Here is a 52,255-nt window from a genome sequence, read left to right as displayed (position 1 = left end):
AGGTGTAGTGTTCAAGACCGCACCGTGCAGTAGAGGGTTTGCTAGTTTGTCTAATGATCCCAGACCTCAGCTTCAGTAATCGACTGCATTATCTTACCATTCTGTCAATGCGTAAGTCCTATAGGTGTAAGCAAGCAATTAGGAAAAATGTATTTTATTTGTCAAAAACCCTCTAGCAGTCATTAACATTCAATCCAACTGTAACCGTCAAATTCAATTACTGAGTTTCCACTCATTATTTCAGGAGGAATCATGGCAATCATAGGAAAATACTGCAAGGCTTATCCACTTAAACAATTACGCCAATTTAGTCAGTGGCATGAAAAAACAGAAAATACGAAAACAGAAACAAAAGACGTTGATGATCAGGAGGTAGAAGTAAATCGAGAACTCACAGATGATGACTTTCTTTATTTGCAAGAAAATTATGTTGTTACCGACGGTATTTTCAAGGATGAAAACATTATTTTTGATGACGTAACACCCGAATGGAAAGACTTTTGCCATAACACACTGGAATTTCAAATTCCAGAACGTGACTCAGTTGAAACCACCGCTTTTTCCAATCAGGAGGAAGCAAAAGCATCGTCCTGATCTATCAAAATAGTCCATTCATTATCTAAGGAAAAATTCCAATGAACGAACTTGTCCAACGATTATCAGACGGGGAGCACCCCATTGAAGCAAGCTTGCGACCTGAAAAAACAGTAGCGGCACTGAAAGAGTGCATCGATCGCGATTATGTTCATATCAAATTTACGGATACCCAAGGCGGTACGGATTTGGGGGTCAGCCTCGATCGCGATGCCTGCAACCTCAACGAAGGCAACTTCGAGCAAGGAACTGGAACCATTCGCCTTGTGGGAAATCTGACCCTGAATTACGTTCCCGTTCGATGTATTGCCAATCTCAATCTAGAAACCTTAGCAGGTTATGGGTATTTAGAACCCGTCAAAGCCGAACAAGAAGCAGTTCAATAACTTAATCAGGAGGTCAAACCATGATGGGAGACAATCAAGAAGATAACACTATCTATAAAGTTGTGGTCAATCACGAGGAACAATATTCTATCTGGCCAGTTCGTTGGGACAACCCGCTCGGTTGGAATGATGTGGGTAAAAGTGGTTCTAAACAAGAATGCTTAGACTATATCAAGGAAGTTTGGACGGACATGCGACCGCTCAGTTTAAGGCAAAAAATGGAGGAAACTGTTGTTAATTCCTAAATCATTTCTTTTGAAATGGCTAGCTTAATCAGAAGCCAGGGAAATCCACATTCAATTTTGGATCATTTCCCTTGGCTTCACCGTCCATTTAGTTTTACCAGTGGCATGGCAATGACTTCCACATCAACATCTAATTCTTGGATCGCCTATTCTCAACCCAATTCCCAAGCTAAATTACGGTTATTCTGCTTTCCTTATGCCGGAGGGAGAGCAAAAATTTTCGGGGGAGTTGGGGAAGTAATACGGTATGAGGGGTTTGAGTAGCAACTGATACTGCTGACGAACTTAATACAAGCCAAATCGAAGAAAAATAATTCACCAGTCTAGCTAATCTGGAGCTAACTTAGCGAAGGAAGAAACACGAGTTTGAGCTAAAGGCACTCCCTCAAACCACGCGAACAGACGAAGCACATTCATCGCCGTGGCTGTCAAGATATGTTGTAAATGCACCTTTTCCAAACCAACATAACGAGAGTTCCGTAAACCCAAGGCACGTACTCCCTGAGAAATTGTCCCTTCTACTCCCGCACGGCGATTATACTGCTTCGACCATTTTGGGGTCTGTTGTTGTTGGCGCCTTTTGAGAATTGCTAAATGCTCGGGTTGCGGACGGACAGTTAACTCTCTCGGCTCAGTCCGAGAACGGGTACATAAGTGGCGAAACTGACACTCTCGGCAAGCTTGGCGAGGAAATTTAATGCCGATGACGGTATTATCCCATTGATCTTGATGAACCGTCCATTTTTTTGTACTTTTAACTCCTTGAGGACAGGTGGCTTGTTGAGTTTTCCAGTTGATTTTAAATCGACTCAGATCATAGGCATCAGGCTCTTTGGACTGCCAACTTACGTTATCTCGGACGGGACCTACCAGGTCAAGTCCATATTGTTGTTTACTGTTAACCAACAGAGTTCCATCCACATAACCCGCATCTACCAAATGTTCTTGGGGTAATAATTCTTTGTCCGCTAAGGATTGATGAATCGATTCGGTTTGGTCGACATCAGCCAGATGAGCCTCTGTGGTTTTCACATTGGTAATCAGATGAACTTGATTCTTTTCACAGGTCTCGGTCAGATGGACTTTGTAACCGAGCCAAGTGGTGTGACGCTTATTGCCATAACGAGCTTCAGGGTCGTAGGGAGAATTTGAGCGCATTCCCGCCGGAGGTAAATCTTGGTGAGAGCGCCAATGAAGTTGACCCTGCTCAACCCAATATTGATGAACCCAGGTCATTCGCAGAGTTTCGACAGCGGGAATCTCCCGTAACCATTGGGGGGTAGCTGGATGGTCATAGATCTCTTCGAGAATTCTTAGGCCATCACGTCCAATCGTTTCAGCCATGAGATTACGAGCCTCTGTCCCTTTTGGCAGTCGAGAATCTTCGACGGGTTTACTGTAGCGCTCAAACCAATCGTCTTCGATGATTGAAGATAACCAATCTGGAGCCACAACAGCTAAAGCATTTAAAGCGGCTCTGAGGGTTTCTCCTACATATTCAAGTCGGTTCAGATTCCGAATTGACGCTAAAATATGGGTCGAGTCAGTTCGAGCTTGACCTCGGGCTTTGATTAGATTGAGCTGTTGACAACGTTCTAGAAGTTTATCTAAAACCAGCTTTTCTTTTCCTCCCTTCAAGAGTCGAGAACGAAATAAGCTTAATACTGAAGCATCAAAACCTGGATCACTCAATTCTAATCCGAGAGCGTATTTCCAATCAATGCGAGCCGCGACCGCCGCTATCGCTCCTCGGTCGGATAAGTTGGACATGTACTGCATGACACAGACCAGCACTAACCGCCAGGGACGCAGAGCGGGTTGACCTTCTGTGGCATAGAGTTCGGCAAAATCCTCGTCATTATAAAATGTTCCGAGTTCATCTCTCAAGGTCATGTAGGAATTGCCTTCGGGAAAGGCTTGATGAGCGACTTCTTGGGTCAGAGGCGGTATGGGTTGGATGGACTGAGGATGTAGACTCATAATGATTCACTACTCCCAGAACTGATGCAACTGGTTTAATACCATCAATGTAGATCGGATCGAGGCTTCGCGATCGCGCAGTTAAGCCAGAGCGCGATCGCGCTTTCTCGCTCATCTCTACAGCCGAAAAATATCTGTCTTTTGTTAAGTTCGTCAGCAGTATCAGCAACTACTCAAACCCCTTCTAACACTTCTAACTCTAATTCATCGAACCTTCCAGCTTGTGTCGATACGGATTGTAATTGTTCTAATTTTTCAAACCAACAAGAAGCGCAACAGGTTTTAGAGGCGTTCTCTGGCGATCCGCATCGTCTTGATGGAGATGGTAATGGTGTTGCTTGTGAGAGTCTGGATTAGCGCGATTGAGCGAAGCTCACCGAATCGAAAATTCGACCGCGCCTTACACATCTGGCTGTGAAAGTAAAACGATAAGAGGTGCTATATGTAATTAATTTTGTTTACCTGCTTACCCCTAAATATCTAACAAAAAGCTTCCGCCTTGCTCTAAAAATTAGTCGCGAGAATGCTACTTCGCAAGACTAATTTTTCTCTCTTTCTCTCAAACCGTCAAGGGAGACTGGCTTGTTCATTTGGCTATTCCCGATCCAATAAAGTCTGGATCAGCCGACGAGAGATGCGAAAATTCGTTTGCTGTAACTGAGCAAGGGTTTCTGCTCTTTTCGGCTTGGTAAGCCTGTACCACCAAGACTTTTAAGATGTCACGACTTAAATCGTCGCGGTTGAAATGTTGAACTAATTCGTCAGGAAGGTCAAGGGTAATTGGCATTATCTAGACTCCGATGAGCGCGCTCCCGCCTGAGTTACATTACAGGATAGGGCTGTTTATTATTGTTGCATAGTCGAGAAACTCCATAGCAACAAGGATCTTCAATGAGTGATTGGCGCAATTTCCTGTGAGACAATAATTTTTAACTTCGCACTTAGTACGCCGATGTCTCCTCGCACTCATTCCGTTGATTTTCCGGGTCTCCAGTTGCCAAAACCGTTGCCGTTAACCCTTCATCCGGCGGCGGTGTATCTGGCGAGTTTGGGAGAAGGGTCTTTACGGACCATGCGGGAGTCTCTCGACGCGATCGCGGCACTCCTCACCAATGGGGAGTGTAACTACCTCACCCTTGATTGGTCGCAGTTACGCTATCAACATACGGCAGCGGTACGAACCGCGCTCTTACAACGTCATGCCCCAGCCACGGCAGCGAAAATGTTGTGTGCGCTGCGACGGGTGTTAAAAGAGGCACAGCGGTTAGGACTGATGAGTGCCGATGATTATGCCAAGGCGGTGGACTTACCTTCGATTCAAGATCCCCGAGAGTTGAAGGGACGGGCGCTGTCTTCGGCAGAGATTAATCAGATTATGGATGTCTGCGAACAAGAGGGAACGGTCATTGCCAAGCGCGATCTCGCCTTGATAGCCATCCTTCGCTGTAGTGGGCTGCGGCGGGGGGAATTGGTCAAGCTACAATGGCGGGATTATTCTCCGCAAGAGGGGTCATTAAAGATCCGACAGGGGAAAGGAAAGAAGAGTCGATTGGTCTATCTCTCCCAAGAAGCCGGTCAGTATTTGGAGGATTGGTTGGAGGTGCGAGGACGATCTCAGGGCGCATTATTGTGTGCGGTTTATAAAGGAGGACGGATTGAAATTCGCTACCTGAGCTCAGATGCGGTGCTGAAGATTCTGCGGAAACGGGCGAAGCAGGCGGGAGTGGCGGAATTTTCTCCTCACGATTTTCGTCGGACGTTTTGTAGCGATCTCTTAGATGCGGGGGTGGATATCGTGACGGTGCAGAAGTTAGCGGGTCATGCGTCTCCTTTAACGACCTCGAAGTATGACCGCCGAGGGGAAGCGGTGAAGCGAGAGGCGGTACAGAAATTGCATCTGCGACAGCAAAAGTGAGGAATCATCTCCTTCAAAAAGTTTCGCGCTCTCTATCTGTTTCACTTGGGTAGCTTTGCCAAGTTAATTCCATCTAGCTCCGCCTTCAAACTCTCCTTTTCTTGCTCTAGTTGATTTAATTCATCTAGCTTAGCCAAGACTTGGGTTTGAGTCTCAGTTGGCAGTTGATTGGACAACGATAGGGTTTCACGCTTAATCTCGATCGTTGCAATGATCCACTGATGTCCTTCGATTAAATGATTAATTAAATCAGCATTTTTTTCTAAGGTTGCAATAGCTCGGTTCACTGTATTGAGTTGGTGAGCATACATTTCCTCATCAAGATGACGCATTTTTTCTTTTAAGTGACGAGCCCGTTGCAGTAATCGTTGATTTTCCCTCGATTCTGTCTGTAGTTCTAAGCTTTTCTCCTCTCGACAGAATGTTTCCGCTAGAAGCTGTTGCTGTGAGTCTAATGAGTTAATGATACTTTGGTTCTCTTCTCGATAACTACAGCGTTTGGTTGTCACTAATCCTGCTACTCCCGAGATCGGTACAGAAGCAATGGAAACAGCTTTGGCTGGAACTCCCGAGAGTAATCCCGCCAGTAAACTACCGCCAACAAACAGAATCGCACCTGTGGCAACTCCCATCTGCCTCGCTTCTGTTCTTGGAGAAAAAATTTTGCGACTTTCCTCGGTTGTCAAATTATTAATCAAAGCTAATTTCTCTACCTTCTGTAACTGCGTCGCATAGACAAGGAGCAGTTCATCTCCCGCTAAAGCAACAAATTCATCGCCAGAAATGGAAAACTGGTAAGCCTGAGTTTCCCCATCGGCAGTAGTTCCTCTAAGTTGGTACCTTCGACTTGGCTTTTGGTATCTAGAAGTTGCTGGGGTGAACCAACATTCCAGTTGCTGTACCTGAAGTTGAATGATTTTATATTTGTGATGGCACTGACGGCAAATCACTTCATCGGTTCGGCAATTGTCGGTCGGCGCATCATTGTAAAGCCAGCTTTGACAAGAGGGGCATTTTAGTTTATAAAGCATAATGAAACTTAAGCAGTAGTAACGGCAGAAAATGCAGGGGATAAAACCAATAAAACCATCTCGCTCTCAATCCGATCTGATCCACTTGCTTGAGGAAGGGAACGGCAAAAATAAATAGCCCCGCAAACGGTTGCAGGGCATAAGAGAGAAAGGAGAAGGTGTGTAAGCCCAGGTATGAGCTAACCCAACCCGCATAGTTGATTGAGTTAGGGGCTTGCCACAGGTAAGGAAAACTTTTCAGCAGGTAAATGAGCAATATGCCATAAGCTCCATACTCGATCGCGCCCACTTCGGCAATCATCGTCGCTGCTAGCCAACTTGTCAACTGGAAAATGCCACTAGCCTTTTGCGAGGTAGCTCGCAAGCAAGGGAGAGCCAAAGCGAGGAGAAACAAAATATTGGCAGTAAATGGCGTTTCTCGAAATAGAACAAATAAGGGCTGACTGATTACCGCCATTGCCAGTAGTCGCAATTCGTAGCGTTGCCAGTTCTTTGTTTTCTGCTCTCCCATAATTAAAAGCCAAGCAAATAAGGGAAATGAGAGTCGTCCCAGCAAGCGAAAAACCTCAACATCGAAAACGACTCCCAGATGATCCAATACCATTAGAGAAGCAGCGGTCACTTTCAAATGAAAACTATTAACGTTGCTGATTGCGGTCTTGGAACGCTTGCTTAACATTTTGCATATTCAGCGTCTGGGATTGACGTTGGTTAACTGCCGAGCGAATCATCTGATTGGTATGTTTTTCAGCTTTCGCTTCCCCTTGCTTCTGGGCAATTTGCTTAATATGGGGATCAGCACTGAGCATTGCTTTCACTTCTTGTTTGGAGCTGTTATCACTCAGAGCATTTTGAATGGTTTGTTTGGTTCGCTGTACAGGATGCTTTTCATCTGTTCCTTTGCTATAGGTTTCCCACATTTTTTCTGGGTCAGGTTTGGGGCGTTCGCTAATGCTAACTCGGCTATTTCTGACTTGGATGCGCTGGCTTTTTCCGTCAACAACTTGACCCCCATCGGATTGTTGTTCACCAACTAGGTTTGCCGTCTTTCGAGCAGCAGCAGCGGTAAACGCCACTGCTTTTTCCCCAGCTTGTTCGCGAACCGCATCTCCTACTGCTTGCGTTTGATCTGCTACCTGTGACTGAACGGTTTGCATGGCTTGCCCTGCCTGCTGCATCACTTGGCTGGTCTTTTGCTCTACTGCTTGGGCAGTATTATTCACTTTCTGCAAGACCTGATCGCTTTGGGTGCGAGCGATTTCCATTACTTTCGTCCCCTGAGCTTGAGCTGTCTGCATCATCTCATTGACTCTTTGGGAAATTTGACCGGCTTGGGTGTGGGCAGTTTGGGAAACTTGACTGGCTTGGGTGTGAAGCATTTGACCCACTTCACTAATTTTTCCTGAAAGTTGCTTTTGACCCTTTTGTGCTGCTTGCGACGCTTGGTTTTGTACAACCTGAGCAAAACGTCCCAGTCTCTGTGTCTGAGTCTCTAAGCTTTGTTGGGTCTGCTGCATCCGATCCACCGTGCGCGATCGCGCTTGGTGACCCGCTTGCTGCACTTGGGAATTGACATTATTTAGGAAGTTTCCTAGCTTCTCCCGAGCCACATCAAGGTTAGAGCAATTCATTTGCTCTAACTTCTGATTCATGGTTTCCAAGCGTTCGTTGAGTTGCTGGAACTGCTGTTGCTGCTGTTCCAGTTGTTGCTGTTGCTGTCCAACAACCTCTTTTAAGTCACTGACTTGCTGTTCCAATCCAGAGACATAAGATTGAGAGTAGGAGACATCCTGTTCAACACGCTCAACTCGCGCATCGACTTCTCTGAGTCCCTGCTCTAAATTGGACGCATCATTTTGAGTTTGGTTAAGCTGGTGCTCAAACTCTTCTGAATTGGACTTAATTTTGCTAATCTCTTCATCAAAGCGCATTGAATCAGCTTCTAGACCCCGAACCTGGCCTTCTATGATGTTGTGTTCTTCTCTGAGGTCATCAACCTGTTCTGCTGTTGGTTGGGAAGGTGTAGCGGTTTCAGTGGGAACTTGCTCGAGGTGACTGTTTTCTGTTGTTTCCTGAGAAGGAGCAGCGGTTTGAGTTGCTGTCTCTTCTAAAGGGGAAGTTTGAGAAGCGGTAGCTTCTTGGGTTTGACTCGTTTGCTGGGTTAATCCTAATTGATCATTTTGGACTTCTCCATTTTTGATTTTCAAAACCTCTTCATTGTTCAGGGAAACCTTAACAGTCCCTTTTAACCCTTCTGGATTGTCTAGGGCTTTTTGTAAGATTTCGGTTTGCTCAGAGGTAATTTTATTTTCGGTTGGCTCTTGTCCAGGAGTAGCCTCAAAAACCTTTTCTCGACCAACATTTATTTTGATTTGAGCATTGCCCTGGTAGCGACTTTCCTCGGCTCTTTTCTGGATCTGATCAACAATGCTGTTGATATCAGTTTCTTTTCGTTGGGAGGTATTTTGGAATTGTTCTTCTGCCATACTGATTTTCTCGCAGTGAGTAAGTTGTGCCTCGTAGCGTTTATCTGAAAGAAGGAAGCATTTTCTCCTGACTGCTATTTAGAGTCCAGCTTATAAAAAATGTGTGCCATTGGCGCACAAGAAACGATAACTATCGTTGTATTTTGGCAATTGTTGCTTTTAAAAGGAGTTCTGGACTTTGCAAAACATTAGGAAGAACGGCTCCTCCAATTCGATTGAGGATGACGCGACCTTCTACCTGGATATAAGCCCAGCTACTGTCGATTTCTACTCCAATTACATCCGAGTCATTAACCCAATTATTAAATTGAATTGAGCCGATTTTTCCATCTTCAATAGTTAAACCCGGTCCTAAAGCATCATGCTCTTGGTAATAAATATCAATACTTTGGGGGACATATCCCTCTGGATAAGGTGGGGTGTCCCAGTCATCAGCAGCATTAGCAATGGAGACAGGGTATTTATCTTTTAAGGCTGCATATTGAGGGGGAAGTTTCTCATTGATATCAGCCAGTTCTTTCTCCGAGAATTCGTAAGCCATTGCTTTAACACTGTGTAGGGATTCCCTAAACTTACCCCGTTAGCTAATTGAAGGGCTTTAAATTAGTTAAGGTTGGGGATATTCTAAGGTAATATGATGCTCACTGTCAAATTGATTGTGCTTCTTTTAACAACAATTCAGGATCAACAAAAACATCAGGAAGAACCACACCGCCTAGGCGATCTAAAATCACCCGACCTTCTAACTGGATGTAAGCGAACTGATCATCAATCTCAACAACGATGACATCGGGACTATCTGCCCAAGCATCAAAGTTAAGGGATTTTAGCTTGCCCGCTTCAATGATCAAATCAGGTCCTAGGGCATCTTCTTGAAAATAAACATCAACGCTGTGAGGAATGTATCCCTCGGGATAAGGGGGCGTATCCCATTCATCAACCGCGTTCGTAAGGGAAACGGGATATTGATCTTTAAAGCCTAAGAAGCTAGGGGGGAGCTTCTCTCTAGCTTTAGCTAAATCAGCTTCAGACATCTGGGAAGCCATCTTTTTGCTTTTAATATGAATAGCTTTTATGAATAGCTTTAGAATTGCAAAGATTGAACCCTATTCTAAAGCAGGAGCGCAATTGTTGTCAAATTGCTTGGATTGGATTTACAATATACGCATTGCTTAATGCGTATGATAAGAAGTGCAGGAGACAAAAAGACTGCTGATTTCCTTGCTGGTAAACGAGTTAAGGAGTTTGAGCCACTGGAGAAAAAACTTAAAATCAAACTCAGTAACCTTAACACTGCTGAATCTCTAGAAAACGTCGCCTATCCTTCTAATCGGCTCCACAAGCTTAAAGGCGAGTTCCAAGGATTTTGGTCAATTTCGGTCAATATGCAATATCGTATTATCTTTCGCTGGGATGCAGAAAAAGGAGATGCTTATGAAGTCCGAATCATTGACTACCACTGAAATTAACCTCCCAGTCTATCATGTTGGGGACTATTTGCTAGATGCGATGGAAGATTTGGGAATGAACAAAACTCAGTTTGCTAAAGCGGTTGGCGTCAACACAGGTCGGATTAGCGAGGTTATTCGAGGACGACACAGACTGACGGCAGAAACAGCAGTACTGATTGCTAAATATCTCGGCAACACCCCAGACCACTGGTTGAAAATTCAAAGCTTATGGGAAATTGAACAAGCTAAAAAGAAACTCGGACTTTTGGAAAATTGATGTGCGCTATTGGCGCACAGACTATAACTGTTTTTAATCGTAGCGAGCTGGCGAGGTTAGATTAAAAACAGTTACAAAACTATTTAGTATGACCTTCACCATTCCTCTTCAAACTATCAAACTTACTCCTGGTAGCCAGATTAGTATTTCTAACCTATCCTGGCAAGATTTTGAAACGATCCTTACTGAACTGGGAGAAAAGCGCAGTACTCGCCTAGCTTACTACCGAGGCACTTTAGAACTAATGTCCCCTCAGGCACTCCACGAGCGTCCTCATCGCATTATTGCCGATATTGTTAAAGCAATTTTGGAAATCCAGGAGCGAGATTGGGAGGACTTTGGCTCGACTACTTTCAAGCGCCCAGAAATTGCTGGCGTTGAACCTGATACCTGCTTCTACATTCAGAACGCCAGCCAAGTGAGAGGCTGTACCAACATTGATCTGACAGTCCATTCCCCGCCGGATCTTGCAATCGAATCTGATGTAACTTCAATTACTACTCTAAACGCCTACGAAGCGCTGCGTGTACCGGAAGTGTGGATTTACTACCAAAACCAGCTAACCATTCATGTCCTTCACGAAAGCAGTTATGTTGAAACTGCCGTTAGTTCCACTTTTCCTACAAATGCGATTACAGAGATCATCCCACCACTTGTCGAAAAAGCCATCAATGAAGGCACTAGTAAGATGCTACGAGAACTAAAAGCTCAGTTTCGCTAGCCAGAATTGATCATAACCACAGGTGATTCACATTTGTGGTCCGCCCAGCCCTCGTTGCTGAGCTAGCTGTTTTTTCTGACTTTGTTGTTTGCTTTGCCGTTGCCCCTGTTGTGCTTTCTTCTCGCGATCTACCACTGATCTGATCATTTGCTGGGTGTGCTTATTTGCTTTTGCCTCGCCTTGCTGCTCCTTAACTTGTTGTATTTGTGGATCATGGCTGAGAATCGCCGCAGTTTCTTGTTGAGAATGACCACTCCTTAAAGCCTCTCGCGCTGTCTTTAGCGTTCTTCGCACGGGTCGGTTTGAGTTGGTATTTTCCGAATATTTTTCGTAGAGTTGTTTGTGCTTTGTTCCCTTCTCAATTTCGACCTTAACTTCATCTGGTTTGGATTGATTGCGCTTTTGCCAATTTCGCTTCTCCCATTTGCGACCCACTTCTTCTAAGATACTGCCAGCCGCTTTGATCTGCTCAGCTTGAAGTTGGGTATTTTCCGCTTGTAAATCAGATTCTTTAGGTTGGGGGATTTTATCAGACATGTTTGCCTCAAGTTAAATTTGCTATTTTTTGCTCGTAAACCTCGCTTGTTTCCTCTTGCTCATCCCACCACTGGTATCCCGCTTGATTGGGTAAGATACTATTGGCAATCTCCAGGCGAGCCTCTAGTTCCTTTTCCAATGCTTGCTCATCTAGGGAAACCTTTAAATTCTGCGCCCGCTTCACCAACCGCGCCCTAACCTTTTCTTCCCAAAGCTGTTCACTTTTTTCCTGGGCTTTGATATCTTGTTTCGGGATTTTAGGGGTCAGCACTTGCGGGAGGGCAGCTTCGCCACCACTGCCATAGGCGGGATTGACAAACACACATTTGCCTTTAGGAAGAGTAGTTAGCAACCTCGAACTAATAACGGGGCGTTTTTGACGTTGCTCCGACTCACTGCGACCTTTGTTCTTACCAAAATTGCGAGATTTGGTTCTAATGGTTACTTCTTCTTCGCCAAAATACTTTTCGTATTCTTCGGCTGTAACTTTATCTTGGGGATTGAAGATGGCTTTAGTGGCACAAGCGCCCAAAATGGAGCGAGTCAGTTCTTTGCCATATTTATGTTCCAATTGGGCATGGTTTTGATAGCCGAGGACTGTCACCAGTCCATTTTCCCGATACTCGTTGATCCATTTCACTAAATCAGGCAAATAGAGGGTGGGCAGTTCGTCCATTGCCAAAACCAGGGGATCTTTGCGGGCTGTGGCGAGATTTTTGATAATGGTCAAGTGAAGAATGGAAGCGAGTAGCGGCGCGATCGCGTCCCGTCGTTCTTGATCCAGATGGAAAATGAGCATCTGCTTTCCTTCTAACCGCAGGGGCATTGTCGTTTCGCCACAGAGCGACGAAATAAACTCACGACTAATCAGGGGAGCAAAGGTTTTATTCGCTTGGCTGATAATCCCCCCAGCGGTTTGCGGAGCATCAGCAACGGAAGATAAAGAGGTTGCTCCAGGCTGTGCCCATAAATCCAACCAGCCCTCTTCTTGAGCAACCTTCATTCGATTAGCAAGATTGGGGAGTCGTAAAATCGACCAGGCGGTGAGGAGGTCGGGATAGATGCTCCCTTTTGCTAACATCAGCAGGCTTTGGATCAGTAGGTCGGCAGACTTAGAAAAGTAATCCCCTGAAGCACTCTGAGATGATCCTCCAGAAGACGCATTGCGATTGAGGACAATGGCAAGTTGTTGTGCCATATTCGCATCTCCCTCGTCGGTCAAAAAATCAAGAGGATTAATCACTTCGCCATAGGGTTTCCCGGGCGCAAAAATGCGCACCTCATACCCTTCATTGACAGCATAAGCAACATGGCGGTGCAGTTGCTCCTCCTTGTAAGCGTAGACAATACAGGGAAAATGCTGATCTACTGCGCTGCGAATAAACGGGTCAATCATGGAGAACGTTTTTCCCTTCCCTGGTGCGCCAGCGATCGCGATGCCTTCTTGGGCATCGGGAACATATAGTGTCTTGGGGCTGAGCAAACGCGACAAGCGGTTTTCTTTGGGGGTACCAAAGTAGAGGGCAACTTTGTTACGCTTTTTCTCCTGCATCTGCTCTTGTGCTAATTGGGTCGCTGCTCTTTTCTCTTTGCCCTCGGCGCGTCGCCCTTGCGCGAGTTCCCCTTTCTTTTTCTTATCGGTGAGAAAGAGAATGAGGAACAGTCCCAGTAACGCGATCGCTTCCCACCCCACTGCGTTGTAGATGGGCGCGATCGTCTCTTGAAAAAAGGATTGCGGTTGTTCGGTTTGTTCTTGGGTCATAAGTTATCTAGCGTTATGTTGCAGTTTTGGTCTAGCCACGAAGTTAGTTGTTGCCACTCCGCTTCAGTAAAATACCCTCGAGCAAAAATTTGGTTGAGTTGTTTAATGGGGAACAGTTCAATGTGAGAAGTAACTCGCCAGCCAAAATCGAAGAAGAGAACAGACCGCGTTTGAGGGGAGTTTAAAGAAAGAGCTCGCCTCAGGTTTTTAAATTTGGTTTGAATATAGTAGGGATTCCAGTGTTGTTGAGTCATTTTTGATTGCGAATTGCTGAGTTTGCTAGGTTGACGACAGTTTGTCTATTACTGTTTTCTAAACCAACAACGTAGCGGTAGCCACCTTGATCCCAATACACTTCAGAATTACTACAACTAGCACCACAAACGAATGGAACAAAATACCCTGTAATTCCTCCTGCTAATTGCACCTGTGCAGGTTTTTCTGGTGATCTCCTTACCGGTGGCTTTTGATTGTTGGGATCGTTACGGTAGAGTTCGCGGTATTCAACGAATTCTTGGGGAATATCTGGAGTGTTATTTGTTATTTTTTCGCCAATAACCTTGCCTAGGCTACAAGCATTACTGCCACTACACTCAGCAGCAGCATCTAACGAAATGTAATAGCGAGATGGTTTAGCCTCAGCAATATGGGGGAAAAAGGTGGGAACCGAAGGATTCGGATTAGTTGGTTCAGACCCCTCTGGCATAATCGCATACACTTCTGTTGGCAACTGACTGGGAATCATAATCGGAACATCAGTTTTTTTCTGAAGTTCTGCCAAAATCGGTTGGAATTTGCCAGCGACTTTGGGAGCAGCAAATACTGTCGCAGCACTAAGACTGCTTGTTACTAGAGCAACTAGCACAGTTAAAGATATTTTTTGTCGGTGATTTAGCATTTCAGCCTCCTTTTTTATTTGGCAATAACATTGTCAGGAATTTCAAATCCAAGCTGTCGATACGACCAAATTGTTTCTTCACACCATTGCTGCTGCTCATCACGAGTAGCAAATTGATTAAGGTTGGCACGTACCCTATCTCGACCCAGAGTTTCCACTTCCTGCTTTAACTCTTTAAGGGCTAGTTGTCGTGCTACTGGTGTTCCCACCGCCTCGGAAAAGCACGGTTGCATGTTGGCATAGCCAAAATATTCCTGCTTGCAACTTCCCCCTCTAACTGGAACTGAAATGATCAAGTTATCAATGTACTTCTTATTTGAATGACCTTGAACCTTCTGATAGCCATGAAATAGATAATAATCTGTTTCATCAAAACGAGTGGAAGAAATAGATCTAAGATCATTAGATTCACCCTTATAACCTTCAGGAAAGCAAGCTACAAGTTGGTCTCTAACGTTTTGTAGTGGTTGCTGAGCTTGAGTCGGACTGAAACTCGTCACTAATGCAAAGCTAGAAATCGCCAGAATACTATACTTTAGAAACTGCTTCCATAAACGACTCATAACTATTCTCCTTAAAAATCAATATGCTTTTCTGGATCGACTGCTTCTCCATTTTTAGAGATTCCAAAGTCTAGGTGTGGTCCTGTCCCTTTTCCGCTTTTACCAGAACGAGCAATTTCCTGTCCTTTGCTTACTTTATCTCCCACACCAACACTAATGCTATTTAGATGAGAATAACGAGTTACTTCCCCATTCCCATGATCAATCTTGACAGTTTTTCCATATCCACCATTTCGCCCGGCAAAAATCACTTCCCCTCCATCTGCCGCTGCAATTGGTGTTCTCATCGGTGTCCCAAGATCAACAGCAGGATGGAATGTACTGCAACCTGGGCAAGGCGGAGGGCGTTTACCAAAGTCACTTGTCATAGGATAACCAGGGGCAGGATTACTGTAATCCCCAGTTGCTTCGCCATCTCCCTCGCCACCACCAACGTTACACTCTTTCAAAACCTTAAAATACTGTTCTGCATTATTGGCAATTTCGCCCGCATCGTCAGCATTATTAACAATCTTACGTGCGTTATAAAAATCGGTTTCATTTTTGTTAATAAAATCACTTAGCTTGTGACTACCACCGGAAACTAGATTTCCTTCTGGTGTTATGCCAGTGTAGGTTCCATCTTTCATGCCTTGCACGGTAATTTTAGCACTACGCCCAGAGTCAAGAGCTAATTCTGGATTGTTGACTAGATCAACGCCACCTAACCGATTTCCCCAATATATGTAATTTTCCTTGTGAGTAATCTGTATATAACCTCTTCCATAGTAAGGTGCATACGGTTGGCTTTCTCCTCCCCACTCTTCCACTGCTTTCCCCATCAGGGATTCCTTTTGCACCGTCGCTAGCACATAAGCGGTTTGTGCTTGACTTAAGCCTGCTGCTTTCGCCTCCTCTAACAAGAGGGGAATCGAGTCTTGGGCAGTCTCCTGCATTCCGGCTGGGGCGGTTTCCACTAACTGCTCCACACAAGGACCCTCTGTGGGAACATCCTCGTCATTAGAAGGCGTTTCTTCTGGTTGATACTCCGATAGAACCTTGTCAATTTCCTCTTGGTAACTTTCAGGAATATCGACGGGAGGGGCATCGGCACCAGCGAGAATAATCATGCCTTTTTCTTGCACTGGGAACCAAGGAATGGGACCAATAAAGTAGGGCGTGCAGCCTAAGTCAACCAACCCACCTCGCATACAAACGCGAAAATACAGCCCTCGCTCCGCTTTTCCTTGCGGCTCACTTGTATCGGTTACAGCTACTTTAAAGGGAGACCCATAGACTAATCGTCCTGCTGGCTCTTTCCCGCCATTAACATTCCCGAGAACACCAAACCCACCCTCAACCTTTTGCGTCGCTCCCGATGCCCAACGTTGTCCGGTTATCCCCTCTAACCCTGAAACACCTAAATCCACGCCAAAGAAGTCAGCTAGTTCTAAATAGGCACAGGGCTTTCCCCCATCACAAGGAACAGGTTTGGTTTCGCCTTCTTTTCCACCACTGCCACTAACATAGTCGTTTGCTCCAACTTCAGGATTGCCGTACTCCGCCTGTCCCCACACCACATCCACTCGTCCAACTAAATCTAATCCGGTTGCTAGAGACTTGGGAAATTGGGAAAAGGGAACTTGATTCAGGAGTGGAATATCGGCAATGAAACTCCCTGCCCATGCTTTGAATTCCTTAATTGCAGTTTGTTTAAGTGCTGGAATCGAGGTTAAATCATACTTGGCTAAATCAATTTCACCAAAGGTTAAGTCTTTTAACGAGTCAGAATATTCTTCGACAACTTCACCAATTGTCTCGTTAAGAACAGATTCATGATCGCCCCCCAAAATATTTCCTGCAATTCCTGCTTTTTGTAGTAGGGCTTTGACGGGTTCAATTTTTTCGGCTTGAATATCAGCTAGCCCTGGAATAGCTTGGGTTAAGCTCTGAAGCGTCTGCTCTTTCATTACCCCAAAATCGTCTAAAGTAAAGCTCTCCATGGAATAGCCTGTGCGCTCAGCAATGTGTTGGAGGGCAAATTCTTCTAACCTAAAGGCTTTCTGCACATCCCCCAACATCATAACTTCCTCGATCGCGTCTCCGGCTTCCCAGGAGCGAGACGGATCATATCCCAGTTTAGAAACCAAGCTAGCAGCGATATCAATATAGCCAGAATCTTGAAGAGAAGGGAGTTCGGAGAGATCAATCTCACTCCAGTCTGGGACTTGTACTTCCTGCTGACCATTGCTATAGGTTTGGGTCGGGAGGGTTTGGGCGTTCGCGACTGCACCTGTCGAGAGCAGTAGCAGTAAACTTAGCAAAAAAGCAGCGAAATAACGCATCAATCACGACTCCTTTCCCCAATCTAGGAGTTGATGAAAAAGCGACATTGGAATTTTGCTGCGAGTAGTTGCTTTTTCAAGGTTCATTCCGTCACGCAACAGGGAAATGAGATAATTGACTTTTTTCCATTGTTGGCTCTCCGGTTTGATCGCTCCTGCACGAGTTGCTACTTGTAAGCCTGAATAAAGACCGTTAGCAAGAGCATTGGAATCTTTAAAGCTATTAGAAATCGGAGTTGGGGCTGGCGTAGTGGAATCTAAAGGAGATTCCATAGGGGGGAGGGGTTTAACATCAACTGTTGCATACTCAGGTTCACCAAAAGCGGGTTTGACCTTAAATTGGTAAAGATTTCGCCCTGATTCGCCTTGGGTAATCACCGTTAATAAAGTTGCACCGGTTCGAGACTGGGGAATATTGGGAAACTCGATCTCATTAATTTGCTTTAAGTGAATGACCGTCGCTCCTTGGTTGGTACACTGCTGTCCAGTCCCTTGCTTGCAGAGTTGCCCATCTGAGGTCAGGGTGATTCGTGAGGGGTCATCGAGCCAAACTTTTTTAATCACTTCTCCGGTAGGAATAAAGTTAATGTTGAGTCCATATCCAGACCAAACCTTAATTTCTGTCATGCGATTACTTTGGCTGGAAATTTCCTCTTGGTAAACTGTTCGACCCCATACCAACTTGGGGCTAAGCACAAATGCAGAAAAGATTAAAATCACTCCAGCTAAAATTTTTTGTGGTAGCATCGGTAAACCTCCTACATTGAAATTGATTCATTCACAAAAAGCTGCACTTCTGTTCCTTGTTCTAAGACAAAGAGTTTTTCCTGTCCTTGCACTTGCTCTAGAGCCTGTTCATTACGACGATTCATCCGCTCTAACATCTCTTGGGTCGCCCCCTGTACAGCACCAGCTAAATAGTTAGCGTCATTATTACTGGAACGACTAAAAGACCCTCCCTCACTCTCAAAGCTGAATTCTTCGTCTGCTTCATTGGCGATTTCTGCTGCTTGGGAAACTCCGGCAAGAAGCATTGCTGCCAAATCGTTACTTCCTGTATTTGGACTTTCTACCTCAGCTCGTAAAGGGCGACCGTCTTCGCCAAGGACAAGGATTGCCTGAGTTGGTAGGTTTCTTTGCGTTCCATCTTCCTGAATTGCTGAGACAATTTTCATTTTCAGTAATCCAGAATTACTCACTTGGGAAACTTGCCCCACGAGACGGGTGTCTTCTGGTAAAACCACGGTATTATTTTCTCCTTTGAGCGGTTGCGTCAACCGCAGGAGAAACTTACGGTTGGGAGTTGTTTGATTTTCCGCCCAAGCAATCGAGGTTTCTAATTCTCCTGTTACTTGGGTGCCAATGGTTACCGTTTGGGAAGCGGGTTGCTGAGTCTGCTTCGCTTGTCGCCCAGGAAGCGCACCTTCTGGTGAAGGAAGTCCTTCTTGGATTGCATTCTTTTTAGAGGCACTAGTGAGCGTTTCATTTTGTCCTGAGATTGGTTTTGGAGGAGAACCTGTTCCTCCTGAAACATCGGAGGCATTAATTAACTGCTTAGGTTGGGAGGCAATGGTTGAGGTTGGAGCTTGCTTCCCAGAGTTAGTTGCTGTACTAGGAGAGGGCGTTTGTAAGTTGCCATAACTTCCTACTTGTGAAGCTTGTAGCCACTGTTCGCGTGGACTTACCTCGGGCTCAGGTGATGGTTTTGGGGAAAAGTTATTAGTTGGTTTCGGTTGAGGAGCTGGTTTTGGAGGAGCTGGAGTTGGTTTCGGTTGAGGAGCTGGCTCCGGGGGGGTAGAAGCAATCGGTTTAGAAGAATTGGTAATGGGATCAGGTGGTTCAGAGTTTGATTGGGGATCAGGTTCCGATTGAGATGTTGTTTTTTTCGGAGACGGTTTTTCCTCTATCATTTCTGCTTGACCAGCAAATGCTAGATCTTCTTTCAGTTTGGCATTTTCTTCTTTCAGTTTGGCAATTTCACCCTTTTCCCTTTTCTCTTGCTCAGTGTCGGCGGAAGAAGGTTGATTTTGGTTCGACTTTGAAGCAGTGAAATTACCGGCGGTCAATTGCCAAAAGAGAAAGGTAATAATACTAACTCCCCCAAGAACGAAAAATAATCGCGGCAGCGGACGACGTTGTAGGGGAGGCTTGTCTTGAACTTCATTCGGTCGAACCTGATCATTAGCATCAAGGAGATCGCGTTCAACGGTATCTGAGCCTGTGTTGATGGCATCATCTTGCCAGCCGACGTTTTCTGGTATGTGTTGTTCATCCATTTTTTATCGCTTAAATTCTTCAACTTTATAAATTTGCAAGCCGCTATCACGCATGCTGTAAACAGCTTTTTGAATTTCGGAAGCCCCTTTCTCTAACGGAAACTGCGGTTGAGGAACAGTTCGCAAGTAAACCGTTTTATTAACGGGCATGGCATTACCCAAAGCATTTCCATCTTCAAAAACTAATAAATTAGCAACAAAGCTCAGTTTCCACCTTCCTTGCTCAATCTCGATTGGCTCCAGGGATGGGGGTTCAAACTGCAACACCGTTTTTTTACGTTCCTCGAAAATTCCTTGTGGGATGTATTGAGCGAGTCCTTTCAGAAACCCAGTACGGAAGTCCTCGCTCATCATGAAAGAGGCTGCCCAGGCAGCAGTGGGAACTTTTAAATCGTCATTTACTTTGACACCGGAATCAGCCTTTCCACTGGGCAATTGCCCCGACCAATTAAAGGTCATTGTTGCCCATTGCTTGACCAATCGTTTTAATACTTCCGGTGAGCGATACTCGGGATCTGTTGCAGCAACTTTTAGTGTTTTTCCATTAACCATCTGGACTAAAGATGGAGCGGGTTGATTTGCTAAGGCATTAACTTTAACTCCCTGAAACAAGAGCAATAGTAATAGCAAAAATTGGAGAGAGATGGAAACCAAAACAAATAGCGGCAAAAAGTTTTGGGAGTGAAATCGAGTCGGCTTGAATGGAAGTTTCATCATTATCGAGTAAAGCGAACAACACTAATGAGAGAAGAGGTGGCTGCCGCTGCAAGCTGTGCCCCATTTTGCCCGGCATTTTTTGCTGCCGCCCAAGCACTCCAACTTGCTAACCCAGAGGCTAATGCTGGGGCAAAAAAGCCTAACATAAACGCATACTGTAACTGTGATAAGGTCGTTGCCTCTACTTCAACAATTAGTCGCGCTGTTGTTCCCACCAGAATGTTATAGAAGAAGATGGCTAAACCGAATGATAAAAATCCGATTAGCCAAGTCCAGAAGGTTCGGGGGTGAAAAGGAATTAGAGAGGCAGCCAGGAAAAAGGGAGCTGACAAGCCTAGTAGAAACATCCCGCCCATCAGCATATTCATATAGCCCCATTGGATCGCTCTTAAGATATAATCCATATTTGATTTAACGGTGCTTCCTAAGATATAGCTTCCTGCCCGTTTCGAGACCTCTGTCAGCATAAATCGGGCATAAAACTGGTTAGGGGAGGTTTCGCTATATTCTGAGTTAGCTTTACTAATTGCCTCACTGAGCGCATTGCCAAAATCAGTAAAGATATCAAGTCCGCCACAAATTGAATCAAGTGTCCCCGAACAAAAATCATTCTGGAACTGGGCTTCTAGGTCATCAATGTTGGCTTGCAGCTCCTCAAAACATTTCTTTCTTGGATCAGTCCCGCCTGAGGTTGATGGCTCTAGATTGGCACAGGTATTAAATTGGCTCCGGAGTTGTGACGCAGCAAGATTGGTTAATTTCATTTCTTGGATGGCTTCTGCGGTACTAATGCTCCCAACTTCCTGCTGCAATACCAGTTCATTACCATAAATAATCAAGCGGTTAATCCCATAGGAGAGATTGCCCAACGTTCCCCCATTATTTGTGAGTCCAGCGAAAATCAGCACTGGAATAATTAAGTAAAACGCAGAATGGGCTAGCATTTGTCCTCGAATTAATCGAGGTGCCCAATTCATCACCCAAACGATGGTAGAAACTAACGCCAACCACAAAGCGCCATCGACAACTAAGGAATAAACTTCATTGCCAGGGGCATTCACAATCGTGTCATTCCAGATATCATCCCATCCTTGAGCAATATCCTTACTGACATTAGCACTTTGGTTGATTAGTTCAGAAGCCCCTTCTAGCGCCAGGTAAAACATTGCTACTCTCCTGTTAGATCAACCCCTGGAATATAAATACGAGCACCAGCAACGGACAGAGAGAGGTCTTGAGTTCGCTCTTCTCGTTGAGCACGGCTTTCAGCAGCAGCAAGGGCTGCACTGACATCACTGAGCATGAGATTACTGGCTGCTCCTTGCAATTTGAGATCGGATAACTGCTGAGACATTTGACGATTAATGGTCGTTTGACTCAACTCAATTGCTGATTGCGCTGCTTGCTGCTTCACAAGGTCCTTCATCACGTTTTGAGTAATATTTTTACTTTGGGCTTGGTCAGAAAGGGTTTTTACTTGTTCTAATCCCCCCTCTGCTTGACCTAGGCTTACTGACGCAGCTTCTTGTTGAGCTTGCAGAAATTCTTGACCTTCTTCGCCAATAACAGTTTGAGCAATTGCATTTGCTAATCCGCGATCACTCAAATCAGCCCGATTTTTGGCTCGTACCACTGCCTCTGGAGAATCAGCATTGCTAATCGCTTCCTCCCGATTTTGCTGTGTATCTGGAATGCCCATTGCTGGTTCACTACTTCCTCCTGATCCTGGCGTTGTTGGAATTCCTGCCAAAATATCCTCCAAATCGCCATTAATAATATCTTCGTAATAGCCTTGGATTTCTTCCCAGTAGGCTTGGGCTTCTTCTAGATACGTTTGGGCTTCACCACCAATCACATCTTCTATAACGTCATCGATTGCTCCGTTTGTCGGTAAAATTGATGCGACGACTGGAGAAGCTGCGACTAAAATACCGAAGCTCACTGTTGCGATGCTAGCTTTAATTGGCATAGGTGTCCTCTCCTTGCTTTAATAAACGAGATTGAGGAGCAATTTCACTCATGGGCTTACCAGAGCGTCGTGCTTCTGAGTAAAGCTGCATAAAGGCGATGGCTCCTTCAACCGGATCTTCATATTGTGCCATCACCCGCTCTCGTGCTCTGGACTCATCTAGATTATTAGCCGTTAGGGAAAGCAAGAGTTCACTGGGATAATACCCACATTGGGTATAGTTGCCATCTACGGAAAGCAACCAGTGAGAGCGGAGTTCACTAGGAGAGGGCTTAAAGCCTTTATTGGCACAATAATCAAGTTTCTCTTTATCAATTTTCAATGCTTCGACAAAGGAATCCTTTGCTCGGTGCTCAATGTGTCCAATCATGACAACGTTAAGCAACGAAAAAATCTGCTCTCCCGCAGCCGAGTGATAAATGGTTCCGGCATCTTGCCCAGATAAAATGACCCGAACTCCCCACTTTGCGCCATTGGCGCACAGTTGCCCAATCCGTTTAGAAATAGCGGGAAATTGAAACAGGATGGGGCTTTCATCAGTTAAGAAAAAACTTACCTCACTCTCTAGTGCCCGACGCATTAAACAGGCGTATCCGACAAGTGCCATAACCGACGCTTCATAATTGCTACTAAGATTCGTCAAGGCAAGAATCAAAGTATCTGTCTCAGGCGGAAAAGAGCTGGGTGTCGCAATCGCCGTTCCCAATTTTCCTCGCAAACAGGACCGCAGTTGTTCTATTAAAAGGGAGGCAGCTTCTTTTTGCATATTGGAAACGATGGCAGCATCATGCTCTAAATGGTGCTCCAGCCAAGTTTCTAAAAATGCACAGTAGTCATGGTAAGTGGGGGGATTTTCCCATTCGGAGGTACCAATCCCTGCTGCATTGGCTTGTCGGTATCGCTCTTGAATGGCTGGTTGAGCATGAAAGTCATTTAGCGATTGCGTGACTAGAGAACGAACCTCTTGTTCTAGCAAAGAATTATCGACATCCCCAATTGCAATGGTGACGGTCGCATCGATCTGGAATTCGATGATCTGTCGCCGTCGTTCCCTCGCATCTGGTTTTCCGCTGTAGTCTGGGAGATCCAGTAAGTTGTTGCTTTTGCTCAAGATATCATAATAACAAGCATTAAATCCAAGTTCTGATAACCGCTCAGTTAAATCTTTGTAAGTAGAAGACCCATCGGGGCGTGGAAAATCAAAGCCGATTACTGGCGTTCCGTGTAGGCAAGCCTGCACAACCCACTCACTTTGAAATAGGGATTTTCCAGAACGAGACTGCCCAAAAATTGCTAGACGGAGATGATGATCCGGGGAAAACGCATCAAGGTGGATGGGAGTGCCACTTTCGAGTGCTAATAACTCCACGCCTTTGTCGTTGACAGGGTGAGTTGAGGTTAAGGGCAATAATCCCACAGCATCTCGAGAGAGGTAAGTATCTCGCCGATCCGTTGGCAAATGTAAGAATCCTTCTTTCACATAAGGGAGGGTTTGCAGCCAAAGGCGAGGCGTGATATTCGGTTCCCGGTACGTATCACTCCCGGCAAAATAGTCGTTAAGATTGGCAAAATCGCGTTCTAGGGTTTGGGGATTTTTTCGATACAGAAACAACCCTGCTGCCACGTGGACAATCTTATCTCCATCTTGCAAAGCTCTCCGTGCTTGTGTCGCATCATCCGCTCGTTGGTCAGCCCCTACGGCAACATCCTGGTTTTGGATGGCTTGTTCGGAAACTTTATTAGAGTAACGGGTTAATCGTTCTAGTTCAAATTCGCTGACCTTCTGGTTAGTCGAGCTAAACTGAACCACAGCACGACAGTCGCCCGTTTGCTCCCAAGAAAGGACATTCCATAGGTAACGCACTTTATTACGAGCGCTACTGAATCTTTTCGGTTTTCCTAACTGCAAAACGCCACTATAGGTTCGAGACGTTGGAAAGTAAACCCACTCAGGATGGTTAGTGGGAACACTTGATATCCCATACTCTCCTTGAAACAGAACTGTAGATGCGTGTAAAAACGAATCATCGGCTTCCACTTGTAACCCGTTTCCATTGAGAAGGAGTCGCTGGGGAAGCAACGGCGCCTCTTGTTGGTGAAACTCAGCGTAATCCCGCTGCCAAAGCTCCTCTGCTGACAAAGGCTGCACCGCTAGTTCCATAATTGAGGTAAAGATAGAGTGCCACCGCAAAAAGCCTTCTCGAAACGCCAGTCCTACCATTTTCTGTAACCGTTCGTGGTCGAGGCTTTCCCGTTTGCCTTGAAAGTTTTCCCAGAAGCGATTGAGCCACAAAATTCCCTTTGAAATTAAGTCTCTATCTTGGGAGCTGACTGCTTGGGTGGGGGTATAGGTTGCTGTAATGATACTTCGCTGAATTCGTCGCCTTCCTTTATCTCGAAGCTGGCGAATGCGAACTTTTTGGCTGTAGATAAGTGCTTTTAATAAAACATGATCTATATTTTTGGTTTGTTTGTCTAGAGTTATTTGTGCTTTGTAATCTTGAGCAAGGCTTTCCTGTTCAAACGTGACGGTTTCGGTGGGAATAAACTCCTTAATTCCTGTGTTCCACTTTTCTAACAGAATATCTGCTTCCGAATTAGAGAGTTCGGCGTGAGGTCCCTGCACAGACCACCGAAATACGAATTGGAGTTGCCTTCTTCGATCTTCCAAAAGGTAAAACCCCACCTGATAGCCTTGAAGTTCAATTTGACCATAGCAGACTAGATCGGAGAAATCCTCAATGGGAGTTAAACTACCAAGTTCCGTTGCCTTAGTTTGTTTGGAGCCATGACGTTTTTTCTTCGGTAACAACGAACTAATCTCCCAATGCACACCTGTTTGAGCACGAATCCACCTCGTTTGAAAAAAGGGAAGGGTACGGAATTTATCCAGAAATTGGTACTCCTTTTCTCCCGTCAGTGCCCAGAAACTAAAACAGAGAATCACCCATAGGGGAATCATTTGAAAATACGATAAAGGAGAAATAATAGCTAGCCCTAGGGTAGGAAGAAGCATGATAATCCAATAGAAGATTTGGTTTTGGGGCAACCATCCCAACCCCAAGGTTTTGCCAACTGCTTGGTTGACTGGATAGTTCTTTTCTTTAGTAACCATTACGAGAACTGAATTGAGGATAAGGCTATGCGCTCGTACCGCTGAGGAAAATACTCATCACAAATTGAGCACCAACATAGAGCAACAGGACCATCAAAAATGGCATAAAACTTTCCCGCATTGTATTGCCATTTCTTTGTTCAAAGATGCCATACACTAGAGCACCAATGGCAACAAGACCCGCAATGATGTTGAGCATCCCGAAAATCCCTGTTGTTTGACTGCTGATGTCACCAGCACCAGCAGCGTTGAGGACATCTTGGGTAGCATCTTCCATTGGTCCGAAGAGACCACCAGTACCACTGCCACTACCAGCTGATGCAGGAGAGCCAGCTAGCATGATTAGAAAACTAATTGCTAGTGCGGTTCCAATTTGCGATGGCTTAAATCGAAATGGGGTTAAATAATGGCTTAGGAGAATTCCTACGATTAAGGAAAAGAGCCAGAAGGAAATCCAAACGCGATCGAAATGTAAAAATAAAAGTGAAGCCAAAGCAGTAATCACCAACGGTCTAACTGCTAAGTTTTTTCGAGGCTTGATCAACAAATTTGACAAAACCATATTATGACCTCTGAAAGGGAATTTTCTAATTATTGGGGGATGGTTCAATATTTTGTTCATTATTCTAGCCCAAAAATTTGGACTGTCAAGAACAAGAGTTGTAAACGTTACAACTCTTGCTAATACCTAAGTGCATTGTCAACTGACTGTCGTGAAATTAACGATGGCGATTCCCTCATTTGAAGAGTACCTTTGTACGCAAGAAAAATCAAACTCTAGTTTTTTCATGAAGATAAAAAAAGACTTAAAGTTACTCCTACTCGTCTTATGTGTACCATTCTGTTTCAACAATATCGCTTCGGCTCAGCCTGTCATTCAGTTAATTCGGTTTCAAGGTAATACACAATTTAGTGATCAAACCTTGCAGCAGCTTGTGAAAGACTGGCAAGGAAAACCACTGACAATTCCTAATTTAATCCAACTCCGCAGTCAGATTACTGATTATTACGTAGAGCAGGGGTATATTACCTCTGCTGCCTATGTCCCAGAACAAGCAATTGAGCAAGGCGTGGTAACGATTCAGGTAGTAGAGGGAGGGCTTGGGGAAATAAGAGTGAAGGGAGTGGATAATTCCCTAACGCAACAGTATGCTCGGGCTAAAATCAATCGTTTAATCGAGGAGCCTCTTCAAGAAAGGGCTCTGCGACAGTCCTTGCAGTTATTACAGCAAGATCCACGATTTGAACAAGTTAATGCAGAGCTAGTTTCGGGAGAATGGGAAGGAGTGAGTGACTTAATTGTTGATTTAAAACCAGCTCCCCCTTGGCAGTTAAGTTTAGAAATTGATAATACCCAGAATCCTGATTTTGGGGGAATTCAAGGGGGGATTACCTTGAGTAACCAGAATTTAATTGGATTGGGGGATCGCCTAAAAGCAGGTTATACGGCAAGTGAAGGGGTGGATTTGTGGCGAGCTAGTTATGAGATTCCCTTGAATGGGGGAGCGAAAGAACTTTCCTTAGGGTATCGCCAAAATGAGGTTGCTGTGGTCAGTGGCTTGGACGAAGTTGATGTTTCTTCGGTGGCAGATACGTTTTTTATCGAAATTGAGCAGGTTCTCATTACTCACCCGAGGGAGACCCTTTCGGTCAGTTTATTTTTTGATATTCGGGATTCCCAAACATTCCTTAATGGGGAGCCCTTTCCCTTCAATTTAGGAACCTTAACCGAGGACGGAGAAAGTCGCGTGCGCGTGCTGCGGTTGCAGGGACGGTACATACAGCGAGGGCGAGATTATACCTTTTTAGCGCGATCGCAGGTCTCAGCAGGATTAAATTGGTTTGATGCTACTAAAAACGACTTTAATTTTGATGGCTCGTTTGTCAGTTGGTTAGGGTCAGTGCAGTATCTAAAGCAGGTTGATGAAAATTTGGTATTTTCAGGAGAATTAGCGACACAACTCACTGGCGATGCTTTACTACCTTTAGAACAAATTGCCATTGGTGGGGTCGATTCTGTACGAGGATTTGAGCGTAATTCTCGGAGTGGGGATAATGGTATTTTGGTCTCAACAGAATTGCAGTGGTCAGTGAGGGATAAAGTGGTTCTTGTTCCTTTCTTTGATTTAGGTGTGGTTTGGAATAATAATATTGATTTAGAAGGAGTTGATCGCAAAGTCCTTTCTCCCTCACTTTTGTCTAGCGTCGGTTTGGGATTGCGTTGGCAGTTGACTGACAGCCTGCAAGTACAAGGTGACTTAGGGATTCCTTTAGTGGAAGGGGAGGGGCTAGAGCAATTGGGGACGGTGCAATTGCGGTATCAAACAAATTTTTAAGTCAAAACTCTTTTCGGAATTGCTTGGGTAAGCCAATTGAGAAGCAAGTTCGTCCCTCCCCGGTTTCCTGCAAAAAAATTTTTCCGCGATGCAGTTTAACAATGCTTTCATAGGCAATATATAACCCGAGTCCCGTTCCACTTCCCGATTTGGACGTAAATAGTAAGTCGAATATATGATCTTGATAATCAGGGTCGATTCCAACCCCATTATCAATTATCTGAATCTCAATAAAAGACCCGCGATCGCGCGTTATAACTTGAATTAATGGCGACTCTGCTTCCCATTGAGTTCGCGCAAGCAAAGCATCAAAGCTATTATCCAGTAAATTTAATAAAGCCCGTTCTAAACTGAAGGGTAAGATGGGAATGGTTTGATTATTCAGTAAGGGATCATAATCTCGAAATAGTGCAACATTGGTTGCTTTCCTCTCGCTTTGTTCCCAAGCGTGTGCTAAGACAGTTTCTAGAAAAGAAGGCAAATAATAATAAGTAACGACATTCTCTTCATAATCAGAGGCATAAGATAAAACACTATTAACAAAATCTTGAATTCGGTTTAAGTTTCGCTCCATTCCTGTTAATGAATCTCGCAATTCCTCCCATTGTTCATCATCTTCATAAAGCCAACTCATTTCTCTCACAGTAGTCAGACTGTTGCTAAGATTCCCTTCTAACATCCCTAAAACATTCCGAATATCATGGGCGAGTTTTGCCCCCAAAAAAGAAATAGAATCGCTTTTTTCTTGAGCAATTTGTAGTTGGTGAGTTTGTTCAAGTTGCTCCTGTAAAGCTGCTAATTCCCTTTCTAAATGCGAGAGGTATCGCTGTCGTTGGCGATCAGCAAGTATGAAACATTGCCCCAGTAGACTAATAAATATGACGCCGGCATAAGGAATAAAGGGAATCCACCAAGACACTAAAAATGCGATAAAACTAATGAAAAATGTCAGTGTCGTTAAAATAACAGATAGCAATAAAAAAAGTTTGAGTAAAGACGTTTTCAAATAAGAATAAAACCAAGCTAAGCTCGTTAATGCTATCCCCGCCCAGATAAATACTAAAAGTGATTCCCACACTTCGGGCAGTGTTTTTAAATTTTGCTTTTCTCCTAGAGCACTCCAAATAATTTGCTCAGTAAAAAAGCCAATACTCTCAACGCCAAAAATAGCCTCAAAAGCTCGGGAATAGGGAGTTGTAAATAAATCTTCTTGGGATGGTGCCCTGGAGCCGAGCAAGACAATTCGATTGTGAAACAGCTTGGGATCAATTTTTCCCTTAAGAACCTCTGATACAGTCACAGTAGTGAAAGATTTGTCTAAGTCTCGCCAATTCACGAGAACTTGGTAGCCCCCACCAGAAGCAACGTCAATATACCCGCCACTGTTCGGCAATACTTGTTGAAAAACTGCTTCTCCTAATTGTAACTGTCCTTTCTCAGTTGCTTTTGGTCGGATTCCTTTCGGGGCTAAATAAGCTTCTGCTAATTGGAGTGCCAAGGACGGGTGATAGGTAGCGCAGTCTCCTGACAATTGCTGCTGAGAACAGACTGATAAAAAGTTGCGACGTAAAATGCCATTGCGATCCAGCGGTACACTGACATCGCCAACTCGCCCTAGAGGAACCTTGTCTGGTGCGGTGATCTGCTCTTGCTGGGAACCTAAAAATCGGGCGGGAAGATACAACCGAGATTCAGTTTGAAATAATTGCTTAAGGGGTTGATAAGCAATTGGCGATTCCCGAAAAAAATCCAATCCCACCAAAGCAGGATCTTGATTCAAAATCTTTGATAGGATGGCAAATAGGGTCTGGTCCGATAAAGTCGGTTCTTGCAACTCTCTAATATCGGACTCAGTATATCCGACAATCACAATTTGAGGGGAACGCGCCACTGATTGGATTGACGAGCGCATTAAAAACATCAAATCATAATGGGATAACTCTAACACTTGCAGCACCCCCCATCCTCGAATGAGAAGGATCAGTAAAGCGGTTAAGATTGCCGTCCCAATCCATGACTGTTTAGCAATCGTCTTTAATTTTCGCATCACACAGGAGTTTCTGGAATACTAAATCATTATCTTTGCGGTATGCTAGAGCAATGGCATCATACCAAAGTCCTTGTTCAGCTAAACGAATCGGATCAGATTTAAGTTTAGGGGATAAATTTAAGGAACGATATTGAAATTCAACGCGAGCATAAGGATTTAAGGCTAACTCAGAGCGACATTGGATAACCAATGTCCAATAATAGTTCCCTTCTGGCAATTTCTGCTCTCGTTTAGGTAGTTGGATAAAATTGATGCCGGATTTTGCCTGTATCTGTTTTTGATACCATACCTTCCCTTGCTGATCATTTAAGATGATTTGCACTGGGACATCAAAAGTCGCGGGAAAATGAACGAGTACTTTGGGTGCTGATGCAGTAACAGCGATGTGGTTTTTAGGAGCTAGCAATTGGGGAAACTCCTTTACAGAAATACAGGACTCTCGCCGCGTCCCTTGAACCTCAGTCTGTTGCTCCTCCCCACCTTCATTGGGTGGGCGATACTGAGCTTGAGCCGAAAGCATTAAACTATTCGTTATTAAAGCTGATGTTAACAATAAATTTCGTACTTGCATAACTCAATTTTTACCCAAAATTATATTATCAAAGTTTAGCAACAATTTAACTGTCATTCTCTGATGACACTTTGTTAGAAAAAGGCAGTAGAATTTGAATTTCTAACAAAATATTTAACAATCGTAAATAGCGACCCACTAACAATGGAACTTGAAATCCCTCAATTAACCAATTACTAACGGTTGTTTCTTTATACCCAGTCAAATTCGCTAATAGTGCACAGCAGGCTCGACGATAACCATAATCACCAGGTGATTTTCCTTTCATAACGGGAACCCACTTTTCGCAAAAATTAGCTGGGGACATCGGTTTTATTGCAATAAAAGTTTCATTCTCAAATGACATAAATTGAGGAACTTGTAGAATTAAAATAGAATTCATTATTATATGTCCTACAAACTAAACAATGCCGAGAAAAGTACTAATCGTAGAAGATGAGCTTGATTTTCAACAGATGTTGAAGCGCACATTAGAAAAAAATACCAAGCAATACTTTTACGAAGTAGAATGGGCGACGACCGGACAGGAAGGAATTGACAAAGCAAAAGAATTTTTCCCAGAACTAATCTTGTTGGATATGAACCTCCCCAAAAAAAATGGGTTTCAGGTCATTGAAGAATTGGCAAATGAGGATTATATTAAGCGGATTGTTCCCATCACTGGGCGCTTTCAGGAAAAACATCTGCAAAAATTAACCAGCCAACCAAAAATTCAAGAATACATTATTAAGGGCAAACAAAACAATAAACACTATGTTGAAGTGATCTTTAGAAATGAACTCTCTGACAACAGTTTTCACTATGAGGAGTTGGACCCAAAGTTAGCAGAATTCATTAGCGAAAAGGCTCAAGCGATTCAAATTATTTTTCATCGTCAGTTGAAAGATGTTGTTAAAACTGGAAATCTTTTATCTGAGGTTAAAGCAAGGCTTGAATATGGGCAATTTCTGCGTTGGCTCAGAACTGAACTTGATTGTAGCCACTCTCTAGCTCGTAAGTTCATACGTACCGCTGAAACATTTAATCAAATTGATATTGAAAACCTCGATATTTCTCCCAGCGCTGCTTATGCGATCGCGCAATCGAATATTCCCGCTCCTGTCAAAGAAGAGTTAATTGGACGGGCTCGACAAGGCGAAAAAATTTTGCCGAAGTTGGTCAAACAAGTTCGCGATCGGTATGAACAACAAGGTAATCCAAAAGTTATCGAAGCAGCTAGTGATGATACATTGGAAGTAACATCCGAGGTTCCCTCTGAAAAGCCAGCTACAGTAACTAATACTCAGCATTCAGGCGAAATTCTTAAAGTTACTAAGTCGAATCGGTGGCTCGAACTAGGGTCGCATCGTATTTATTGTGGATCTCCTGATAGCAAAGAATTCCAAAAAGCTCTTCCCGATCCCATTATTCTACTTTTATATTTTCCCCCCTCCTTTACAACTGAACTCCCTGCCTTCCCTCAAAAAATTCAGCAATACATTACGATTTACACTGAATACAAGGATGAAGTGAGTAGCTCGGATTGGGGAGAAATTCTTAATCCTACCCTTACTGCCAGTATGGAACGATTTACACAGGAACAGGAAACAATTGTTTTCTGCTATTTACCTGATCCCACTCTTCTTATTCATAGCCATTTAATTAACTGTCATACAATCACTGCTGAACCCAGGAAAGAACAGTGCGACCAGTTAGTTGAGTTGTGGGAACAGAGAAAAGATACTCGCACCTTGACATGATTGTTGATCAATGCTACCAAGTGTGTAAATAAATAGTTTTAGTTAAATGCTTCGCCCCTACCAGAAAGAAGTAATAGCTGAGGTCTATCATAAAATTCGTTGTGGCAAGTACAAACTTTTAGTGTTTTCTGCAACCGGAAGTGGCAAGACAATTATACTCAGCAAAATTATAGCGGACGCGCGATCACGCAATCGTCGTAGTCTCATCCTCGTCCACCGTGACCCTTTAATTCAACAGACTGCCAATAAGCTTAACGCGTTTGGGTTAGATTGTGGATTTATTAAGGCAGGCTGGGCAGAAAATCGCGGTGCTCTTATTCAAGTGGCTTCAGTTCAAACCCTTGCAAATCGGCATTGGTGGCGAGAGTGGGACACAGATTTAATTATCTTTGATGAATGCCATATTACTGCTTTTAGTCGTATGGCTCAAGAAATTCTGGCAACTTATCCCAAAGCGATTTATTTAGGACTAACTGCAACCCCTTGGCGACTGAGTAAAGGAGAAGAAATGGGAGATGTGTTTACTGACTTAGTTACTGCTCCTATGCCTTGTGAATTAATTGATCAGGGATTTCTCATTAAACCTTCCTATTACAGTGCAGGTCAAGCACAATTAGAAGAAGCAGGAACCCTTCAAGGAGAGTTTAATCCAAAAGACTTAGCTTTTTTATGTGATCGCGTTGAACTGATTGAACAAATTACCAGGGAGTGGTTTCGGCTCGGGTTTAACCGACGCACGATTGTTTTTGCGGTTAATGTTACCCATAGCCAAAATCTATGCTCGGCTTTTGAGAGGCAAGGAATCGCCTCTCGTCATATTGACGGGAATACCCCAATCTCTCTTCGCAATGAAATTTACCAAGAACTTGCCAACCACAAAATATCAGTTTTGTGTTCTTGCCTTACCTTAACGGAAGGATTTGATGTCCCCAGTGTTGATGCAATTTTGCTGTGTCGCCCGACTCAATCCAAAGCACTGTATTTCCAAATGGTGGGACGTGGACTGAGACTTAGTCCCAGTACAGAAAAAACTGACTGTCTAATTTTAGATCAGGGGGGAAATATTGAACGTCATGGCTTTGTTGAGGATTTAAAGCGAGAAGATATTGAACTCAATCCTAGCCCAGAAAAAGAACAGGGCAAGCCTCCCACAAAGGTTTGTGCTTGTGGGAAGCTTCTCTATGCGTTTCGTTTAGAATGTCCTAGTTGTAGGCATTCTTTTGAAATTAAACAGAAGTACGCGATCGCAGTGGGGCTGGAACGATTTTTAACTGAGAGTGATGTGGAACGGTTGGAATTCTACCGAAAGCTATTGAAAAAATCCTTCCAAAGAAAAATTCCGCCTACTTGGGCAGCAAGCAAGTTCAAAGAGAAATATGGACATTTTCCTCCTTGGGACTGGGCACGTAGCGCTGTGTTTGACGGACAACCATCGCCAAAACAAAAAGAGATTTATCGGGAATATATTATCCAAGCAGCTCAGAAGAAAAATAAAGGAAAACATTGGATTGAAAGATACCTAACACTGGAATTTAATAGTGATTAAAGGAGTAGCCATGGAAGATTTGAACACTAACTACCGAGCAATCAAAAATCTCGCCATCGAAAATGGATACAGCCAAAATGATTCACATAAACTAGCAGAAACCTTTCTCCAAGCCGTATTAAAGGCGCAAAATGGAAATTATGCAGCTTATGAGGAGGCTTACAACAACATTTTAAAACCACTGATGGATTGATATATCAAACGCGTATCATTTTCCCAATAATATTAATAAACTCACGTGCATCAAGCAGCTAATGGGGGAAAGTTTTCCTTTTTCTCTAGCTGGGAAAGCCAGTAAGCAAAGATCTCACCCGTCCGGCTATTTTGTTGCTGTATCCTGTAGGTGCGGTAACGCTCCCCTTGTTTCCCCCGTTGCCCTAAACATTCCAGTTTGTAGCCGATACGGTCTAAGAGTTTCCCAAGAGTCCTAATGGGCGTTTCATTCGGTGATACGGTCAAACCGGTTAACGCCTTAATGGTTTTGAGATTATGCGGTGTGAGCTTGGCTTGTAAAGTTTCCCACCAGGGCTGTAATCGCTCATTGGTGATTTCGCCTTTCATCTGAAGAATTTCAAAAATGTTGAACGCATTAGCAAATAGTTCTACCTTGGCTTTGTACTTGTTGCGGTTAAAATCAGGTTGGAACGGCTTGTAATTAGTTTTCTCAGCGTGTTTTTTAGCTTCAGTGGTATCGCGTTCCTCAGCGCGATCGCGTGCCTGAGTGAGCCAAAATTGCAGTCTCAGCTTCGGATAGATTCTGTTATCGTCTTGTTCAATTAGTTCTTGGTTAGGTGTTACACCATAAGTTCGTTCTAATTTCCCCTTTTGCCACTGTCGCTGTTGAGAATTGGTCAATTCCCGTTGATTTTCTAATTCTTGGAACTGCTGATCATCAGGGGAAGAGGCATCTAAAACTTCTCGAATTCGCGTTTGATAGTTTTCCTCCTTGCTTGCTTTCAGGGTATCCCTCCACATTTCTCGTTCCTCATCAGATAGACTGTTTCCAGGCGCGATCACGTAACCATCTCGTTGCATTCCTTCTAGGGCGATCTCTCGAAAAGCAGACAAGCCTAGATTGTGTCGTGCTACATAATCGGCAAAGGCTTTGGTGTGGCAAGCATGGCAATCAAAATCTAATTGTAAAGCCTCCAGTTTGGATAAGAATGCAGTATGCATCTTCGTTTGTTGCTTCTGGCTTCCCAGCACGGAACGGGCGTCGGTTCCGCCCCCTTCCATCTGATGGTTAACGCCAATTTTTGGGAAGTAAACATGACGGTTAACGTTGGCGCGGACTCGCTCAATGGCTTGACGGCTCGCATTCTCTGATTGCGCGCCTACCTGCACTGAATAAACGGCATCAAAATGGTTTTCCATATCGATGCTAATACCTGTGTTAACAATTGGAGAAGTAATTAAGACTTGGTAGTGAGGGAGAATCTGGTCTAATTGTTCGGTAAAGTTATAGGCAGGATGTTCGGGGTTAGCAACGGTTTCCTTGTCTCCTCTGAGTACTTTGACATCAGGGTAAATGGCTTTGATTAACGCTTCTAAGTTAATGGTTCCCAGTTTACTTTTCGGCTTCTGGGAGTCGGTGACAATGTGGAGCGTTTCACCGCGCGCGATCGCGCTGATGGCTTCAGCAATTAAATCCTCGGGATGCTCATAATGATAAGCGGTGCGTCCTTTGGCGGGTTGGCACTCGTTAACAATTACTTTTTGGTTACATCCGCCTGCTAAACTATTGATATAGCTGAGGGAAGTCGAGGAGAGGTCAGCGTCAGCTAGGTAAATTTTAGAAGCGACTTGGCATAAAAGCCCGAGATTAATTAAAACCTCTTCTCGATAGTTTTTAATGTCGGTGCCAGTGCTAGTGAGGATATGTTTTAGCACTTGGTCCACTTCATCAATGACTAAAATGCACCCTTCCCAGTCTTCGGGCTGAAATCTAGCTTGGCTATTTGAGTGCAGCGAATCAGCAGTAATCGCTAAGCCTAACGCACCTTTTGTTTCAGACGTTCTCACATTATATTGAGTATCAATGCCTAAGCGCTCTCCCAAATTCTCAGTTAAGCGAATGAGAGAGCTTAGTGCTAAGATTCTTGTACCCCTATTACGTGCTTTGACAGTGGCAGCGGCGATCGCGCCGGTTTTATTCGTTCCTTTTGCAGATTTAATGCCAACGATCTTGGCGTTACTCTGAATATCCTTAGCGTCGAGGTAACGTTTGTTCAGTCGCTGATCGACATTTTGCAGTTTTTCTTCAAAGTAGAGCCATGCGGATAATGACAGTCGTGATTCCCAAACTTGACTAAACCACTGGTTACTATTGGCGACAATCGCGTCATCAATGCCTTTCCCTGCTTCGGGTGACCAAGAGAGAATCGAGGGTTTTCCCCCTTCTTTGCTCAAAACTTTCCCGAGAACCGTTTGGGCAATTTTAACTTGGTGGCGAGTCGTGATTTTTGTATCTTCATCAAAAGCAATCACGAATTCCCGTCGCACCTGGGTTAATGGCTTGAGGTAGCGGGTCAATTCTTTAATTCGTTTCTCCCTTCCTTTACCATTAGTTACCTTCGGAGCATCTTGATCGATCCAGTTCCAGATTCCAGGGAGCGCGATCGCACATTTTCCCTGTGATAAAAGAGAACAAGCTTTTTTAACACCTTCAGTGATCGTTACAGGGAGAGGGTATTGAGATACCGCTTGCCAAAACTCTTGATCTTCTTGAAGCGCAAGCCAAAGTAAATCACCCATCTCAGATTGTTGGTCCATTCCAGAGCAAGAACTGGTTCCATCCCCCACTCGACTAAATCTAGCATCAAGCTCTCCGAGTTCTCGTTCAAGATCAATTCGTTTAAGCTCATGTTGTAGGTTTGTAATTCTGATATTGCTTCTAGGGTTTTGTCCTGGAGGGCAGCTTTGTCCGAATCCTCTGCTAGTTCGATGTCTTTCCAGTTGTTTGCGTTTAGAGCAATTCCTTTCTCCAATAAACTGGATACCGTTTTTCCCCAGTCTTTCATCGCTTCGGGCGTTATCTCTTCTTTGGGAGGAGATAACTGCGTTAATTCTTTCAGAGAGTGCTTTTTGGAACCCATAGTCTTTACTTTGCAGTGCAACCTTCACTGCTATTCTAAATGAAATTCTGGGGACAAAGATTGCAGTGGGTTGATTGCGGGGGTGTTCGTATTTGATGGTTTTCCCATCTTGATTCTGGCGAGGGGTGTCGGGCTTCAGGCAAAGGAAATTTGACGCTTCATTGGTTATTAAATCAAGACCACAAAACTGCCATCCCCCAGCATTCAAGAAATTATGGCGCTGAAGGAATGCCCCATTGATACGCCCGGTATTGTCGCGCTTTACCTGATCAAGGTTATAGAGAAGCGCAATCCCTTTGTCTCTTGCACCGAAAGGGTCAGTTTCTAAGCTTTGGAGATTCAGATTAATTAAGTCATCACTAATTCCGCTCTCTAGCCATTCTTGGTAGTGGTGATGGTAAATCATTGTGTCACCTCCCAAGCCAATGCTCTAGTGGGTTTAGGGCGTTTCCCTCGCTTGGGCACTTTTCCGTGTTTTTGCTGTTCGGTGTCGGCTAACTTAAGGAACTGTGGTGGGGTGAGATATTGAATTTTGGTTCTGGATTCGAGTTCGTCAATGTCAGCGTCACTTTTTGAGGTTTGTCCCCACCAGGCGAACTGCACTGAGTAATGCCACTTTGCTAGGAGGTTGAGTGCGCTGATGGTTTGGCGGTGAATATGGCGATTCAGCACTGCTCCGGCATCAGGGAGAAAAATGACTGTTTTCGCGTTTAGTTCGCCTAAGGCTCTGGAGAGGGCTTTCGGAGAGGAAGTAAAGTTTGCTCCGGCTGCCCCAATGACAGGATGATTTAGCTCCAGTGAAGCAATATAAGGTTTAATGCCGGGGGATTCGCACAAGTACACTGCACCATCATTTTTAGGGCTTCCCCAAATACCAAGGGGAAGTTCGCCGTCACGATTCTGGATAGTGGGGCGGTGATTGCGCTTTTGTTCCGAGGCACTCCAGAGATATTTATTTCCATCTTTGGGGTTATCCCGTCGCAATTGATAACCAACCCATTGCCCGTTTTCATTGGGAATGGGAACTAAAATGCCACTATCAGGTGTGACTAACCCTATGCCATAGCGGTTGACTCCTGCCAATGCTGGCGTAAGCTTCTGATTTAATTTCTGCCACTGGCTAACAGAGCGATAGCCTGCTGTCTTAATTTGATCTTTTGTTAGCCCTCTGGCTTGGAGCTGGCTGCGATGCTCCTCAGTCAGTGTCAGTTGGGAAAGAATGTTTCGGAGGGCGCGATCGCGCTCTGATTCAGATAGTTGTTGCTTAAGTTGTTCCTCCCACTGCCGTTGCTGTCGCTCTCTTTCTGTCTTGCGCTCCTCAAGCCACTCTGCTTTTTTCTGTTCGCTAAATGCTTCTATCTCGGTTTCCAGCTTATACATGCCGAATCCGAGCTTGTCTTCTTTCAGGAATCGGTATTCAGGGGAAGGGGATTCCCCTCGGCAGTGAACGATGTTGGTTTGGTTTTGCGTGCGACAGCCTTTTTTCGTTTCCGAGCAGACAGGGCAGGGGGCATGATTATTGTGGCGGGTCCATTGGCTAACCATTAGCCTTTTGCCTCCCCGTTCTAAAATTGTTTGGTTGTTGGTTAAGTTTTGCTTATCGTTTTTGGTAAGTAGTTTTTTTTTATCATCGGAACGCTCCTTATGGGTTCCGATGGGTGAAGGGGAAGCTATTGCTAGTATTATGGAATGGGTTGTATAATACTAGTGAAGCTAAACTAACACCCATCGGTAGTTAACCATCGGTTTATCTATCGGTTGGTTTTGTTCTGAAATACCCATTGGTTTGGTCGCCGACATGGGTTGTTCACTGAGGTTGTTCACTGAATAATCAGGCAGAAAATCACTGACAGCTTCCGTTTGCTACGAAAAACAGGGGTAATCACTCCTTAAAACTTTCAAGTAGGCTGTATCCTTTATAGGGGTACAGCTTATTTGCATTTAAATTATAATAGCAGGTGTTGTGAAAACTTGTGAAAAAAACATCATGACAAAAGTTAGATTCAGTATTTACATTTCCGAATCCCTAAACCAGAAAATCCGAATGAAAGCTGAACAAGAAAGACGATCACTGTCCAATTACATCGAAGGTTTGCTGGAGAGCACTCTTGAGCAACAGGAAAAAGTTAAAGACAAGCCTTAACATATAGGTTAGCTTGCTTGCAGGCTGGAATAAACGAAAGCCACCGCAAATATTTCCAACGTTTTGGGTGTTGCTCAAGCATTTGCCAGTAGCTCAGGATTGTCAAATCAAGAGCTTCTAAGTCGGTAATATCGGCAAACCACTGGTAGGAATCTCTACTTTTGCCTTTATTATCATAAATTTTTCCCATTGTGTCAAATAAGAGGGTAGCTCCGGAAACGCGATCACGCAACTGGCTAATTAGCTGTTCTACCTGAGCTGGTTTTAGATACATCAGCACACCTTCTGCAATAATTAAGGTTTGTTGATCAAAAGAGGCTTGGTTGAGCCAGTTCACCTCACTCAGAGGAGAGTCAAGCAGTCGGTAGGTCGGTGTTTCTACTTCTAATTCTTTGCGCTGATTGATAACTGCTGGGAAGTCTGATTGGAACCAAGTTGCTTTCTTACTGTTATTGAGACGATAGTAGCGAGTGGAAAACCCCGCCCCAAGTTCAATGATAGTGGGAGCATTGTAGGTATTGATCTGGGCTTGTGCCACTTGGTCAAAAATTTTGGTTCGGATGGCAGTACTAGCTTGTGTGCGCCAATCATAGTATTGTTTTAGATGGGGTTGCCAGAGCTTCTTATTCCAATCTGCTGCCATTAGGTCTTGAAATAGGCGGTCGTGTCGCTTCTGCTCTTGAGCGCGACTGTGAAGTGTAATGAGTGCCGTTTCAGTGAGTCTGAGTTTCAAGGGAATTGGTTTGGTGGAAAAGTGGGTTAATCTGTCGGAAATATCGCTTTTAGTAGCTCAACAAAGTTGCTTCCGAAATGGATAGCCATTTTGGTTGCTCCTACTAGCACTAGGCTAAAGATAACGGGAACTTTGATTAGAACTGGTAAGCAGCACCAAAAATGGATAATACGCTGAGCTAGATTAGGATAATGACCTTGTTGTCTGGGTCGCTGTCCCAGACTTAAAACACCATGAATAATCCAATTATGAGCAAACGGTGACAGAACTACCACATCCCGCCACAATTTTTCATCACCCAAGTTCTTATAATTCATGTGATGACAATTGTAAGGATATCTTCTGCCTACTTTTACCCAAGGGAACATGCCACAGCGATATCTGCTTCTTCTCAACCAGCTAGGATGCCTAGAGAGCCAACTGCGTGATCGAATGTAACTGTAGTAGTTCATCTTTGATTCCGCCTTTTGTATTCTTTCACAAAAGATACCTCATTTTTTTCTGGAATTTTTGGTGTTTTAATCCAAACCTGCTTGAAAAACCCCAGTTCACAGTGCCCATACTGGATAATTTTAATTTGGTAGGTATAGTTTCCATTAGCTCTTCTGATCACCCGAACATCATAATCCACTGAACATCCACTTGCCTGTAGATTCTGACCCAAAAGGGAGTGTTCGGAAAAATTAATCTTTGGATATTCTGTATTTTTCCATCCCCACTCGGAGTTTTTGATTAACTGCTGATATTCTTCTTGCTTGCGAACTACCATCTTTAAAGTCCCCCCACCAGTGGTATGACCAAACTCAGGCGGAAGTGAAATTTCCTTAACTGGTAGTTCTTTGGGACAGGGAATAAACGGAACCAATTGGCATAGATTGCAAGCAAAGATGGCTAAAATAGCTGTCATACCTCATTCTCCCATTCATCGACAAAAGGTTTTGTGCGCCATTGGCGCACAGATAAAATATAGTAGTTACAGTCAAGGTTACAAAATTAGATCATCTAGATCATCATCATTTCTCTGTTGTCTCCTTTGTTTTTCTTGTTCACTTCTGGGTTGTCGCGCTTTCTTATTTCTATCCTCAGCAACGCGAATCATCTGGTCAATATGCTTTTTACCTTTCTCTGGTCCCTGTTTTTGATTAACTTCCTGAACATGAGGATCATGAGATAGAATTCTCTTTACATCGTCTTTAGAATAGCCATCTTGAAGGGCTTGAGCAGCAACTTTTTTAGTTAGATCAACTGAGGAGCGGGCTTTGATTGTCTGACTGTATTGTTCCCAAAGCTGCTGTGGAGAAAGTTGCCCTTGTTGTTTTCTTAAATCAAGTCGAGGGTGGGAATAAAGCCTATTCCCTCGCTTAACGGCGATCAGTTTATCTCGACCAACCCACTGCCGTAGCGTTGCTTCTTTTACGTCAAAGTGAGAAGCAAGTTCCTTGAGTTCTTGTAACGCTTCTTTTTGTTCTAATGCAGTGGCAATTGCAAGGTCTAAACGTGGTCTCAGTCCTTCATAAAGTAACGCCTCTAGTAACTCGAACTGACCTTTCTCTAAATGCTTGGTGAGGGAGTCAACCCGAGGGGGTGGAAATTCCTTATGAAAGCCCACATCGGCTGCTTCTAAGGCTCGGTAGTACCGCTGTCGCTGCTGTGGGTGAATTCCTTTGATGACTAAAGGAGGATAGCCTTGGCTTACTGCTAGGTAATTTTGCAAAATCCTCCCTACTCGTCCATTACCATCATCAAAAGGATGAATGCTTTCAAATAAGGTATGTGTGCGAGCAAGAGCTGCTAGAATATCGTAACGCTTCAAATAATCAGCCCCACACTGACAAAAGGCTCGAAGATACTGCTCGATGTCAAAACCAGGAGGTTGCACTTTTGCCCCTTGAATCTGAATCTTTCCCTGACGAAACTTTCCTCGTGTCCGACTAAAGGGGATTGACTCGCGGAAGACTTCACTATGGATGTGGCGAATGAAAGGTAAATCAAGTCGGGTCAGACCTTCTCGGTAATCTTGTAAGCCAAGGTCGTAGAGTGTCAGCGCGGTTCGGTAGTAGTTAAAAATTTCTGGGGCTTGTTTCCGACCGCTCAACACTGCCTTTAACTCCTGCTCCGTGGCAAAAAACCCTTCAATCGAGAGCGAGTGGCGAGTTTCTTCTTCTAACATATAGAGCCACTCTTGATTTTCCACTGTTGTTTCTGGTAGTCCACCAAGGGCTTCTAAAAGCCTTCGACGACGGTCTAAACTGTCACAGTAAGATTTACGCATTTTCGCTAAAAACCTTGTCGTTAAAGGATAATACTACTGTAACAGTTTTGGGTAAGTTTTAGAACTGTGACAGTTAAAGTTACAAAGTTAAGTCATCATTTCTCTGTTGTCTCCTCTGTTGTTCCTGCTCTGGTCTAGGTTGTCGCGCTTTTTTATTTCTATCCTCGCCAGCGCGGATCATGGTTTTAATATGTTTTTCGGCTTTCTCCCTGCCCTGTTTTTGATCAACCTCTTGAACATGAGGATCAAAGGTCAGGATCATCCTGACTTGATCCTTGGAATAGCCATCTCGCAGGGCATGGCGAGCGACTTCCCGAGTTCGCTCAACTGGGGACTTAGCTCTGATGTTTTGACTATACTCTTCCCAGACTTGTTGCGGTGACTTTTGCTCTAGCGTTTCAAAGCTGTAGCGAGTGCTTCTAACTGCTTCCCAATCTCGCTTAGTTCTTTGCTCAGATTCTTGTTTGAAATTCGTACTTCCTCGGGTAAGGGCAGTAAGGCTTTCACTAAGTTGTTGATCCGCTCTTCTAGTTCGTTGCTGGTCTGCTTCATCTGATTCAGTTCCCCGCTGAGCTTGTTGTTCCCAGCTTGAATTTGTTTGGGTAAAGGTGTCAAGGTTTTCACTAAGCTGTTGATCCGCTGCTCTAGTTGCTGGTTCTGCCAGTTGAGATCGCTGAGCTGTTCGCTCAGTTGATTGTGATTGCTCTCCCACCGCTTCGTTATCAAATTGAATCTGTTCGATAAATCCATCAGCGTTTTGGTTAAGTTGTTGAAGCTGGTTTGCTGCGCGATGAGTTGATTTTCTAGGTTGATCTGCTGAGCTTGGTTTTGGATTTGTTGGTGTAGTTTCTCGATTTTCTGGTTCTGCTTCTCTTCCAGAGCTTCTACCTTCCTGTTTAGTTTCTCGAAGTTCTGTTGCTGGTCCAGTTCTTGTTCGTCGAGGCGAGCTTCGATTTGGTTGAGCTGGCTGGTAATTGGTTTCAAGGCTTGTAGCAACGCGCTTTCCAATAGCTGCGCCATCCCGCTCTGGGGACTGTTGGGGACTTCGGGATTCTGTGTCATCGTGTGATTCTGGGCGTTTCTTGGGTACTAATTCTAACGGATTCTCTTGGGCTTGGCTGACTGGGGCTTTTTCTCGGAGTTGGGCTTTATCTTCAGCATAAATTTGTAAGCCGGTTTTAGCGCGGGAAATCGCCACATAAAAATTTTCTCGGTTTGTGGTTTGATTATTGGCTGCAACCAGAACATTCTCCGCTGTTTGTCCTTGGGAAGCATAAGTGGTACTGACTAGGGCGTGATTAATGTGTAGTGGCTCTTGTAGATGGAAGCGATCGCGCTTACCATCTTTCCCTTCAATTATGGCAATGTCTCCTTCTAGGGCAGAGACTTCAAATTCTTCCCCGTTACGGCGGTTTAATTCTTTATTATTCTTGGTCCATTTCAACTTGTCTCCCACTGCGATTGTCATGGATTGCTGGGTATAAACGGACTTGCGAAACTTCATAGGATTCGCTGTTATTTCATTCCCAGATATGTCCCTAAGTTTCAGCCAATCTTTTTCTATATCCATCACATAATAGGCTTTTCCCTTTTCTAAGCCCTGCCCACGATAATTGCGGCTGGGAATAATGACATCATTTTTTTCGTAGTAAGGGGAAAGGGAAGATTGGACTTTCGAGAGATTCTTGGTTCTTAATCGGGTGGCTGTTACTTCAGTTCCTAAGCTCCCTTCTGTTTTCAGCTTTTCTCGGATTTTCTGGGTAATCGTAGAAGACTCTTGGTTGGTGCCAGCGACGATCAGGGTTTTTTTTCGTTGTGAAGAAGAGAGTTTTGTGTAGTCTTGAGCAATTTGCTCCGCACGGTCATCGCTATCAGGAATTTCCTGAATTCGCCCAACTTGATCCAGTTGCGCGATCGCGGCTTCAGTTTTTCCCAGAGTTGTAAATTTTACAATTCTTTGTAAGTCAGGGGGGGTTTGTCGTAGCGATTGGTCTAGGTAAGCAGTGGTCATTCCCGATTGTTGCAGGGAGCGAAAGGGATTCCCGGCTTCTACAGGAGAAAGCTGTTGGATGTCTCCCACCAGTAACACCCGTGCATTTTCCGCCTCTGCTCGCTTCAGAAATTGATGAGCCTCCCTCGCCCCGATTAATCCCGCCTCATCCATAATCCAGATCTGCTTGTCTTGAGAAGTTTCGGGAGTTGGGGAGTAGAGATGGCTGGCGACAGTATTTGAGATAATTCCTGTTTCTGTTTCTAACACTTCAACCGCCTTAGCACTAGAAGCAAATCCTTTTAAGGCGTAGCCCTTTTCTTGAGCGATGTCTCGCAATTGATTCAGGGCGTAAGTCTTTCCCGCGCCGGCGACCCCTTGCCAGGCGATGTATTGATCAGTAGCGGTCGCAGCAAGGGTGATCGCGTTTTGTTGTCCTTGGGTTAGTCTGACTTCTGCTAATCTTTGTTTGACTGTCTCTGGTGTTGTTAGGGCAGACACTTGCTCTTTTCCCTTCCGCATGATTTTAATCGTGGCGAGTTCACGGGCGAGGGCTTTTTGGGTGGTAAGGCGTTCATCAAAGGTTCGGATTAGTTCAGGATGCTGCGCGATCGCGCTTCTGAGTTCATTAATCCCGAAGGGTCGGGGTTGAGCCGTGACAAATTTGCTGATTTCCTCGGATCGGAACGCTGCCTTGTGCTCGGAACAATGTTCAATCCCTTGATCAATACTGGTTTGAAGCTCGGCAGCGATTACATCTGCTGTAGGCAGTTGGGATTGGGAGTGGGGTTGAGGATGCTGAATGTTATATAGGTCTGCTTCTTCTTGCCAATACGCTAGCTTTTCGGCACGTCCAAGTTCATGATTTTTCTTGGCTCGGGTTTGGTGCCATGCCCAAATTTTATTTTCGGTTGTGGCTTGCTCTCCCATCTCAGCAACTTTATTCAGGATTTGTTCGTGGCGTTTGGAGAAGGCTTCCAACTGCTCTCGGGTGTAGCCTTTAATCTCAAACAGCTCTTTTGGATGATGCTCAATTTCATATCCCATCTCCATGCACGCTCGGGCTAACTCTTGGCGATAGATCTGCCCAAGCAGAATTTTATTTTTATAGAATGCTTCGTTAGAGAGGGTGCGCCATTTCCCGTCTTCTCCTTGAGTGGCATTCATAACGACACAATGAGTGTGGAGATGGGGGTCCAGTTCGCGGCTGGTGTCATGGTGCCACATGGCAACTGTCAAATTATCGGTTGGGGTGCGCTGCCCTTTAATGCGAGTGGTGGCATAGTTGGCTTCTACTAAATCGACTACCTTCCGTACGGCTTGGCGATGGGCTTGTTCGAGTTGGTCTTGCTCTCCCACGAGGGAGGCGAGGCTAACACTTTTGGGGGCAGAAAAGGTGAGGTCAACCCCAGCGCGATCTTGATTTCCGTGTTTTTGTCGGAGGGTTTGCTGACGGTCAGGGCTCATGCCATCGGTTAGAGCTTCATAAGCCTCTAGTTCAATCTCGCCCTTTAGCCCGAAGTGGCTAGCGCTCCGCCCACGCCACTCGGAATTATTTTGGGCAGCTTCTTTACTGTAGTAGTTCTCTTTTTCGTAATAGTTTTTCGCTTGCTGAGAACTAACGTTTGCGATGGTTAGCATTAGGGTGTTGCGATATGCTTATAGTTAAGATATTGTAGGAAATTAACGTACATTTTTGCAACAAAAGTTGCGTCAGGTGCGAAACTCTAAATAAAATATCTCTTCCACTGCTCCCTAACCCATTTTAAGCTAATTTTCACTCGGCGCGATACTTCTATTTGGAAGTAATCGAAGCGCGATTGACGCAAAGCGTCAGCGAATCGAAGATTCGATCGTGGGGAAATTTTTTTAATAGCTTGATTGAAATATTTTTAAGTAACGCGATTCTATGTTTTTATAAATTTAGATTTTTTGTATTAGTCAAACAAGCTGTGTGTAAGTCATATGAGTTTTGGTAGCTAACTAGAATTCAGTACACTTGCTCAAAAGACTCTTAATAAACTCTCAAGGAACTCTCAAGGAACTCTCAAAAAACTCTCAGATTAGACCGAGCTTGATCAGCTAAGAAGGTTGGGTTAGAATTAGCTCAGAACTTCTCTCAGAAGACTCTCAAAAAAACCTCAAAACTCTCTCAAAAGACTCTCAAATCATCTCGCTTCAAAACAAATGGCAGACTTAAACGTTGTAATTGATCTCGGAAAATCACTCGTAAAATCAATCTGGCAACGGTCAGACTGGAAAGAAAAACAGGTTCTATTTTTAGAGCCAGAAATTGTTGAGTTGAGTCGGGCTGACATCGCTGCGATTGAACCCAGTGAGGCAAAGCCAGAAAATGATGCTTGGTTAACCTTTTCCGATGGAGCCGGGCAAGCATTGGGATTTATTACCCGCAAAGATACTTATCAGGGTCGCTCTTTACTCGGGCGAGAAAAACTGAAAGTTGCTCAAGGGGTTTCCCGATGTTTAGCAGTAATCGGCGCGATCGCGCAAAAGGCAGAACTGGGAAATAAATTTTCTATCGCTTACTCGATACTATTGCCGCTTTCCGAGTGGGCTTCTCGGGAAGAACTCAGTAAAGAGTTATCGAAAAGTATCTCGAAGTTTCGGTTTCGAGGCGAAACCTACCGTTGCTCGGTGGAATCTTCTGAGATTAATCCCGAAGGAATCGGATTGCTAATGCACCGCCAAATGCAACTTCCAAAAGAGGTTTTCCAAAAGCGGGGAATAGCTTGTTTGGTGATGGGTCACTACAATAACTCTTTTTTCTTTTATAAAGGAGGGCAAAACCTAGCCAGTGACTGTAATTCCCGAGGTTTTCATCTTGTCGTTGATGCAGTGGTAGAAGAAACGGTGTTAGATGGAAGCAACATCCCTAGCCAAGATTTAATTGTAGCGATTTATCAGGGACGGTTTGATTCAACCAAGATTCAGCAGTTGTTATGGAATAAGGTGGGAAGCGAAGAAAAGCTAAAGTTCCAAGTTAAGCAAGTTTCCCAAGTGATTGAAAAAGTAGCTACGAATCACTGGAAGGTAGTGGGGCAATGGCTAAATACCCAATTAGGGAGCTACCGCTTTGATGTGGACGAGCTGATTGTATCGGGCGGAGCAGCTCAGTTTTTTGCCTCTGAGATTGAGAGTATGTTTTCCACCTCAGAGCTTCATTGGTCTTGTGATTTAAACCAATTAGTCGCTCAAGATTTTCACTTTTCTCCTGAGAACCCCGATGCCCATCGCTTAGCCGATGCCTATAGCCTTTTCAATTGGTTAACCAAAAGCAGTGAAAGTAAAGTATCAGCATAAACATGGCACAGCAAAAAGACCTCACGTTGCGTATCCAAAGAGTTCAAAAGGGGACAACTGACGAAATGCTTATCGACTTTGCTCGTTCTAAAGAAATAATGCCAATGCGTCAGTTAATTCTCCATACTTTAGGTCTGTGTTGGCTACCCTATGCTTATCACCAAAAAGGGTATGATCAAGAAACAACGCGAGAGGTAGCAAAGAAAACAGCTTACCAGCTAGAGAATCATCTCAATCATTTAATTAATACATTTGGTTTAGACCGTTCCGAGTTTGGAAGTGTATTTGCCGCTTCGCAATCATTTCAGCAAGTACCGCAGCCGGAAAAAGCAGAAACAGATCTGCCCCAAGAGCCTAAGCCAGAGGAAGCAGACTTACCAGGTGAAATTGACCGAGAAATGCTCTTTAGTTTTAGCAGTAAGTAGTTATCAAGGCGGGTGGTAGTAAATGAGTGAAATTAAGCCGCCCTACGTTCCACCCGATTCCAAGAAAGCAGAGTTTCGTAATCGTTATACTGCCTTAGCCAAGCAAGTAACCGGGGAAAGAAACGTAACTTATGACAAGTTATATCAGCGGGTGTCTGAGGATGAGCGCTTTGCTCGAAAGATGGATGTCGAAGTAACGGCAGCCTCGATGCAAAACGGAGAAAAGGACGCCCCTTACCTCCTTGCTCAGAGTCCCTACGTTCAAAATAAACTGCATCGGGAGGGAGCGAAGCAGTCTTATATCACGGCTTATACGAAAGCAACGGTGCAGGAAGCAAGCTCGGCACTTCAGGAGAAAGCTCAGATAGAGCATCTCCCTCCTGTTGCCGAGGGGTTCGACAAAGCTCAGTTGCGCGATCGCTATACTGATTTGGCGCGTCAGGTAACAGGGGATCAAACCCTCACTTATAAGCAGCTCTATGATCGTTCAGGACAAGATGATCGCGTTGCCCGTAAGCTCGATGAGGCTGTGGTCGCAGCAGCAATAAAAAAAGCAGATAATAATGCCCCCTACCTCCTCGCTCAGAGTCCCTATGTGCAGCGGATGAAACATCGACAGGGGGCAAAACAATCTAATATCAATGCTTATGTTAAAGCAGCGACGCAACAAGCTTCTCAAGCCGTGCAGCGACAAACCCAGAGGAATAAGTCTCAGCAAGGGCAACGATGATCTGATTTTACAGGTGTGATTGACGCAAAGCGTCAGTGAATCGAAGATGAGATCGCGCGTTACTCCCCAAATCAAAGTAGGTTTTCACAAGCTACGCCATCTGAGTCCCCGTCTAGCCGATGTGGGTCGCTAGGATTCCCTTCCAGTAACTGTTGCGCGGTGGCATGACTCGCAAAATCTGAGCAGTCACAGTCGCCATTAACACAGTTTGGTAAACTGCTTGTTTCTGGTTGAGAGCTAGTGTTAGTGCGTTCACCGCTGCGATACTTCCAAGGCATCACTGCATTAGCTTGAGCCCAAAAACCAATCTTCCTATGTCGCGCCTGAGCTTCTGTGTCTAGATACTGCTCCTTGGTCACCTCACAAGCATCTAAATATTGGTCGTAAACCACTGCTTGTCCTTCTTGTACCATTTGCAAATTAACTGAGACATTGTTCTTATACACTTCTGCAATGGTTCTGCCATATCTATCTGTCTCAACCGTTCGTAGTTCCACTTTCGTCCCTTGAGGAAGCAGTGCTTTCAAACGGTTGGCAGCAGCCTGACCGCCGCTTTGACTGCTTTCAGGTGCATCAATACAACTTAGCCGAATGGTAATGTGCTCCCCATTTTGCCTAACAGTAAGTGTGTCACCATCTTCAGTGGAGATAATTTGTGCTGGTATTCGATATTGAGCAATGGCAACGGTAGAAAAAAGCAGTGAGAAGGTTAAAACTACTAAAGGTGGGATTGCTCGGTTCACATTTAAACTCCTATATAAATTAGTAACAGTGTCGTATCACTTTAATTTTTTATCTGTGATGTTATAGAGTGTCTGCAAAAGATGTCAATTGTCCCGACCTAGCAAGAAAGCAAAAAAATTTTTAACTTCATTCCAAGTGATTTTCAACTTCGCTACCAGAAAAAACAACGTTCTAGTAAAATCAACTAAGTTAACGAACCAACGCTGTTTTCCTTGTGAGAGGAGGTCGTAGTTAATCTCATAGATATCGCCCATCCACTCCTCGCGTTCACTTTTCGAGAAAAAAGAATAGGCGACAAAGCAGGTAATATACTCACTTACCCAAGTTTTCACCTCTATGGTTGAATCAGGCTGGTTTCCAGTCTCGTAAATTTTCTCGTAGGGATTGCTTGGCTTGACAGGTAGCTCGTCCTTTTTCCGTAATTTGGTAGTATCTCCTACGGGCTCCTCCTCGCTCTTGTCGCTTTTCGTCTCCCCAGTAGGATGTGATGAGATTTTTCTTTTCAAGTTTGTTAAGCGTCGGATAAAGGGAGCCAACATTGAGCTTTTTCTGTCCTTGGGTTGCCTGTTCAATTGCCTTTATAATTTGTAATCCGTAACATTCTTGATTATGTAGGAGGAGAAGGATAAGTTCTTCTGTTGGTGAAACTTGAGGTAGCTCACTGAAACGACTAATTGTTTTAGCTAAAGCATTATCTTCCTTCATAGCAATTTCTCACAAGGCTGAAACTATATTATCTTTGTCTAAGATATCTTATTTTTATAAAGTATATCAGAAAATGTTAGAGAACAAGGTTGGGAGCGATTTGGAGCGGAATTAGATTAAGTTTGATTCCTGATAGCTGTAGTAAGACTCAACTGTTTGTAACAATGCCTCTTGTAGTGGGTTGAGTTGTGGGGAATGTTGTTTTTCCAAAGAATTGAGAAGAGCAACGGCTGCGTGATCAAGTTGTTCCACTTCCCGAAGTCGCCACAGCCGTTTGAGCAATTGTTCCGCTTGCTCATTTTCAGCTTGGTCATCGTTTAGGGATTCTAGGTTCTGGTTATTGATGGTTAATTCACCCATATGAGTTTCTACGCTACAGGAGTAATTATAAACTTCCCTGATAATTCCAGCGTATCCGTTCACTGCTCTGAGATCGGGATTATTTTTAGCTTTTATTTTGCAAACTTCCCCAATTTTATGAGGGCTTGGCTCCGTAGCTTCTATCGTTCGTTTTTGGATCACTTGTACCGCTTCTGAAACCTGGCGAGAGGAGGGAGCATTCCCATCGGCGTTCGCGATCGCGCTCATCCACGCTTCCTTCTGCTCCTGGGGCGTTAGGGAAGTGAGCGGTCGCACTTGTCGCTCTTTTGTGGGTAAAATGTGATCCATTGGCGCACATCCATCTTCGACTCCTAGAAGTTGAATCAGATTATCAACAGTTTTGGCTGCATCGATTAGCTGATAGGAGTGGCGACGTTGGAAGCCAAAGCGATCGCGACAATACTGCTCGAAAGATGAGTGGGTGCTGCGATAAAGCCCGCGATCGCGCAACTGAGCTAAGCTCTTTCCAGCTTCGTAGAAAGCTCGCTCTACTTTCCGCTCCAGATAGCGTCGCTCCTGTTCTTCCTCAAGACTTAAGGTCTGCTGAGTCATTTTTAAGACAGATGCTGAAGTCATTGTAATGTTGCCTTTTACCTTGGCTAAACTAGCTAATTTCTAAGCCCAATTCGTGCCACAACTCCTCTGTATAGAAACGATGGAGGCGATCGCGCCATTCTTTCTCGTATTCTTTCGGGGAATCAGTAAATAACTGTAGCCCTGTGGGAGTAAGAACAATCACACCAACTTGGGTGGGGGTTTTGCAATTGGTCTTTCCGTAGGCAATCGCGTAAGCGGTACATTGTAGGAACTTTTGATTCAGCCACTGCTTGATTTTCGGACGTTTAGAAGTGGTCCAATCGAATACTGTTAACTCCGTGTCATAAGGCGTTACTAAGTCTAGCGTTCCCGCGTAGCCTTTTGGGTGGGGATGGCTAATAAATTGCTCGACACCGCAGTGACTTTGCTTGAACAGCCGCAACATAGAATGGGCTTTATTGGTAAAGGGTGAGTCGGGAAGGTCTGAGTGCTTTCCTTCGAGATAAGCTGCAATCTCAGCGTGGATGTCCTTTCCCTCTTGGGCGCGATTGCTGCAATACTGATGAGCAGCTCCCCAACCTTTCACCTGATTTTGCTTCTGCATCCACCGTTGTAGTTTTGCCCGTTCTGCCTCGCTTGCTGTAGCGGTAAGAATCGTGGTGACAGACGGGTAAGTTCCAGTTTCCGTCTTGTAGCAACGCGATCCATTTTCCTTGGTTTTGACTTGCATCATGTTCTCTCCCAATTCAGAAGGGAGAGGCAAAAACCTCTCCCGGTCAAGTTTATTGATTGCCGTTAAGCTGTTTCTGGGGTAGCTCTTCGTCGTTTTCCAGTGCGTCGATTACTGGGTCTAGGTCATCAATCTGTTCTGAACTCATCCCATCAGTGCAGATGAGGGTTTTCGGTTTCCCCGTATCGACTAAACTCGGATCGCCATTGATGAACTCGATGATCTGATCCAGTTGCTTTTGCTCAGCCTCACCTTCGCGTTCACGCCAGTCCCATTTCAGATAGTAGTAAGTTCCCATCTTCCCTTGGGTTTTTTCAAAAAAGGCTGTAAAGATAACCGTACCTGGATCAATTTGATTGGTCATCAACTCCGTGAGCTTAGTTCCAATGTTTTCTAGAGAACGGCTCTTTAGGTAAGTGCAGCACACGGTATTAGCGGGAATTTTAGTTTCGCTGGGAGCTGCTACTAACCACAATTGCAACCAATGGGCTTTTTTGGTATCCCCCAAATTCCCATAGTGTTTTTTTGCTTTGAGAAGTGAAATTTCCAGGGAATTTCCTTTAAAATTATCTTCTCCTTGCTTCCACTGTCCGACTTGGCAATCATTTCGCAGATTATAAGTAGGCGTGGGATTGAAAATAGAGTCTTTGGGAACAGTGCCCAGAATACTTGTTTTCTTAGTTTTTGTTTGTGCCATTATTGTCATATTGCTAGGTTCTCTTTTAGTCTAGCAAATTATTAGTAAATTGCCAAAAATTACTGTTAAAAATTGTTGACTGATTTTGAGAAATTGCTTTTGGAAAATAGACAATGTCTTCCCCTGTAATTTCATTACTGCTTAAACATTTTTTAACTTGACTAACCGAGCCAATAGGGTACCATTTTTCCGAGATATGGTGAACTTTTTCGGGATTGACAACTTCAATAAATTCTCGTTTTGGTGCCAGGGTAAACGCATCA

General features: G+C 44.3%; 49 protein-coding genes and 2 pseudogenes. 16 read left to right on the top strand and 35 right to left on the bottom strand.

The genetic code is table 11. The annotated features are described in order from the left end of the window. Positions 1-252 precede the first annotated feature (252 nt). From GVY04_05090 to GVY04_05075, 4 genes and pseudogenes are all read left to right on the top strand, one after another. Positions 253-531 (top strand): annotated as a pseudogene (locus GVY04_05090) (hypothetical protein). Between the two features lie 104 nt (positions 532-635). Next, entirely contained in the window at positions 636-980 is a 345-nt protein-coding gene (locus GVY04_05085; protein NBD15527.1) for an MbtH domain protein, read from the top strand. Between the two features lie 20 nt (positions 981-1,000). Next, entirely contained in the window at positions 1,001-1,225 is a 225-nt protein-coding gene (locus GVY04_05080; protein ID NBD15526.1) for an MbtH family NRPS accessory protein, read from the top strand. A gap of 111 nt (positions 1,226-1,336) precedes the next feature. After that, positions 1,337-1,447: pseudogene (locus tag GVY04_05075) on the top strand (putative thioesterase). Positions 1,448-1,552: 105 nt separating this feature from the next. Here GVY04_05075 and GVY04_05070 read toward each other — a convergent pair. Beyond that, positions 1,553-3,205, bottom strand: a complete 1,653-nt coding sequence (locus GVY04_05070; protein ID NBD15525.1) for an IS1182 family transposase — start codon at positions 3,203-3,205, stop codon at positions 1,553-1,555. Positions 3,206-3,277: 72 nt separating this feature from the next. On the opposite strand from GVY04_05070, the gene GVY04_05065 reads away from it, so the two are divergent. Together GVY04_05065 and GVY04_05060 are read left to right on the top strand one after the other, a co-directional pair. Continuing rightward, positions 3,278-3,562 (top strand): hypothetical protein, encoded by a 285-nt coding sequence (locus tag GVY04_05065; GenBank protein ID NBD15524.1) that lies wholly within the window; start codon positions 3,278-3,280, stop codon positions 3,560-3,562. A 595-nt stretch (positions 3,563-4,157) separates the two neighbouring features. Further along, the gene (locus GVY04_05060; GenBank protein ID NBD15523.1) at positions 4,158-5,120 is read left to right on the top strand and encodes a tyrosine-type recombinase/integrase; all 963 of its coding nucleotides are present in this window, start codon (positions 4,158-4,160) and stop codon (positions 5,118-5,120) included. Positions 5,121-5,161: 41 nt separating this feature from the next. Here GVY04_05060 and GVY04_05055 read toward each other — a convergent pair whose 3' ends face one another. The 5 genes from GVY04_05055 to GVY04_05035 form a co-directional block, all read right to left on the bottom strand. Continuing rightward, positions 5,162-6,151 (bottom strand): hypothetical protein, encoded by a 990-nt coding sequence (locus tag GVY04_05055; protein ID NBD15522.1) that lies wholly within the window; start codon positions 6,149-6,151, stop codon positions 5,162-5,164. Continuing rightward, positions 6,141-6,773 (bottom strand): TraX family protein, encoded by a 633-nt coding sequence (locus tag GVY04_05050; GenBank protein ID NBD15521.1) that lies wholly within the window; start codon positions 6,771-6,773, stop codon positions 6,141-6,143. The genes GVY04_05055 and GVY04_05050 overlap by 11 nt, the downstream gene beginning before the upstream one ends. 16 nt (positions 6,774-6,789) lie before the next feature. Continuing rightward, on the bottom strand, positions 6,790-8,637 hold the full coding sequence (locus tag GVY04_05045) for a hypothetical protein (protein NBD15520.1): 1,848 nt from the start codon (positions 8,635-8,637) through the stop codon (positions 6,790-6,792). Between the two features lie 130 nt (positions 8,638-8,767). After that, positions 8,768-9,178 carry a hypothetical protein gene (locus GVY04_05040; GenBank protein ID NBD15519.1) on the bottom strand — a complete coding sequence of 137 codons (411 nt, stop codon included), beginning with the start codon at positions 9,176-9,178 and terminating at the stop codon, positions 8,768-8,770. Positions 9,179-9,284: 106 nt separating this feature from the next. After that, positions 9,285-9,683: a hypothetical protein gene (locus tag GVY04_05035; GenBank protein ID NBD15518.1), complete on the bottom strand. Its 399-nt coding sequence runs from the start codon at positions 9,681-9,683 to the stop codon at positions 9,285-9,287. A gap of 129 nt (positions 9,684-9,812) precedes the next feature. On the opposite strand from GVY04_05035, the gene GVY04_05030 reads away from it, so the two are divergent. The 3 genes from GVY04_05030 (at position 9,813) to GVY04_05020 (ending at position 11,086) form a co-directional block, all read left to right on the top strand. Further along, positions 9,813-10,100, top strand: a complete 288-nt coding sequence (locus GVY04_05030) for a type II toxin-antitoxin system RelE/ParE family toxin (protein NBD15517.1) — start codon at positions 9,813-9,815, stop codon at positions 10,098-10,100. Continuing rightward, complete coding sequence (locus tag GVY04_05025) at positions 10,072-10,365, top strand: HigA family addiction module antidote protein (GenBank protein ID NBD15516.1); 294 nt, start codon at positions 10,072-10,074, stop codon at positions 10,363-10,365. The genes GVY04_05030 and GVY04_05025 overlap by 29 nt, the downstream gene beginning before the upstream one ends. 88 nt (positions 10,366-10,453) lie before the next feature. Next, positions 10,454-11,086, top strand: a complete 633-nt coding sequence (locus tag GVY04_05020; GenBank protein NBD15515.1) for a Uma2 family endonuclease — start codon at positions 10,454-10,456, stop codon at positions 11,084-11,086. A 27-nt stretch (positions 11,087-11,113) separates the two neighbouring features. Here GVY04_05020 and GVY04_05015 read toward each other — a convergent pair whose 3' ends face one another. Genes GVY04_05015 through GVY04_04955 form a run of 13 tightly spaced genes read right to left on the bottom strand, consistent with a single transcriptional unit; the run spans position 11,114 to position 25,755 of the window. Next, complete coding sequence (locus GVY04_05015; GenBank protein ID NBD15514.1) at positions 11,114-11,623, bottom strand: hypothetical protein; 510 nt, start codon at positions 11,621-11,623, stop codon at positions 11,114-11,116. A gap of 7 nt (positions 11,624-11,630) precedes the next feature. Then, entirely contained in the window at positions 11,631-13,385 is a 1,755-nt protein-coding gene (locus tag GVY04_05010) for a type IV secretion system DNA-binding domain-containing protein (protein NBD15513.1), read from the bottom strand. Then, positions 13,382-13,639 (bottom strand): hypothetical protein, encoded by a 258-nt coding sequence (locus tag GVY04_05005; GenBank protein ID NBD15512.1) that lies wholly within the window; start codon positions 13,637-13,639, stop codon positions 13,382-13,384. The genes GVY04_05010 and GVY04_05005 overlap by 4 nt, the downstream gene beginning before the upstream one ends. Then, positions 13,636-14,283, bottom strand: coding sequence for a hypothetical protein (locus GVY04_05000; protein NBD15511.1), 648 nt, complete (start codon positions 14,281-14,283; stop codon positions 13,636-13,638). The genes GVY04_05005 and GVY04_05000 overlap by 4 nt, the downstream gene beginning before the upstream one ends. Before the next feature lie 14 nt (positions 14,284-14,297). Beyond that, entirely contained in the window at positions 14,298-14,846 is a 549-nt protein-coding gene (locus GVY04_04995; protein NBD15510.1) for a hypothetical protein, read from the bottom strand. Between the two features lie 11 nt (positions 14,847-14,857). Then, positions 14,858-17,173 carry a peptidoglycan DD-metalloendopeptidase family protein gene (locus tag GVY04_04990; GenBank protein ID NBD15509.1) on the bottom strand — a complete coding sequence of 772 codons (2,316 nt, stop codon included), beginning with the start codon at positions 17,171-17,173 and terminating at the stop codon, positions 14,858-14,860. After that, positions 17,174-17,917: a hypothetical protein gene (locus GVY04_04985; protein NBD15508.1), complete on the bottom strand. Its 744-nt coding sequence runs from the start codon at positions 17,915-17,917 to the stop codon at positions 17,174-17,176. Between the two features lie 11 nt (positions 17,918-17,928). Next, positions 17,929-19,446: a hypothetical protein gene (locus GVY04_04980; protein NBD15507.1), complete on the bottom strand. Its 1,518-nt coding sequence runs from the start codon at positions 19,444-19,446 to the stop codon at positions 17,929-17,931. Between the two features lie 3 nt (positions 19,447-19,449). Next, complete coding sequence (locus GVY04_04975; GenBank protein NBD15506.1) at positions 19,450-20,163, bottom strand: hypothetical protein; 714 nt, start codon at positions 20,161-20,163, stop codon at positions 19,450-19,452. Continuing rightward, the gene (locus tag GVY04_04970) at positions 20,163-21,329 is read right to left on the bottom strand and encodes a hypothetical protein (protein ID NBD15505.1); all 1,167 of its coding nucleotides are present in this window, start codon (positions 21,327-21,329) and stop codon (positions 20,163-20,165) included. The genes GVY04_04975 and GVY04_04970 overlap by 1 nt, the downstream gene beginning before the upstream one ends. A gap of 2 nt (positions 21,330-21,331) precedes the next feature. Beyond that, on the bottom strand, positions 21,332-22,132 hold the full coding sequence (locus GVY04_04965; protein ID NBD15504.1) for a hypothetical protein: 801 nt from the start codon (positions 22,130-22,132) through the stop codon (positions 21,332-21,334). Further along, entirely contained in the window at positions 22,122-25,247 is a 3,126-nt protein-coding gene (locus GVY04_04960) for a hypothetical protein (GenBank protein NBD15503.1), read from the bottom strand. Before GVY04_04960 ends, GVY04_04965 begins: the two co-directional genes overlap by 11 nt. 25 nt (positions 25,248-25,272) lie before the next feature. Continuing rightward, positions 25,273-25,755: a hypothetical protein gene (locus GVY04_04955; GenBank protein ID NBD15502.1), complete on the bottom strand. Its 483-nt coding sequence runs from the start codon at positions 25,753-25,755 to the stop codon at positions 25,273-25,275. Positions 25,756-25,972: 217 nt separating this feature from the next. Here GVY04_04955 and GVY04_04950 point away from each other — a divergent pair, with 217 nt between their 5' ends. Then, positions 25,973-27,583: a BamA/TamA family outer membrane protein gene (locus GVY04_04950; protein ID NBD15501.1), complete on the top strand. Its 1,611-nt coding sequence runs from the start codon at positions 25,973-25,975 to the stop codon at positions 27,581-27,583. 1 nt (position 27,584) lies between these two features. Here GVY04_04950 and GVY04_04945 read toward each other — a convergent pair whose 3' ends face one another. From GVY04_04945 to GVY04_04935, 3 genes are read right to left on the bottom strand one after another with little or no spacing between them, the layout of a single operon-like run. Continuing rightward, positions 27,585-29,630 carry a CHASE2 domain-containing protein gene (locus GVY04_04945; GenBank protein NBD15500.1) on the bottom strand — a complete coding sequence of 682 codons (2,046 nt, stop codon included), beginning with the start codon at positions 29,628-29,630 and terminating at the stop codon, positions 27,585-27,587. Continuing rightward, on the bottom strand, positions 29,605-30,204 hold the full coding sequence (locus GVY04_04940) for a DUF928 domain-containing protein (GenBank protein ID NBD15499.1): 600 nt from the start codon (positions 30,202-30,204) through the stop codon (positions 29,605-29,607). Before GVY04_04940 ends, GVY04_04945 begins: the two co-directional genes overlap by 26 nt. A gap of 46 nt (positions 30,205-30,250) precedes the next feature. Continuing rightward, entirely contained in the window at positions 30,251-30,586 is a 336-nt protein-coding gene (locus tag GVY04_04935) for a hypothetical protein (protein NBD15498.1), read from the bottom strand. A gap of 25 nt (positions 30,587-30,611) precedes the next feature. Here GVY04_04935 and GVY04_04930 point away from each other — a divergent pair, with 25 nt between their 5' ends. Genes GVY04_04930 through GVY04_04920 form a run of 3 tightly spaced genes read left to right on the top strand, consistent with a single transcriptional unit; the run spans position 30,612 to position 33,682 of the window. Continuing rightward, positions 30,612-31,943: a response regulator gene (locus tag GVY04_04930; GenBank protein ID NBD15497.1), complete on the top strand. Its 1,332-nt coding sequence runs from the start codon at positions 30,612-30,614 to the stop codon at positions 31,941-31,943. 46 nt (positions 31,944-31,989) lie between these two features. Then, entirely contained in the window at positions 31,990-33,489 is a 1,500-nt protein-coding gene (locus tag GVY04_04925) for a DEAD/DEAH box helicase family protein (GenBank protein ID NBD15496.1), read from the top strand. A gap of 10 nt (positions 33,490-33,499) precedes the next feature. Then, positions 33,500-33,682 carry a hypothetical protein gene (locus GVY04_04920; GenBank protein NBD15495.1) on the top strand — a complete coding sequence of 61 codons (183 nt, stop codon included), beginning with the start codon at positions 33,500-33,502 and terminating at the stop codon, positions 33,680-33,682. Between the two features lie 50 nt (positions 33,683-33,732). Here GVY04_04920 and GVY04_04915 read toward each other — a convergent pair whose 3' ends face one another. The 7 genes from GVY04_04915 to GVY04_04885 form a co-directional block, all read right to left on the bottom strand. Beyond that, a complete protein-coding gene (locus GVY04_04915) occupies positions 33,733-36,243 on the bottom strand; it encodes a DUF3854 domain-containing protein (GenBank protein ID NBD15494.1) in 2,511 nt (836 codons plus the stop codon). Then, positions 36,165-36,584, bottom strand: a complete 420-nt coding sequence (locus GVY04_04910; GenBank protein NBD15493.1) for a hypothetical protein — start codon at positions 36,582-36,584, stop codon at positions 36,165-36,167. Before GVY04_04910 ends, GVY04_04915 begins: the two co-directional genes overlap by 79 nt. 402 nt (positions 36,585-36,986) lie before the next feature. Continuing rightward, positions 36,987-38,129, bottom strand: a complete 1,143-nt coding sequence (locus GVY04_04905; protein NBD15492.1) for a hypothetical protein — start codon at positions 38,127-38,129, stop codon at positions 36,987-36,989. Positions 38,130-38,710: 581 nt separating this feature from the next. Next, entirely contained in the window at positions 38,711-39,460 is a 750-nt protein-coding gene (locus tag GVY04_04900; GenBank protein ID NBD15491.1) for a hypothetical protein, read from the bottom strand. A gap of 448 nt (positions 39,461-39,908) precedes the next feature. Further along, on the bottom strand, positions 39,909-40,367 hold the full coding sequence (locus GVY04_04895) for a hypothetical protein (GenBank protein NBD15490.1): 459 nt from the start codon (positions 40,365-40,367) through the stop codon (positions 39,909-39,911). A 78-nt stretch (positions 40,368-40,445) separates the two neighbouring features. After that, positions 40,446-41,732 (bottom strand): filamentation induced by cAMP protein fic, encoded by a 1,287-nt coding sequence (locus tag GVY04_04890; GenBank protein NBD15489.1) that lies wholly within the window; start codon positions 41,730-41,732, stop codon positions 40,446-40,448. A gap of 79 nt (positions 41,733-41,811) precedes the next feature. Next, the gene (locus tag GVY04_04885; protein NBD15488.1) at positions 41,812-45,363 is read right to left on the bottom strand and encodes a relaxase domain-containing protein; all 3,552 of its coding nucleotides are present in this window, start codon (positions 45,361-45,363) and stop codon (positions 41,812-41,814) included. A 546-nt stretch (positions 45,364-45,909) separates the two neighbouring features. Here GVY04_04885 and GVY04_04880 point away from each other — a divergent pair. The 3 genes from GVY04_04880 to GVY04_04870 are packed head-to-tail and all read left to right on the top strand — an operon-like array spanning position 45,910 to position 48,198. Next, positions 45,910-47,043, top strand: coding sequence for a hypothetical protein (locus GVY04_04880; GenBank protein ID NBD15487.1), 1,134 nt, complete (start codon positions 45,910-45,912; stop codon positions 47,041-47,043). 2 nt (positions 47,044-47,045) lie between these two features. Beyond that, positions 47,046-47,468 carry a hypothetical protein gene (locus GVY04_04875; protein NBD15486.1) on the top strand — a complete coding sequence of 141 codons (423 nt, stop codon included), beginning with the start codon at positions 47,046-47,048 and terminating at the stop codon, positions 47,466-47,468. A 22-nt stretch (positions 47,469-47,490) separates the two neighbouring features. Continuing rightward, the gene (locus GVY04_04870) at positions 47,491-48,198 is read left to right on the top strand and encodes a hypothetical protein (GenBank protein NBD15485.1); all 708 of its coding nucleotides are present in this window, start codon (positions 47,491-47,493) and stop codon (positions 48,196-48,198) included. A 71-nt stretch (positions 48,199-48,269) separates the two neighbouring features. On the opposite strand, the gene GVY04_04865 is transcribed toward GVY04_04870, so the two are convergent. From GVY04_04865 to GVY04_04840, 6 genes are all read right to left on the bottom strand, one after another. Then, positions 48,270-48,929: a micrococcal nuclease-like nuclease gene (locus GVY04_04865; protein ID NBD15484.1), complete on the bottom strand. Its 660-nt coding sequence runs from the start codon at positions 48,927-48,929 to the stop codon at positions 48,270-48,272. 358 nt (positions 48,930-49,287) lie between these two features. Then, a complete protein-coding gene (locus GVY04_04860; protein ID NBD15483.1) occupies positions 49,288-49,647 on the bottom strand; it encodes a PadR family transcriptional regulator in 360 nt (119 codons plus the stop codon). 111 nt (positions 49,648-49,758) lie between these two features. Next, complete coding sequence (locus tag GVY04_04855) at positions 49,759-50,604, bottom strand: hypothetical protein (protein ID NBD15482.1); 846 nt, start codon at positions 50,602-50,604, stop codon at positions 49,759-49,761. 28 nt (positions 50,605-50,632) lie between these two features. After that, on the bottom strand, positions 50,633-51,298 hold the full coding sequence (locus tag GVY04_04850; protein NBD15481.1) for a hypothetical protein: 666 nt from the start codon (positions 51,296-51,298) through the stop codon (positions 50,633-50,635). A gap of 49 nt (positions 51,299-51,347) precedes the next feature. Then, complete coding sequence (locus tag GVY04_04845; protein NBD15480.1) at positions 51,348-51,992, bottom strand: hypothetical protein; 645 nt, start codon at positions 51,990-51,992, stop codon at positions 51,348-51,350. 25 nt (positions 51,993-52,017) lie between these two features. Next, a partial coding sequence (locus tag GVY04_04840) for a hypothetical protein (protein NBD15479.1) occupies positions 52,018-52,255 on the bottom strand: 238 nt, incomplete at its 5' end.

The organism is Cyanobacteria bacterium GSL.Bin1, from assembly GCA_009909085.1.
Classification (GTDB): Bacteria; Cyanobacteriota; Cyanobacteriia; order Cyanobacteriales; family Rubidibacteraceae; genus Halothece.
Note: the sequence above shows the minus strand (reverse complement) of the source record. Positions and strands in the feature narration are given on the sequence as shown.

Coding starts and splice junctions, on each gene's coding strand:
- GVY04_04870 (NBD15485.1), top strand. CDS start 47,491: ATGAGTGAAATTAAGCCGCCCTACGTTCCACCCGATTCCAAGAAAGCA.
- GVY04_04915 (NBD15494.1), bottom strand. CDS start 36,243: ATGGGTGATTTACTTTGGCTTGCGCTTCAAGAAGATCAAGAGTTTTGG.
- GVY04_04920 (NBD15495.1), top strand. CDS start 33,500: ATGGAAGATTTGAACACTAACTACCGAGCAATCAAAAATCTCGCCATC.
- GVY04_05005 (NBD15512.1), bottom strand. CDS start 13,639: ATGACTCAACAACACTGGAATCCCTACTATATTCAAACCAAATTTAAA.
- GVY04_04885 (NBD15488.1), bottom strand. CDS start 45,363: ATGCTAACCATCGCAAACGTTAGTTCTCAGCAAGCGAAAAACTATTAC.
- GVY04_04875 (NBD15486.1), top strand. CDS start 47,046: ATGGCACAGCAAAAAGACCTCACGTTGCGTATCCAAAGAGTTCAAAAG.
- GVY04_04960 (NBD15503.1), bottom strand. CDS start 25,247: ATGGTTACTAAAGAAAAGAACTATCCAGTCAACCAAGCAGTTGGCAAA.
- GVY04_04850 (NBD15481.1), bottom strand. CDS start 51,298: ATGATGCAAGTCAAAACCAAGGAAAATGGATCGCGTTGCTACAAGACG.
- GVY04_04975 (NBD15506.1), bottom strand. CDS start 20,163: ATGATGAAACTTCCATTCAAGCCGACTCGATTTCACTCCCAAAACTTT.
- GVY04_04970 (NBD15505.1), bottom strand. CDS start 21,329: ATGTTTTACCTGGCGCTAGAAGGGGCTTCTGAACTAATCAACCAAAGT.
- GVY04_05025 (NBD15516.1), top strand. CDS start 10,072: ATGAAGTCCGAATCATTGACTACCACTGAAATTAACCTCCCAGTCTAT.
- GVY04_05045 (NBD15520.1), bottom strand. CDS start 8,637: ATGGCAGAAGAACAATTCCAAAATACCTCCCAACGAAAAGAAACTGAT.
- GVY04_05040 (NBD15519.1), bottom strand. CDS start 9,178: ATGGCTTACGAATTCTCGGAGAAAGAACTGGCTGATATCAATGAGAAA.
- GVY04_04940 (NBD15499.1), bottom strand. CDS start 30,204: ATGCAAGTACGAAATTTATTGTTAACATCAGCTTTAATAACGAATAGT.
- GVY04_05030 (NBD15517.1), top strand. CDS start 9,813: ATGCGTATGATAAGAAGTGCAGGAGACAAAAAGACTGCTGATTTCCTT.
- GVY04_05000 (NBD15511.1), bottom strand. CDS start 14,283: ATGCTAAATCACCGACAAAAAATATCTTTAACTGTGCTAGTTGCTCTA.
- GVY04_05055 (NBD15522.1), bottom strand. CDS start 6,151: ATGCTTTATAAACTAAAATGCCCCTCTTGTCAAAGCTGGCTTTACAAT.
- GVY04_05070 (NBD15525.1), bottom strand. CDS start 3,205: ATGAGTCTACATCCTCAGTCCATCCAACCCATACCGCCTCTGACCCAA.
- GVY04_05020 (NBD15515.1), top strand. CDS start 10,454: ATGACCTTCACCATTCCTCTTCAAACTATCAAACTTACTCCTGGTAGC.
- GVY04_05080 (NBD15526.1), top strand. CDS start 1,001: ATGATGGGAGACAATCAAGAAGATAACACTATCTATAAAGTTGTGGTC.
- GVY04_05010 (NBD15513.1), bottom strand. CDS start 13,385: ATGACCCAAGAACAAACCGAACAACCGCAATCCTTTTTTCAAGAGACG.
- GVY04_04880 (NBD15487.1), top strand. CDS start 45,910: ATGGCAGACTTAAACGTTGTAATTGATCTCGGAAAATCACTCGTAAAA.
- GVY04_04855 (NBD15482.1), bottom strand. CDS start 50,604: ATGACTTCAGCATCTGTCTTAAAAATGACTCAGCAGACCTTAAGTCTT.
- GVY04_04895 (NBD15490.1), bottom strand. CDS start 40,367: ATGACAGCTATTTTAGCCATCTTTGCTTGCAATCTATGCCAATTGGTT.
- GVY04_04985 (NBD15508.1), bottom strand. CDS start 17,917: ATGCTACCACAAAAAATTTTAGCTGGAGTGATTTTAATCTTTTCTGCA.
- GVY04_04965 (NBD15504.1), bottom strand. CDS start 22,132: ATGCCAATTAAAGCTAGCATCGCAACAGTGAGCTTCGGTATTTTAGTC.
- GVY04_04930 (NBD15497.1), top strand. CDS start 30,612: ATGCCGAGAAAAGTACTAATCGTAGAAGATGAGCTTGATTTTCAACAG.
- GVY04_04995 (NBD15510.1), bottom strand. CDS start 14,846: ATGAGTCGTTTATGGAAGCAGTTTCTAAAGTATAGTATTCTGGCGATT.
- GVY04_04905 (NBD15492.1), bottom strand. CDS start 38,129: ATGGTTAGCCAATGGACCCGCCACAATAATCATGCCCCCTGCCCTGTC.
- GVY04_04980 (NBD15507.1), bottom strand. CDS start 19,446: ATGGATGAACAACACATACCAGAAAACGTCGGCTGGCAAGATGATGCC.
- GVY04_05085 (NBD15527.1), top strand. CDS start 636: ATGAACGAACTTGTCCAACGATTATCAGACGGGGAGCACCCCATTGAA.
- GVY04_04950 (NBD15501.1), top strand. CDS start 25,973: ATGGCGATTCCCTCATTTGAAGAGTACCTTTGTACGCAAGAAAAATCA.
- GVY04_04925 (NBD15496.1), top strand. CDS start 31,990: ATGCTTCGCCCCTACCAGAAAGAAGTAATAGCTGAGGTCTATCATAAA.
- GVY04_04935 (NBD15498.1), bottom strand. CDS start 30,586: ATGAATTCTATTTTAATTCTACAAGTTCCTCAATTTATGTCATTTGAG.
- GVY04_05035 (NBD15518.1), bottom strand. CDS start 9,683: ATGGCTTCCCAGATGTCTGAAGCTGATTTAGCTAAAGCTAGAGAGAAG.
- GVY04_04845 (NBD15480.1), bottom strand. CDS start 51,992: ATGGCACAAACAAAAACTAAGAAAACAAGTATTCTGGGCACTGTTCCC.
- GVY04_04945 (NBD15500.1), bottom strand. CDS start 29,630: ATGCGAAAATTAAAGACGATTGCTAAACAGTCATGGATTGGGACGGCA.
- GVY04_05015 (NBD15514.1), bottom strand. CDS start 11,623: ATGTCTGATAAAATCCCCCAACCTAAAGAATCTGATTTACAAGCGGAA.
- GVY04_04890 (NBD15489.1), bottom strand. CDS start 41,732: ATGCGTAAATCTTACTGTGACAGTTTAGACCGTCGTCGAAGGCTTTTA.
- GVY04_04910 (NBD15493.1), bottom strand. CDS start 36,584: ATGGGTTCCAAAAAGCACTCTCTGAAAGAATTAACGCAGTTATCTCCT.
- GVY04_05060 (NBD15523.1), top strand. CDS start 4,158: ATGTCTCCTCGCACTCATTCCGTTGATTTTCCGGGTCTCCAGTTGCCA.
- GVY04_04860 (NBD15483.1), bottom strand. CDS start 49,647: ATGAAGGAAGATAATGCTTTAGCTAAAACAATTAGTCGTTTCAGTGAG.